Source organism: Streptomyces sp. NBC_00690, from assembly GCF_036226685.1.
Classification (GTDB): Bacteria; Actinomycetota; Actinomycetes; order Streptomycetales; family Streptomycetaceae; genus Streptomyces.
In genome coordinates this window covers 8,783,991-8,833,314 of the sequence record NZ_CP109009.1, presented here as the reverse complement: position 1 = coordinate 8,833,314, position 49,324 = coordinate 8,783,991, and the positions used below count along the sequence as shown (strand labels likewise).

At 66.8% G+C, this 49,324-nt stretch carries 43 protein-coding genes and 3 pseudogenes; 21 read left to right on the top strand and 25 right to left on the bottom strand.

Translation table 11 applies throughout. The annotated features are described in order from the left end of the window. Positions 1 to 412: 412 nt before the first annotated feature. Together OID54_RS37560 and OID54_RS37555 are read right to left on the bottom strand one after the other, a co-directional pair. Positions 413 to 589 carry a hypothetical protein gene (locus OID54_RS37560; protein WP_329027181.1) on the bottom strand — a complete coding sequence of 59 codons (177 nt, stop codon included), beginning with the start codon at positions 587 to 589 and terminating at the stop codon, positions 413 to 415. A gap of 4 nt (positions 590 to 593) precedes the next feature. Beyond that, a complete protein-coding gene (locus OID54_RS37555) occupies positions 594 to 1,526 on the bottom strand; it encodes an AAA family ATPase (RefSeq protein ID WP_329027179.1) in 933 nt (310 codons plus the stop codon). A gap of 770 nt (positions 1,527 to 2,296) precedes the next feature. Between OID54_RS37555 and OID54_RS37550 the strand changes: the two genes are divergently transcribed. Continuing rightward, positions 2,297 to 2,971, top strand: a complete 675-nt coding sequence (locus OID54_RS37550; protein WP_329027175.1) for a Type 1 glutamine amidotransferase-like domain-containing protein — start codon at positions 2,297 to 2,299, stop codon at positions 2,969 to 2,971. A 301-nt stretch (positions 2,972 to 3,272) separates the two neighbouring features. Here the strand turns inward: OID54_RS37550 and OID54_RS37545 are convergent, their stop codons facing one another. Further along, positions 3,273 to 3,431 carry a hypothetical protein gene (locus OID54_RS37545; protein ID WP_329027173.1) on the bottom strand — a complete coding sequence of 53 codons (159 nt, stop codon included), beginning with the start codon at positions 3,429 to 3,431 and terminating at the stop codon, positions 3,273 to 3,275. A 279-nt stretch (positions 3,432 to 3,710) separates the two neighbouring features. On the opposite strand from OID54_RS37545, the gene OID54_RS37540 reads away from it, so the two are divergent. Beyond that, the gene (locus tag OID54_RS37540; RefSeq protein WP_329027171.1) at positions 3,711 to 6,443 is read left to right on the top strand and encodes a tetratricopeptide repeat protein; all 2,733 of its coding nucleotides are present in this window, start codon (positions 3,711 to 3,713) and stop codon (positions 6,441 to 6,443) included. Positions 6,444 to 6,989: 546 nt separating this feature from the next. Here OID54_RS37540 and OID54_RS37535 read toward each other — a convergent pair. Next, positions 6,990 to 7,370, bottom strand: coding sequence for a hypothetical protein (locus tag OID54_RS37535; protein ID WP_329027170.1), 381 nt, complete (start codon positions 7,368 to 7,370; stop codon positions 6,990 to 6,992). A 92-nt stretch (positions 7,371 to 7,462) separates the two neighbouring features. Between OID54_RS37535 and OID54_RS37530 the strand changes: the two genes are divergently transcribed. Further along, positions 7,463 to 8,280, top strand: a protein-coding gene (locus tag OID54_RS37530; RefSeq protein WP_329027168.1) for an IS5 family transposase whose coding sequence is annotated in 2 segments (ribosomal slippage) — positions 7,463 to 7,805 and positions 7,805 to 8,280 — 819 coding nt in all. Because the reading frame shifts where the segments join, the coding sequence is not laid out codon by codon here. A 276-nt stretch (positions 8,281 to 8,556) separates the two neighbouring features. Next, positions 8,557 to 8,757 (top strand): annotated as a pseudogene (locus tag OID54_RS37525) (hypothetical protein); the annotation flags it as partial. A gap of 193 nt (positions 8,758 to 8,950) precedes the next feature. Here OID54_RS37525 and OID54_RS37520 read toward each other — a convergent pair. From OID54_RS37520 to OID54_RS37500, 5 genes are all read right to left on the bottom strand, one after another. Then, a complete protein-coding gene (locus tag OID54_RS37520) occupies positions 8,951 to 10,102 on the bottom strand; it encodes a hypothetical protein (RefSeq protein WP_329027166.1) in 1,152 nt (383 codons plus the stop codon). A gap of 75 nt (positions 10,103 to 10,177) precedes the next feature. Continuing rightward, entirely contained in the window at positions 10,178 to 10,405 is a 228-nt protein-coding gene (locus OID54_RS37515; RefSeq protein WP_329027164.1) for a hypothetical protein, read from the bottom strand. A 1,012-nt stretch (positions 10,406 to 11,417) separates the two neighbouring features. Further along, positions 11,418 to 12,212 carry a DUF5707 domain-containing protein gene (locus tag OID54_RS37510; RefSeq protein ID WP_329027162.1) on the bottom strand — a complete coding sequence of 265 codons (795 nt, stop codon included), beginning with the start codon at positions 12,210 to 12,212 and terminating at the stop codon, positions 11,418 to 11,420. 316 nt (positions 12,213 to 12,528) lie between these two features. Continuing rightward, positions 12,529 to 13,251 (bottom strand): hypothetical protein, encoded by a 723-nt coding sequence (locus OID54_RS37505; RefSeq protein WP_329027160.1) that lies wholly within the window; start codon positions 13,249 to 13,251, stop codon positions 12,529 to 12,531. A gap of 632 nt (positions 13,252 to 13,883) precedes the next feature. After that, positions 13,884 to 14,387, bottom strand: a complete 504-nt coding sequence (locus OID54_RS37500; RefSeq protein ID WP_329027158.1) for a hypothetical protein — start codon at positions 14,385 to 14,387, stop codon at positions 13,884 to 13,886. A gap of 325 nt (positions 14,388 to 14,712) precedes the next feature. Here OID54_RS37500 and OID54_RS37495 point away from each other — a divergent pair, with 325 nt between their 5' ends. Further along, complete coding sequence (locus OID54_RS37495) at positions 14,713 to 15,180, top strand: hypothetical protein (RefSeq protein ID WP_329027157.1); 468 nt, start codon at positions 14,713 to 14,715, stop codon at positions 15,178 to 15,180. Between the two features lie 1,298 nt (positions 15,181 to 16,478). After that, positions 16,479 to 16,928: a hypothetical protein gene (locus OID54_RS37490; protein WP_329027155.1), complete on the top strand. Its 450-nt coding sequence runs from the start codon at positions 16,479 to 16,481 to the stop codon at positions 16,926 to 16,928. Between the two features lie 450 nt (positions 16,929 to 17,378). On the opposite strand, the gene OID54_RS37485 is transcribed toward OID54_RS37490, so the two are convergent. The 4 genes from OID54_RS37485 to OID54_RS37470 all read right to left on the bottom strand — a co-directional run bounded on the left by OID54_RS37485 (position 17,379) and on the right by OID54_RS37470 (position 25,778). Further along, positions 17,379 to 19,646: a DEAD/DEAH box helicase gene (locus OID54_RS37485; RefSeq protein ID WP_329027154.1), complete on the bottom strand. Its 2,268-nt coding sequence runs from the start codon at positions 19,644 to 19,646 to the stop codon at positions 17,379 to 17,381. A gap of 45 nt (positions 19,647 to 19,691) precedes the next feature. Next, positions 19,692 to 20,312, bottom strand: a complete 621-nt coding sequence (gene tpg, locus OID54_RS37480; RefSeq protein WP_329027152.1) for a telomere-protecting terminal protein Tpg — start codon at positions 20,310 to 20,312, stop codon at positions 19,692 to 19,694. Further along, positions 20,312 to 23,575, bottom strand: a complete 3,264-nt coding sequence (locus tag OID54_RS37475; protein ID WP_329027149.1) for a DnaB-like helicase C-terminal domain-containing protein — start codon at positions 23,573 to 23,575, stop codon at positions 20,312 to 20,314. Before OID54_RS37475 ends, tpg begins: the two co-directional genes overlap by 1 nt. Positions 23,576 to 24,803: 1,228 nt before the next feature. Next, positions 24,804 to 25,778 (bottom strand): hypothetical protein, encoded by a 975-nt coding sequence (locus tag OID54_RS37470; RefSeq protein ID WP_329027146.1) that lies wholly within the window; start codon positions 25,776 to 25,778, stop codon positions 24,804 to 24,806. Positions 25,779 to 25,995: 217 nt separating this feature from the next. Here OID54_RS37470 and OID54_RS37465 point away from each other — a divergent pair, with 217 nt between their 5' ends. Continuing rightward, complete coding sequence (locus tag OID54_RS37465; protein ID WP_329027144.1) at positions 25,996 to 26,493, top strand: hypothetical protein; 498 nt, start codon at positions 25,996 to 25,998, stop codon at positions 26,491 to 26,493. A gap of 95 nt (positions 26,494 to 26,588) precedes the next feature. Here OID54_RS37465 and OID54_RS39335 read toward each other — a convergent pair whose 3' ends face one another. Beyond that, on the bottom strand, positions 26,589 to 26,900 hold the full coding sequence (locus tag OID54_RS39335; RefSeq protein WP_443055743.1) for a transposase: 312 nt from the start codon (positions 26,898 to 26,900) through the stop codon (positions 26,589 to 26,591). Positions 26,901 to 27,203: 303 nt separating this feature from the next. On the opposite strand from OID54_RS39335, the gene OID54_RS37460 reads away from it, so the two are divergent. The 6 genes from OID54_RS37460 (at position 27,204) to OID54_RS37435 (ending at position 32,958) form a co-directional block, all read left to right on the top strand. Next, entirely contained in the window at positions 27,204 to 27,659 is a 456-nt protein-coding gene (locus tag OID54_RS37460; RefSeq protein ID WP_329027143.1) for an SUKH-4 family immunity protein, read from the top strand. Between the two features lie 398 nt (positions 27,660 to 28,057). Further along, positions 28,058 to 28,549 carry a Pycsar system effector family protein gene (locus OID54_RS37455; protein ID WP_329027140.1) on the top strand — a complete coding sequence of 164 codons (492 nt, stop codon included), beginning with the start codon at positions 28,058 to 28,060 and terminating at the stop codon, positions 28,547 to 28,549. A gap of 39 nt (positions 28,550 to 28,588) precedes the next feature. Further along, the gene (locus OID54_RS37450) at positions 28,589 to 29,248 is read left to right on the top strand and encodes a Crp/Fnr family transcriptional regulator (protein ID WP_329027138.1); all 660 of its coding nucleotides are present in this window, start codon (positions 28,589 to 28,591) and stop codon (positions 29,246 to 29,248) included. 172 nt (positions 29,249 to 29,420) lie between these two features. Continuing rightward, the gene (locus OID54_RS37445; RefSeq protein ID WP_329027136.1) at positions 29,421 to 30,182 is read left to right on the top strand and encodes a hypothetical protein; all 762 of its coding nucleotides are present in this window, start codon (positions 29,421 to 29,423) and stop codon (positions 30,180 to 30,182) included. Then, positions 30,179 to 32,203, top strand: coding sequence for a hypothetical protein (locus tag OID54_RS37440; RefSeq protein ID WP_329027135.1), 2,025 nt, complete (start codon positions 30,179 to 30,181; stop codon positions 32,201 to 32,203). The genes OID54_RS37445 and OID54_RS37440 overlap by 4 nt, the downstream gene beginning before the upstream one ends. Next, entirely contained in the window at positions 32,200 to 32,958 is a 759-nt protein-coding gene (locus OID54_RS37435) for a hypothetical protein (protein WP_329027133.1), read from the top strand. Before OID54_RS37440 ends, OID54_RS37435 begins: the two co-directional genes overlap by 4 nt. 563 nt (positions 32,959 to 33,521) lie before the next feature. On the opposite strand, the gene OID54_RS37430 is transcribed toward OID54_RS37435, so the two are convergent. From OID54_RS37430 to OID54_RS37405, 6 genes are all read right to left on the bottom strand, one after another. Continuing rightward, positions 33,522 to 34,376 (bottom strand): hypothetical protein, encoded by an 855-nt coding sequence (locus OID54_RS37430; RefSeq protein WP_329027130.1) that lies wholly within the window; start codon positions 34,374 to 34,376, stop codon positions 33,522 to 33,524. Next, complete coding sequence (locus tag OID54_RS37425) at positions 34,363 to 34,719, bottom strand: hypothetical protein (RefSeq protein WP_329027128.1); 357 nt, start codon at positions 34,717 to 34,719, stop codon at positions 34,363 to 34,365. The genes OID54_RS37430 and OID54_RS37425 overlap by 14 nt, the downstream gene beginning before the upstream one ends. A gap of 69 nt (positions 34,720 to 34,788) precedes the next feature. Next, positions 34,789 to 35,802, bottom strand: coding sequence for an NAD(P)H-dependent glycerol-3-phosphate dehydrogenase (locus tag OID54_RS37420; RefSeq protein ID WP_329027126.1), 1,014 nt, complete (start codon positions 35,800 to 35,802; stop codon positions 34,789 to 34,791). Beyond that, entirely contained in the window at positions 35,799 to 36,689 is an 891-nt protein-coding gene (locus OID54_RS37415; protein WP_329027123.1) for an SAM-dependent methyltransferase, read from the bottom strand. Before OID54_RS37415 ends, OID54_RS37420 begins: the two co-directional genes overlap by 4 nt. Then, positions 36,686 to 37,828, bottom strand: coding sequence for a YcaO-like family protein (locus OID54_RS37410; protein ID WP_329027121.1), 1,143 nt, complete (start codon positions 37,826 to 37,828; stop codon positions 36,686 to 36,688). The genes OID54_RS37415 and OID54_RS37410 overlap by 4 nt, the downstream gene beginning before the upstream one ends. Continuing rightward, positions 37,821 to 39,080 carry a TfuA-like protein gene (locus tag OID54_RS37405; RefSeq protein ID WP_329027118.1) on the bottom strand — a complete coding sequence of 420 codons (1,260 nt, stop codon included), beginning with the start codon at positions 39,078 to 39,080 and terminating at the stop codon, positions 37,821 to 37,823. Before OID54_RS37405 ends, OID54_RS37410 begins: the two co-directional genes overlap by 8 nt. Positions 39,081 to 39,580: 500 nt before the next feature. Between OID54_RS37405 and OID54_RS37400 the strand changes: the two genes are divergently transcribed. Then, positions 39,581 to 40,630 carry an AAA family ATPase gene (locus tag OID54_RS37400; protein WP_329027117.1) on the top strand — a complete coding sequence of 350 codons (1,050 nt, stop codon included), beginning with the start codon at positions 39,581 to 39,583 and terminating at the stop codon, positions 40,628 to 40,630. Continuing rightward, positions 40,630 to 41,181 (top strand): guanylate kinase, encoded by a 552-nt coding sequence (locus OID54_RS37395; RefSeq protein WP_329027115.1) that lies wholly within the window; start codon positions 40,630 to 40,632, stop codon positions 41,179 to 41,181. Before OID54_RS37400 ends, OID54_RS37395 begins: the two co-directional genes overlap by 1 nt. Here OID54_RS37395 and OID54_RS37390 read toward each other — a convergent pair. After that, complete coding sequence (locus OID54_RS37390; protein WP_443055827.1) at positions 41,165 to 42,133, bottom strand: DUF1932 domain-containing protein; 969 nt, start codon at positions 42,131 to 42,133, stop codon at positions 41,165 to 41,167. The two genes, OID54_RS37395 and OID54_RS37390, sit on opposite strands and share 17 nt — an antisense overlap. A gap of 465 nt (positions 42,134 to 42,598) precedes the next feature. Continuing rightward, positions 42,599 to 43,003, bottom strand: a complete 405-nt coding sequence (locus OID54_RS37385; RefSeq protein ID WP_329027112.1) for a hypothetical protein — start codon at positions 43,001 to 43,003, stop codon at positions 42,599 to 42,601. Between the two features lie 48 nt (positions 43,004 to 43,051). Here OID54_RS37385 and OID54_RS37380 point away from each other — a divergent pair, with 48 nt between their 5' ends. The 6 genes and pseudogenes from OID54_RS37380 (at position 43,052) to OID54_RS37355 (ending at position 46,715) form a co-directional block, all read left to right on the top strand. Continuing rightward, a complete protein-coding gene (locus OID54_RS37380) occupies positions 43,052 to 43,597 on the top strand; it encodes an SUKH-4 family immunity protein (RefSeq protein WP_329027110.1) in 546 nt (181 codons plus the stop codon). 129 nt (positions 43,598 to 43,726) lie between these two features. Next, the gene (locus OID54_RS37375; RefSeq protein ID WP_329028021.1) at positions 43,727 to 44,317 is read left to right on the top strand and encodes a hypothetical protein; all 591 of its coding nucleotides are present in this window, start codon (positions 43,727 to 43,729) and stop codon (positions 44,315 to 44,317) included. 41 nt (positions 44,318 to 44,358) lie between these two features. Further along, a pseudogene (locus OID54_RS37370) lies at positions 44,359 to 44,765 on the top strand (helix-turn-helix domain-containing protein); the annotation flags it as partial. Between the two features lie 102 nt (positions 44,766 to 44,867). Further along, positions 44,868 to 45,221: a hypothetical protein gene (locus OID54_RS37365; RefSeq protein ID WP_329027109.1), complete on the top strand. Its 354-nt coding sequence runs from the start codon at positions 44,868 to 44,870 to the stop codon at positions 45,219 to 45,221. Between the two features lie 50 nt (positions 45,222 to 45,271). Continuing rightward, positions 45,272 to 45,818 (top strand): annotated as a pseudogene (locus OID54_RS37360) (IS5/IS1182 family transposase); the annotation flags it as partial. 97 nt (positions 45,819 to 45,915) lie between these two features. Beyond that, positions 45,916 to 46,715, top strand: a protein-coding gene (locus OID54_RS37355) for an IS5 family transposase (protein ID WP_443055826.1) whose coding sequence is annotated in 2 segments (ribosomal slippage) — positions 45,916 to 46,264 and positions 46,264 to 46,715 — 801 coding nt in all. Because the reading frame shifts where the segments join, the coding sequence is not laid out codon by codon here. Between the two features lie 752 nt (positions 46,716 to 47,467). On the opposite strand, the gene OID54_RS37345 is transcribed toward OID54_RS37355, so the two are convergent. The 3 genes from OID54_RS37345 to OID54_RS37335 all read right to left on the bottom strand — a co-directional run bounded on the left by OID54_RS37345 (position 47,468) and on the right by OID54_RS37335 (position 48,852). Next, complete coding sequence (locus OID54_RS37345) at positions 47,468 to 47,857, bottom strand: hypothetical protein (RefSeq protein ID WP_329027107.1); 390 nt, start codon at positions 47,855 to 47,857, stop codon at positions 47,468 to 47,470. Positions 47,858 to 48,039: 182 nt separating this feature from the next. Then, on the bottom strand, positions 48,040 to 48,339 hold the full coding sequence (locus OID54_RS37340) for a hypothetical protein (protein WP_329027104.1): 300 nt from the start codon (positions 48,337 to 48,339) through the stop codon (positions 48,040 to 48,042). 309 nt (positions 48,340 to 48,648) lie between these two features. Continuing rightward, the gene (locus tag OID54_RS37335; RefSeq protein ID WP_329027102.1) at positions 48,649 to 48,852 is read right to left on the bottom strand and encodes a cold-shock protein; all 204 of its coding nucleotides are present in this window, start codon (positions 48,850 to 48,852) and stop codon (positions 48,649 to 48,651) included. Positions 48,853 to 49,324 lie beyond the last annotated feature (472 nt).

The window sequence follows — 49,324 nt, the reverse complement described above, 5'->3', positions numbered from 1 at the left end:
GTGACTACGGGCTGCGCCCTTCGCTGAAGCGGCCGCAAAGCGGCCGTGGTTGGGTCTGCGACCCAACACACTACAGGGCGGGTCTGCGACCCGTGTCCTGCGCTGCGCTTCGGACTGAGCACTCTGCTGCGCGGCGTGCTCTGGTATGGGGTTTCTCTGGATTGAGAGGCTTTCAGTTTGTCTTGTGTTGCGGTTACTTCGGGCAGCGAGGAGGGGCGGGGGTTCTGTTGGTTTGGTCATGGGTCGGATCATTGTGGTGAGGGTGCGTCAGATCTTGGAGGTGTCGTTTTGGTTGAACTTCTGAGATCGACGGGTACCCCTTTGGGGGTTCAGCGGGAGGAGTGCTCGCCAGCCTTCTGCCCGCCGGCAGGAGGTGCGGTTCGGCTGTTGGGCTTTCGGCCGATCTCCTGTGCTACTTGTTGGACCACTTGCTCACTCCTCCCCAATGGGTCGGCCTGCCCGGCGCCCAGCTCGTCTTGAGCACGATCGGAGTGAGCCAGACCCCACGGTCTGCCAGTTCCCGTTGGAAGACTCGGAGAACGAGGCGTTCCTCGGTCTGGCCCTCGACGAGGATGTGGATCTGTCGCATTCGGTCAGTCTTGCTGCTCCGGCTCGGGGGCGGGGCGACCACCTAGAAGGTTTTTCAGCCACAGGTCGCCGAGTGAGTATGCCTCCAGCCACGCCGTCAGAGTCTCGGGGTCCGGCCGACGCAACTGCGTTGAACCGTCGACGCGTTCGGCGACGACGAGCTCATTGACGTCGAACTGGTCGAGCAGGGTGACGGACTGGGTGGCCGCGAGGACCTGGCTGCGGGCGGTGGCCGAGCGCAGCATGTCCGCGAGGATAGTGATTGCGAACGGGTGGAGCCCCAGTTCGGGCTCGTCGAGGACCAGGAGCGCCGGAGGGTCTGGCTGGAGCAGGAGCGTGGTCAGGCAGATGAAGCGCAGGGCGCCGTCGGATAGGGCGCCGGCTGGGAAGACGGTGTCGGAGTCCGTTTGTTTCCACCGCAGGCGCACCCGTTCTTGGGTGTCTTCGGACAGGACGAAGTCGCGGAAGAACGGTGCGACGGACCGGACTGTGCGCACGATCTTCTGGTAGACGGCTGGATGGTCCTCCCGCAAGCGGAGAAGGAAGGCGGCCAGGTTCCGGGCGTCGGGGTGCAGGGTTTCCGAATCGGAGGTGTAGCCGGCTTGTTTCACTGGTGCGTTGGGGGTCGTGTCATGGAAGTGGTAGACCCGGCAGCCCCGCAGGATTCTCAGTGTGTGCCCGGCGACGCCGCTTCCTCCCCGTGGTCCTTCAGCGGCTATTTGAGGGAGCAGCGACTCGCGGTGTCCGCGGCCGAGGGATTCGCTCCACGGCTTGGTGAAGCGCGAGGTGTCGTGAAACTCTACCGTCTCGTTTTTGAAGAACAGTTGTCCGTGGGCGGCGGGTACCAGGATGGCCTCGTAGGCGTTGTCATGGGGGTCTGCGGTTGCTTCCAGTCGCAGGCGGATCCGCGCGGTTCCCTTGACCCCGTCGTGGATCATGCCTTCTGGTCCGCCGCGCAGGCCGACCTCCATCTCGCCACCCGGGTGCGTACCGTCGACCCACGACGTGCAGCCGACACGGCGGAGGACATGTCGGCACCTGCACCCACCGCCCATATTCCGGGGAGCACCCAGTGATGCTGGGCGTTCAGATGGGCTCGGTCTGTCGAAAGAACGGGTCAATGCAGGTGCTGGCTTCCAGCCCTGCCACCTCGCCCTCGGCCATGCAGCCGCCTACATGGTCAACGAGGAAGTCTCCAGCACGGCCTCCCGTTTGAAATACCGCACCCCAGGTCAGCGACCTGATTAGGTCAAGGGCAATCGTGTAGTGGCAGGTCACACGAGGGGTGAATTCCAGTCGATACAACTACCACATCCCAGGTCAGAGTTCTGATGATGTTGCAACTTGACAGGTAAGCGACGCCTGGCTGGACCACATCGACCCGCGCTGGACCACCACTTGCCGGCCTTCGGTGCTGGTCTCTGTACCGCAGCTGACGGCGCCGAGTCCTTGGAGGCGGGTGACAATCGGGCCCGGGGATGTCTCGTGCTCGACCCGGTGGCTCAAGGCGAGGGCCAGGATCTGGCGATTCTGCTCGGCTGGGGCTTCGGCCCGGCCTGCTCGCCGGACCACCCAAAACGGCGCCAGAGGGACTACTTGCAGCCGTTGCCGCCACGGACGTGGACGAGGCGACAACGGCCAGCCGGTCCGCCCAGCAGCTGCCCCGTTCGGGCAGCTGCTGACGTGGTCATCGTCCTAGGGTGGCGTGATGAAGCTTCTCCTTACCGATTCCGGTGTCAGGAACTCCAGCATGCTGGCGGCTCTGGTCGATCTCCTGGGCAAACCGATTGCCGAGGCCAGCGCCCTCTGTATCCCTACCGCGGGATACGGGGGCCCCTACGGAGATCCGGGCGGGCCCTGGCGCTTCATCAGCGGGCGGTCCCCCAGCCCCATGACCGAGTTGGGGTGGAATTCGGTGGGCGTGCTGGAGCTGAGCGCACTTTCCAGCATCGACAAGGAACGCTGGGTCTCCTGGGTCCAAGAGGCAGACGCCCTGCTGGTGAACGGCGGCGACGCCCTGTACCTGTGCCACTGGATGCGGGAATCCGGACTGGCCGACCTCTTCCCGTCACTGCGCGACACGGTCTACGTCGGGCTCAGTGCCGGGAGCATGGTGCTCACTCCCCGCATCGGGGAGCACTTCGTCGGCTGGAAGCCGCACACCGGTGACGACAGCACGCTGGGAGTCGTCGATTTCTCCATCTTCCCGCACCTCGACAGCCCCGGCTGTCCCGACAACACCATGGCCGACGCGGAAAGGTGGGCCGCCGGAATGAACGGCCGGGCATACGCCATTGACGCTCAGACCGCCATCACGGTGACCGACGGCAGCGTCGAGGTCGTCTCCGAAGGGCACTGGAAGCTGTTCAACCCAGCAGCATGAACGTCGACGACTACCCCCTCTCCGAGCTCACTGCGCTGCGGCGGCCCGAACCGACCGCGAAGCACTCGACCGCGGAGACGCCGCCTCCCCCACTACCGCTTCGAACCCCTATGCGGGCACAGCTATGGCCACACGACGTTGAACCCCACAGCACCCCACCCACCAGGACCACCAAGATCGCTTTTGGTAAGGACCTGGTACTCAGCTGACACTCGAACAATCTCCAGGGCCTGAGTCACTCACCCGCGCTGGTGGGTGAGTCAGGCCCTTGCCCTGCCCCAGGCGGTGCCCTCAAGCGGGTTCACAACATATGCGGGGGTCCGGCCAGCGAGCGCCGCGCTGCGAGGAGTCGGCATAGTGAGCGCGTTGCATCGGGCACATTGTCGAAGCTGCCGTCGAGGTTGCCGATGCGGCAGAAGGAACCATCGGGGCGCACCACGTAGCGCCAGGTGAACGACATGCAAAAGCCCCCTATCGGGGTGGAACGGTGACGCGAATGAACACAATCTGCCCGCCGTCACGGCAGCGTCAAGAGGTCAGACGTGACCTCCTCTTCTATGGGCGGCCTTCCAGCTCTCGTGTTGGGTTCAATAGCCGGATGGCCTAGATGTCAGCAGAACTCCCCGGCGGGGGCCCCGGGCTGGTAGTCGTAGAGTCCAGCGATCAGTGAGGCTGTGCGCCCTTTGGGCCCGCAGGGTTGATACGTCCGGCACGGGGGTTTGGTATGGCAGGGAGAACAGTGTCGCGGCGGGAGATGATCCAGCGGCGGCGCAGTGGCAGGTTCATGGGTCGACGGCATGAGCTGGCGGTGTTCCGGGAGAACCTCTCTGAAGGAGCTGGGAGCGAGGGGTATCAGTTTCTCTTCCATGTGCGGGGTCTTGCCGGCGTGGGCAAGTCGACGCTGGTGCGGCGGTGGGAGGAGTTAGCGCGTGAGATGGGCGCGGTGACTGCGGTGGTGGGTGACGGGGTGCACAGTGTGCCGGAGGCTATGGAGGCCATCAGTACGCAGTTCGGGCAGCAGGGTTGTGTGCTGAAGGGGTTTGACAAGCACTTGGCCGTGTATCGGCAGAAGCAACATGAAGTTGATGCCGCTTCGGTTCTCCAGGAGATTGCGGCGGCGCAGGGGTCGGAGTCTGGGGCCAGCAGCGGCGAGGGCGCGGAGGTCATTCCGGCGTCGGGGTCGAGTCTGTTCATCGCGCAGTCCAGCCTGGTGGGTCTGGGGTTGGTGCCGGGGGTGGGGGCTCTAGCAAGTGCGGTCAACCCGCAGTTGGTGGCGGCGGGGATGGATCGAGCGCGGGCCGTTCTCAGTGCTCGGCTGCGCAGCGCTGATGATGTGCGGCTGGTCCTCTCGCCGGTAGAGGTGTTGAGTCCGGTTCTTCTTGAGGATCTCGGAGCGGTTGTGGGGCGTCGTCCGTGGGTGGTGCTGTTCTTCGACACATACGAACGGACGGCTCCTCTTCTGGATCGTTGGCTGCGGGATGTGATGGTCAGTGAGGTGTACGGGGAGGTGCCGGTGAACGTGGTGACCGTGATTGCCGGTCAGGGACGGCTGGATCCGGTCTGCTGGGGTGATCACCTGGATCTGGTTTGTGAGGTGCCGCTGGATGTGTTCACCGATGACGAGGCCCGTGCTCTGCTCGCCGCGCGGGGGGTGATCGATGAGGAGGTGACTGAGGTCATCCTGCGTGCTTCGGGACGGCTGCCGGTACTTCTGGATGCCTTGGCACTGGGTCGTCCGCAGGCGTTGGAGGAGGTCGGTGATCCCGCCGATACTGTGGTCAGTCGGTTCCTCAAGTGGGAGAACGACCCTCAGCGGCGGGCGGCGATCCTTGCCTGCGCTCTGCCTCTGCAGCTGAATGCGGACATCTACCAGGCGGCCATGCCTGCGTCCGAGCCGGGAGACGAGGGCTACGGGTGGCTGCGCCGTTTGCCGTTCGTCACTGAGGAAGCCGGCGCGTGCAGGTACCACGATGTTATTCGCTCGCAGGTGCTGCGGCTCCAGCGCACCCATTCCCCGGCCCAGTGGGCCGATCGGCATGCCAGGTTGTCGGAGGCCTTCCGTCAGTGGCGGACCGCTCAGGAGCAAGGCCTTGAGCCACGCAATTTTTGGGACGACCGTGCTTGGCGGGAACACCTATTGAACGAGACGTACCACCAGTTGTGCGCCCGCCCCCGGCACGCGCTGGCGGAAGCTCTCGAGCAGACCGTTCATGCTTGCGACCACGGTCCGGAGGTCTGCAGACGCTGGGCACGCATGCTCATCCAGGCCGGCGACGACAGCGAATCCAGCACTCTTGCCGACATCGGGCGGCGGCTTCACGACGCTGTCGGCACCAGCAACGACAGCGCGGACAGCGTCGCCGTCTTGCTGTCCCTCCCCGAGCTCAGAACTACTGGGCGGGCGCTGGCCCACGCGGTGCGCGCCAGCGACCACCACAACCATGGCCGCCACAGCAGCGCCCTTGGCGACTACACGGCCGCACTGCGCATCAACCCGGCCCTCGCCCGTGCCTATGCAGGTCGCGCCCTGACGTATGGGGTCCTGGGTCGTTACGGCGAGGCACTGGTGGACTTCGACCGCGGCATCGAGATGGACCCGCAGGACACCTGGGCCATCAACGAACGCGGCCTCACCTACCACCTCATGGGCCGATACGACGAAGCACTCACCGACTACAACCACGTCCTCGAACTCCACCCACAGGACACTGCCGCCATCAAGCGTCGGGGAGCTCTTCACCGGCTGGCGGGCAGATATGAGGATGCTCTCCTGGATCTCAACCGTGCTATCTCGCTTGAGCCGGACGAGGGCTGGATGCTCTCAACCCGCGGACAGGTCCATTGCCTGATGGGTCGTTACGGCGAGGCACTGGTGGACTTCGACCGCGGCATCGAGATGGACCCGCAGGACACCTGGGCCATCAACGAACGCGGCCTCACCTACCACCTCATGGGCCGATACGACGAAGCACTCACCGACTACAACCACGTCCTCGAACTCCACCCACAGAATGGTTGGGCTGCCGTCTACCGCAGCGAGACCCACCGCCACATGGGCCGATACGACGAAGCACTGGCCGATCTTAGCCGTGCCATTGAGCTCGGCATGGACGAGGGCTGGTGCCGGTACCAGTACGCGATTGCGTTGCGTTGTTCTGGGGCCGGCGGAGCCGCTGAACATCTAGCCAGTGCGGTAGCGGTCTATCTCGCCACGATCGAAGGCAGTAGCAACAACGAGGAAACCCTCTCAGCACAGGGAAATCTGGTGGTAGTGCTATGTGCGGTACCTGATTGGGGCCGGGCGTACGAGATGACGGTCCAATTCCTCGCGGCAGGTCCATCTGCGTTTCGGGTCCAGGAGCTCGTGGACGACCTGAACGATCTACAACGAGCGCTGCCCGTCGAGGCGGAAAAACTTGAGCCGATCCTGCGCCAATGCCAGGATGCGTTAGCCGCTGAGACCAGTGCCTAACTGGTTGCCACCTTGAAGAGATTGCTCAATACACAGCTCTCCGTTCCGCCACACCGGCAGAGCCCTGGTACTCGAGGTGACCCCGGGCTCAGAATCAGGATGGGGTTCGGCTTCGGGGCCGGGATGCCACGGGAGCAGGGTTCCAAACGGTGCGCGCACCAGCGGAGTGAGTGGTCGGGGAGCCGTGCCTAGGGTCGCCGTAGGCGAGAATCCAACTGGTGAGCAACACACGGAACTGGTGGAACTATCTGCCCGGCTCGATGCCGCCTTGGCCGCGAGGACGTCGACTCCGGCGGCCAGCACGAACTCGAAACGGCCAGGGGCAGGGGCAGGGGCGGGGGCGGGGCGCTGAGCGCCGCTGAACTGTGTCGGGATTTCCCGACACTTGACCGGCTTATGTCGCCCCAGGGGCGACATAAGCCGGTCAAGTGTCAAGCTGAGGCGACATAAGCCGGTTCGAATGTCGGGCTAAGGCGACCTAAGACGGTGTCTCACGTGGCGATCTTGCTCGCCGCAGGGCCATAGGTGCTCAGGGGGACAGCCCTGTCAGGCTGGCCAGCTGAGTCGGCCGTCCACGATGGCCGGGAGAGACGTGGGCATCTCGTCGGTGATCCAGGCAAACTCCAGGGCTGCGAGCGTGGCTCCCTGGTCCGTCCATACGAGGATCGTGCCGACGTAGGCGCCGGACGGGTCATGGACGTGCGCGTCTACGGGTACGAGCTCTGTCGGCAGTGCTGCATGCTGGCAAGTTTCTCGGACCTGCAGGTCGACGCTCACCGAGTCGGGCCCCCAGACAGCGGTCACCTCGGTGCGGTCCAGTTGACTCCGCAGTTGCGACGCGCCGACGAACTCCGCCGACAGGACGTGTTGAAGCACTGCGCGCTCACCGGCGTTCAACGGGCGCGGGTCGACGGAAGGAGGAGCCATGCACCCATTCTGAGGCGGCAAGGGCAACCAGCCCAACGTTTACACCGACCGTCGCCGGGGGCCGCCGCCCGGCAGCGGCATCATGATCGTTCATGGGTGGGGATCTGTCGCAGCGGCTCGTGCCGGATGATCTATGGGCCATGGTCGAGCCGGTACTGCCGTCCTTCCGCTCGCGCCCGCAAGGCGGTGGCACCGCGTCGATCGACCAGCGTGCCGTGTTCACGGCCGTCGTGTACGTGCTGACCAGCGGGTGCGCGTGGCGGTATCTGCCACCGTCATTCGGAGTGTCGCCGGCGACGGCTCACCGGAGGTTCTCCGTCTGGACCGCATCCGGAGTGTGGCGTCGCCTGCACCGGGTGGTTCTGGACGACATCGGAGCCCGTGGCGGGCTCGACTGGAGCTCTGTGATCGTCGACGCTGCCTCGGTGCGCGCGAAAAGGGGGGTCCGCAGACGGAGCCGAATCCGGTTGACCGAGGCAAATCGGGCAGCAAACTGCACGTTCTGACCGATGCGCAGGGGCTGCCTGTGGTCGTCGGGGTGTCTGCCGCAAACGTCAACGATGTCCAAGCGCTTCGCCCGCTCATCCTCGGGATCCCGGCTGTCCGCTCACGTCGCGGCCCCCGTCGGCGACGCCCCGACAAGGTCCGGGCCGGCAAGGCGTACCACTCGGCAGGCAACCTGGCGTGGCTACGCGAGCGCAACATCGTTCCACGGATCGCCCGGCCGGGTGTGGAGTCTTCAGAACGCCTCGGAAGGCACCGGTGGAAGATCGAGAGGTCGATCTCATGGCTCTTCGGATACCGCCGCCTGACCGTCCGCTATGAACGCAAGGGCGGTCACTTCCTAGCCTTCCTCGGCCTCGCCGCAGCCATGACCTGCTACAACAAGCTCTCCAAGATCACCACGTGAGACACGGTCTAAGGGAGTGGGAGCCCACGGCTTGCGGCTGTCTGTCGACTTCTTCGCTTCGAGTGCTTCGGCCAGACCCTGTCCAGCCAGAGCCCCACGGCTTGGGTGGTATCGGGGGAATGGCGCGTGCAGGGGCATGGACTGGTGGCTGGAAACGGGCGTTAGACGGCTGGTGAACCCACACTCGGGAGGGCCGTTGAACAACTTCCAGGTCAAACGCTCTTCTGACATTCCGTCCTGCTCTCGCTGCGGAGGAGACCTCATCGTGAGCGCACCGAACTATGGTCCGATCCCGTCGAGGTCGAGGCGCTGAAGATTCGACTCGACGATCTGCACCAGGCGAAGATCCGACTCGCTGATGAGGTGCTCGTAGTCGGCGACTACATCGGAGACAGCACCCGAGCCGAAATCGCCTACGCCCCGTCGCTGGGCAAGCCCGTGCGGTTCACGCACCCCGAAGTCAACCCTGACGCCTGACCGCCCGCTGCCACTCGACAACCAGCGGCCGGCAGCCCGCCACCCGAGTCTCGCGGTGGCTTCGGCCGCCGCCCACACCCACACCCTCCGCAGGCACCCCTTGCAATTGATCAATCTAGGAGTCGGCATGACGGGGCCACGCTTCCTGACCGACAATTGTCCCCGCGCCCGATGGCGCGGGGACAGACCAAGCTCAGGTGGCCCATGTGAACCGGAGCGCTGGGTTTGTGCTCTGTCGCCAGCTGCCCGCGCCCTGGGGAACTGGCTTACGGACTGCCTGTGCGGTGTGCTGGGACGGTGTACTGGGTGCTAGCGGAGGCATCCGGAGCCCGGAGGGGCCGTGGACACCGAGTTCGCCGTTGTTCGCCCGGCGCAGCAGCTCGCCCCCGTTCTTCAGTGCCATGGTGACCCGGGTGCACAGGCGGGGGTGGAACGGCATGGCGAGTGGGACGAGGGCGGTGATGGCGGCCGGATGGGGAATCGAGCTGTTGTGCAGCTCGCGCACGACCTGGTTGAAGGCGTAGCCGAGTTTGTTCGGTAGTTGGGTGTCGGAGCGTTGTAGGGAGGACAGCAGCAGCGCCAGCATGTCCTCGTAGGCGGTGTGCAGGGCGCTGATGTTGTCGTGGGAGATGTTGTTGAGGGCGGATAGGCCGCGGCCGCGCTCCAGGCGTTCGAGGATGTCCTTGAGCATTTTCATGTTGATGTCGCCGGCGTATCGCAGGGGTTGCTGCACGCGGGCCAGCAGCTTGCCGCCCTCCACGGCTTCCCGCGCGGAGAAGCGGCCCAGGAGGTGGAACCATGCCTCCTGGCTGCGCAGGGAGTGGACGCCGCAGCCGATGAGGATTTGGTAGAGGATCTTGGCTCGCAGTGGGCGCGTGCCGCGTAGGACGGCCCTGTAGGTGACGTGGGAGTAGCCGGGGGCCTGTTGGGCGAGGGTGCGGTGGCTGAGACCGTTGAAGTTGAGCAGCGTCGTGAGGAGTTCGCGCAGTTCGCTTTCGTGGGTGACCTGCGGCGGGGTGAGGTCGGCGGTGCGCTCCCATCGGTGCAGTGCCTCGCGGCACAGATCGGCGGGGGGTGTGGCGGTTGCCAGGCGGAGGCTTTCCCAGCGCGCGCTCCAGTCCTCGGGGTTGCCGCCGCAGGCCAGGACGTAGCCGTTGACGGTGGTCCAGGTGGGCAGTTTCTTGCCCGCGTGGGCGTTTGACAGTGTCGCGGTGGATATCCCGCTCTGCTGGGCCATCGTCGCCAGCTGTGGGTCGCCGGCCTTCTTGCGCAGCGTTTGGAGGTCGCGGGCGAAGGTGATCAGCGGGTCGTCGCTGGGGGGTAAGGGGTTCATGGGGCGGGCCACGGTGTCCATCTCCTTCCCGAGCCCGGAAGCAGGGCCGGGCCCGTCGGTGGGACGGGCCCGGCCGGGGGGGGCGGGTCAGAGCAGCCGCTGGCGGAGTTCGGTGGCCATCAAACCGGCGACGCCCAGGATGGCCAGGGCCTCCTCCAGCTTCATTCCCCGGGCGAGCAGGACGACCAGTGCGCCCAGGAGGATGACGAGCAAGAGTAAAGAGGCCAGCGGCGAGGACTGCGTGGTGCTCGCAGGGGTGTGCGCGCACGGCCCGTTCTGCTCAGCAGGAACGGGCTCAGGAAGCAGGAAAGACAAGGAAGTTGACTCCCAACAGGAGGCGGGTGGTCGGTTCGTGGTCCGGAACGTTGGTGCTCAAGTGCCTTGCAGGGCACAGGGCTTCGCGCTCGTGGTTGCAGCCACATGCGTCGGCGAAGCCCACATTACCCAGGCATACGCGTGAAGATGCCGATCCAGTTCCCATTGGAGGCAAAGCATAAATAAAGCACTACCCTGTTATTTAACGTCCGGAATAGAATTGTTCAATGGATGATTCGCCGCCGGATCTAATATCTCGCGAATCTGGCACGTATTCGCAGGTCACATCGGATTATCCGGGCCGCGAGAAAATATTTGCCTACATCTCTTGGCCGGGACTCGTTGTCCCCCCATGCTTGAACTCGTTCCCACGTTCGCGTGGATGCACGAGTCCGCGGACGCGTGCGCACGCGTACAAGAGAGGCGCAGGTCCAACGGTCCGGACACGCACCGCAGAACAATAGGAGGCCCCGTTGCAGCGGCCCTCCGCAAGGTGGCAACGGCCGATAGGTCAGCCACTGGGCTTCCTTCCACCCGACGATGACGACACTCGCGGGGCCGAAGGGCGTAGGGCAAGGGTGTGGGGCTCGGCGGATTTCGCCGGCCCCACACCCCTGCCGTACCTACGCGTCCCGCCCAGCGAGGGCGCAGTCTCCGGCGAAACGTCCTGGCTTTTCCCCTCTCCCGGGCCCGGAGCAGAAGGTGGGGGTGCCCCTATGACGCTCTTCAAGGTGGCGGGCTAGCTTGCCGGTGCTGTCGGTTAGGTGGAGGGGATGTGTAAGGGCGTCGCGGACCGGATCATCGCGGCTGGGCTGGACGGCGAGGGCGGCAGGCCGCTCGCGGGCTTGCTGTGTGAGTAGGCCGCTCAATTCGCGGACGCCGCGTTGAGCATGGACTCGCTCCAATGGCAGCAGAACTTCCTGCCCTGACCGGCGCTGGTCCTGACATGTATGCCTAGTTCATGGGTCTTCGGCCCAGGCCATTTCGCTCAGCGGGTCGGGTCTTCGTGGGGCTATTTCACGTCGATGTAGTCCGCCGTGGAGAAGACTGCGGGGGTCGTGGACGTGCCTGCGAAGGAGTAGCGGAAGGAGCCGTCCGCGGTGGCTTTCGTCGTGGTCTTCAGGTTGCCCTTGCTGTCCGTCGTGACGGTCTTGAGGGTCGTGTAGGTGGAGGTGCCCTTCTTCTTGAACTGGAGCGTGACCGGCTGCTTGGTATAGCCCCCGTACGTGTAGGTCTCCCAGTTGGCGCGGGTCAGGGCGCCGGTCACGGTGATCGTCTTGTTCTTGTGTACCGGTTCGGGTGAGGCGTTGGCCGTGAGCTTGGAGTTGCGTAGGACTCTTGCCTTCGTGGCGGAGTCCTTGCTGATGTAGTCGCCGTCGTTGGCCAGGGCATAGGCGCTCACGGTCCAGGTTCCGGCCGTGGTGTTGTCCTGGGGTTCGATGCGCGGGTTCATGGTGAAGGTGTAGGTGCAGGTGGTCGTGGTGCGGCTCTGGTTCACGCACTTGCCCCTGATGTCGTCGGGGAGCACGAGACCGTAGGGGTCGCCGCTCGGCTTGTGGATGGGGCCGTGCCACATGATGGGGTAGGTTCTTCCGACCTCGATGCCGGAGTCGTCCGTGGCGGTCACCGCGATGGTGAACGTCTTCACATCCGTGGTCCCCAGGACGATGTCCTTCCCTCCGTTGACGACCACCTTCGTGATCTTGATGTTGCCCGAGACCTCATCCGCCTGGGCGGCGCCCGGAAGTACGAACGCGGACAGGACGAGTGCCCCGGCGAGGGCTGCCACGGTGGTCTGGTGATGCATGAAGGGTTCTCCCACAGTCCAGCGCCTCAGGAACATCCCCAGGCGGAGCGACCAAAGCCCACCCGGTACACGGATGGCATGTAAACGACCATCGGGCCACAGGAATGGTTGCGCTCCCCACCCGACCCACTGACTCCAGGATGAGCACGGCGCTCGTTGAGACGCACTCCGGCCGCATCGCGCGGGGCTTCAGCCTCGAAGTTGAACCCCTCGAACACCAACGGGCGCGCGGTGACTTCGCCGGGCGCCGGTCAGTCGGCGAAGTGGCGCTCGCCGTGGTGGAAGTCTTTAACCCGGGGCCGTACGCCACTGGATGTCAGTCGTCGTTCTCATCCGGATCGTCTTCGGAGATCGGGTAAAGCGGCACTCCGACCGCTATGCGCGCCTGCTTGAAGCTCTCGTCCGTCGGGCCCTTCAAGGGGTAAACGTTGCGTACTAGCGGCGTCGGCCAGTCAACTTTGCGCAGCGACTTGAGGTCGGTCATACCGGCCGTGGCTGCCCAGCTCCTGAGTCCGCGTAGCGCGGCGTCCGCCTTGGCTGCGGTCATGTTCGCCGCGTACACCAGCCATCCGTGAGCGCCAAGCTGTTTCCCGACGGCGCACTCGGGGCTTCCTTTGGATCGGCCAAGGGGCTTATCAGTCCCAGCAGCGAGGACGGGGATGCCGTCCATTCGGGCGAGGTACAACACTACCCGGGTGGTGTCCGCCTGAGCTTGAACCTCGCGGGCCGCAGTAACCACCCGGTCCCACAGGTCAGCCTCCGGTACCTCGTCAAGGTTCACGGTCTCGCTCTGACCTCCTTGTGGCATGCGGGCTGCCGGCATGTGCGCATCCATCCCGTCAGCTTTGAGTCGCCGCAAGACGGACCGTTCGACCTGCCGTGCGGCCTCTCGGGAGGGGAGCAGCATGGCGCGGTACAAGTTCCACTCTTCTCGCTGGTGTTGAGCGATTCGTGTGGAGTTCAGGGCGGCGATTCCCACCTTTCCGACCTGAGTGGCGCTGTGCCTGAGGACGTAGACGTGGGTCGGTGTCGCGGTCATGCGTCGGTCTCCTTCCGGTTCGACGCGCGCGGTTCGGCGAGGTCGATATGCATGGGCGCGCAGCGGCTCGGTGTACTTGTGGTTGTTGCCCGGGGTCTTCTGCGCGGAGCGGGCGCGTGGGTCGGCGCGGGACTGTTTGCGTGGCATGGTTGTTGCCGCTCTCCGGGCAGCCCGCGCCTGCCCGCAGTGGTGCGGGTGGGTGTCGCGGGCCTGGGTGGGGACCCTTGGCCGTCTGAGCTGCTGCGGCGCGGGCGGGGATGCGGCATTGGCGGTCGGCGGTGCGCGTCCTGCAGGTTGGCATCGTAGCGGAGGGCGTGTGTCTTGCGGTGGCGGTCTGAGCGCGCATCGTGCCCTGGGTTTGTTCTCGTCATGCGGGCGTAACGCGGGTCGGCGACTCGTGTGCGGGCGCGCGTCTCTCGGTGGCCCGTTGGTGACGTCGTCGCTGGTGTGCGTTTCGGGGGGCGGGAGAGACCTGCTCTGCTGAGTGGTGGGGTGATGTGGCCTTTGCCAGCCTCGCGGCGTGGCTCGCCGAGGATGCCGACCGTTCGGTTGGGTCGGTGTCGGCATCCTCGGCGAGCCACGCCGTCGGGTTGTGGGCGGTGCTTCGTCGCCGTTCGTTCGAGTCGGTGGTGTCAGTGGGGCGGGGTGTCGTGGTGGTGGTCGGTGACGATGTGGAGGCGGGTGATGGCGGTCGGGCGTGCGGAGGGCGGGATGGGGTGGGGGGGTGGGTCGGTTCGGTGGACGCGGAGGGCCTGTTGGCCCGGGCGCCAGCCCTGGCGGTCCACCACGTTGACCGCGTAGCCGAGGTGGGTGAGGGTGTCGGCGACTGCCATGAGGCGTTCGGTGCGGTGTGCTGCTGCTCCGGGTGGGTCGCTCTGTCCTAGGCGCCACCGGTAGGCCGTATCGGGGTGGTGGACGACCTCAACAGTCCAGAGCACGCCGGGTGGCCACTGGTCCGCGGGGAGGGCTTCCACGGTGCAGAACTCGCCCTGCCATCCGGTCGGCCCGGATCGGGAGGGTGGCGTCAGGCCAGCATCCGCCAAATGCCGGGCGATCTCGGCCGCACCTGCGTAATAGCCGACAGCCTCCGGGGCGGAGGGGCGGTCGGTTTCGCCGGCGGGATCGTGCGTGGCCATGCCTCATCCTGCTCTGCCACACCGCCCCAGCGCAGCGATTTCCCTGCGGGTGGCCAAGATCCACCCGCATACCCTCCTCGGGTGATGTGGGGGACGGCGCCAAGACATCGTCGAAACAGGGTGGGAAGTCGTGCAGGCACGCCTCCCACTCCGGGTTGGCGAGCGTCATAGTCTCTTGAGGCCTCCTCGTCGGTTCGGAGGGCGGGGATACTGCTGCCTGCCATGTCTTGGACCAGGGTGCCGCACGGCAACTCGGGCCGTTCTGCGGGCTACATGTGCACGGATCGCCGGGCCGGACGGCGGAGCGGCCCTGAGGGTCGCGGTGATGCTCGCCCTGCCGACTGCTATGGAGTCGAACGTGGTCGGCTGTGGGGAGGTCCTCGTCGAGGACACGGCGGCATGGGCCGTTCTTCTCGGCGCAGGCGGGGGTACGCAGCTCGTACTCGACGAGGTCCAGGCCCGTCCTGTTCGGCTCGTGGGAGACCACCGCCGGCGTCCTACTTCGCTGCCTCGGCGGCCCGTCGGCCATGCATTGGGCGGCACCGCCCACCACAGAACTGCGCCTGACTTGCGAACAACTCGCGCCGAGCGGCGTCTTGCCCCCCTGAACTCGTTCATCGACCTGAAGCCCTTCGGCCCCACCGACAGTGACGCCCGGTCGGAGATGGCCGTCACGATCACCGCCGTACCCGTGATGGAACGCAAGGCGCGCAAGGGCCTGACACGGCGAGCCCTGGTCCACATGGCCCGGCACTTCGGATACACCGACGCCGAGGCGGGTGTGCTGTGGTGACACACGAGCAGGGCCGGACTCCCTGCGGCCCAGGTCCGGCATCCGCCCGGGCGAACCGTCTCGGCGTGCCTACGCGGCAGGCGTTTCAGAATGAAGGACGACTCGGGTGCGGGTTGGCAGTCGGTAGTCGAGGCGAGGCCATCTGCACACTGCGTTCGTGGGGGAAGTGGCCCTGGCAGCCGCCCCCGCCCCTACGGTTGCTCTTTATGCCCTCTGAGGACCGGCCCGGGACAGTTCGGGACCTGATGGACGTCGAGCGTCCGGCTGGCACGCATCTCTCGCAGTCGAGCAGACCTGGCGGGGAGCAGTGCTCTTGATGCGGCTGTCAGCGCCCCGATCCCCTACGCCCGGGCGCGCTTCCCCACCTCTGCGACACGGCGAGGCCGGCCAGACCCCCATGACCGGGCTGGCTTTGGTCGGTGGCCTACGCCTGCGCGCACCGTCCGAGTTCGACTGGGCCGTGCGGGTGAAGTACTGGCGATATCACCTGTCTCAACCAAGGCGCTGCTCAGCGCTGCTCGATAATGGGCTCGGCCCGAGGCGGGCCACGTTCTGAACGCCGCCCGATCCGGCGTCTTTGGAGCGCAAGGAGCGTGGGACTGCACCGGCCTGCACCACCGAGTTCGTACGACAGCCCGTCAGTGTGCATGGCGTGCCGGAATCGGGCAGGGCGCGCTGGAAAGGCACTGTCGTGAGCCATCGCTCTTCGTGGGAGCCCCGCAAGCTCCGCTACTGGGCCGAATGCGGGGGGGCACACCCGTCGCCCCGGCCTTCGGGGCAGTCATCCAGCAGCGTGGGCGTCACCAGCGCAGATGCTGTTGGAGAGCTACGTGCTGGAGCAGCTCGGCCGGTCCCCGGACTTGTGTGCGCATCCGTTTGGGATCGCGTCGGTGACCAGTTCCGCCATGTCTGTCACCTTGCATCTCGACGCTTACCTCGGCCGGGAACGGTATTCCTTTCCTGAGTACTGTCTGAGTCGTCTGCTGCCCACGGCCCCCGCACCGCGCACGCAAGATGAACCGGCCGGTATTCCAGGACTGCGGGTGAGCGGTGTTGTTGCCCGCGGTCGGCAACTACGGCTGCACATGGTGAATGATCTCGGACGAACGGCGGCTCTTGTCCTGGCCCTTCCCAGCAAGCAGGCAGAGAGCTGGGAGGTGGTTCTGCGACGACATGCGCGCTGGTGTGTGGGCCATGGTGTGCGACCGCTATGGACGGGCCAGCGGCTTGATCCCGTAGAGGCCGCGTACATCGACGCCTGCCCCGGTCTGCAGTGTGCGCGATCCAGACGGGCGGAAGTGGGAAACGCCTTGCTACGGCGGATCGCTCTCTTCCACACGGTCGGTGCCTTCTACCGTGTCCAGTGTTGGGACGAGGGCGAGGGATGGAAGATCGACGCCCACTCCGCGCGCCCTCACGCTCTCGGGCACGACCGGCTCCTGGAGCGGCTGTGCCACCTGCGGTGGGGGCTGCCGGTACAGGTGTCTGACCGGTTCTGCTTCTGCGGTGAACCGGACACCCCCGGCCAGTGGGGGCACACGTGCTCCTTCTACTTCGGCAGCCGCGACACCCGTCGAAACGATCCCTTGTATCTGCGGATCCATACGGATCGGGGCCGATGCGACCACGAAGAGCGGATCGGGGCCCTGCGCGAGGTCGGGGCACCAGAAAGCTGGATCGCTCGGGCCTTCCCTCAAGGCATTCTCCAGCCTGACGCTGAACGCGGCGATGCTGACCAACTTCTCTGACGACGCCGCAATTTCGGGAACCGTCGCCGCTCGCGGGCGATGTACCGAGTTCTGCAAGCGGGTTCCTGGCCCGGCTGCCTGCGACGCACGCGACCACCACGCCGTCGTCTGCGCGGCGGCCGCGGCCGGGGAGCCATCCTCCCGGGATCTTCTCTCACAGCGACCATCTCCAGACCCAGCCGGCCCTCGCCGCGGCCTACTTCGGGCCCCCCGGCAAGGACTGGCGGTCCACCCTCCGCACCAAGGACCAGGTGAGATGCGCCGCTACCTGCCCCACGACGCCCCGGCGACGCGGTGCGCTCCGTCGAACTGTTCGGCGTGGCCGTCTCTCGTCATCCCGATGCGCTGCACCGGACATGTCTGCTTCCGGCGGAAGGAGTTTCGGTTGCCGGGCGAAGGCGGTGCGCGGGTTCCGCCCTGGACAGTGCTCGTCGAGAAATGCCGGACTGACTATCCGGTCAGGACGGTCTCGTCGTCGGTGAGGCCGATCTCTCTCAGGAGTTGTTCCTGGTCGATGGTGAGATGGTCGCCGGGGTTGCGGAGCCAGGTGCGGTAGGCGCGGCCGTCGCCGGGCTGGGTGAGGCTTTGGCCGTGGTGGTGGCGGTGGGCGGCGGTCTGGTAGTTGCTCTGCCAGCGGAAGTCCCAGGCGGGGTACCAGTGGGGGTCGATGCGGTTGAGTTCTGTGCGCAGGCGGGTGTCGATGGTGTGGTTTTTGGCGCTGGCGCGGTAGTTGCGTAGGCGTTCGCCGACTTTGGTGCCGTCGGGGGCGGTGTAGGAGACGGGGACGGCGAGTCCTCCGGTGTCGCGGGCGCAGTCTTCGGCGTAGGTGATGAAGGTGTCGCGGCTGGCTTCGGCGGGGTTCCAGAGCATGCCGTGGGCGTCAAGGAAGGCGGTTTGCCAGGGGGCGAGTTCGCCTTTGCGGTGGGCTGTGCGTTGGTATTCGAGCCAGGTGTGGAGGTCGGTGCGGTGGGGGTCGGTGTGCAGGGTGGCGGCTTGGGTGCGGGTGATGGCGAGGTGGCCGTGTTCGTCCCAGTAGGCGGTGACCTGGCGCATCATGTCGGCCCATTCGTTGGACGTGTTGTGGGGTTTGAAGGTGCGCAGGGTCATGACGTGGTGGATCTCGCGGGGGGTCAGGGCGATCCCGTCGGTGCCGACGATTTCGGGGAAGCCGCTGCTGGGGCCGAAGGGGGGTGTGGTGCGGTCTTCGGGGGTGAGGTGGACGGTGGGCTCCGCGCTCTGGGGTGTGTTCTGGCCTGTGCCGTCGGCAGGGGTGGTTGCGGGGGTTTGGGCGGTGGCGGCGGGGAGTTCGGTGGTGGGGATGCGGTCGGCGATGCGCAGGTCGTGGGAGCTCAGGGCGATCAGCATGTCGTAGAGGGGTTGGAAGGAGTCGGCGTGGAGGAGGTCTTTGGGTTCTTCGCCGGGGGCTAGGTAGACGGGGATGAGGATGGTGGCCGTCTCCGAGCCGTCGGGGTGCGGTCGCAGGGCGCGGCCGAGTGCTTGGACGACGTCGGTGACGCTGGCTTTGGGGGCGGCGAAGCACAGGGCGTCCACGCTGGGTACGTCGTAGCCTTCGGCCAGGAGGCGGGAGTTGGCCAGGATGTTGAGGTGCGCGGGGGCGGGTTCGGTGCGGAAGGTGGCCAGTTTGTCGAAGCGGTCGGGGTCTTGTCCGTAGACCGCGTGGGCCCACAGGCTCTCGGGGCGCAGTGGGACGGGGCCGTGTGCGGTTTCGGTGGTCTCGCCGTCCAGGGCGTTCGCTGTTTGGGTGAGGGTGGTGGTGAAGGCGCGGGCGTCGGCGATCGCTTTGTGGAAGGTGATCATTTTGCGGACGTGGTGGGTGGCGCAGGTTTTGAGGACGGCGGTGGCCAGGCTGGTGAGGGCGACGGTGTCGGTGGCGCGGGCGGTGCGGGTGCGGCGCAGTCGGGGTTGGAGGTCGGGGTGGTCGACGGCGACGAGGACGATGCGGTAGTCGCGGGCGAGTTTTTGGGAGATGGCGGTGGAGAGTTGCATGTCGAAGACGCGGGGGCCGTAGAGGTCGGGATCGTCCATGCTGGCGACGAGGTAGAGGCCGTTCTCGCGGGGGGTGAGGGTTTCGGCGTAGGTGGGGTCGGCGGACCAGATGCGGGGGGTGGCGGTGCAGTAGAAGCGGCGGGCGGCGGGGATCTCGTCGTCGTTGTGGACGATGGACCAGGCTTTGTCGAGGCTGCCGGAGGTGCGGTGGGCTTCGTCGCAGATGATCAGGTCCCAGGGTGGGATGGCTCCGTTGCGGTGGGCGGTGATGAGGGTGCCGTGGAAGTTGCCGCTGTCGACGAGGTGGGCGTAGGTGGCGAAGACGGTGTAGTGGGTAAGTCCGGTGAGCATGTCGGTGAGTTCGTCGGGGTTGCCGGCGCGGGGTACGCCGAGGGAGGTGAGGTCGTCGAGGGGGGCGCAGACGGCGATGAGGGCGCCCGCGTGGGCGCTGTCGGTCTGGAAGACGCGGATGGTTTGCAGGAGCAGGTCGAGGGTGGGGAAGAGGATCAGGCGCCGGTCGGCGTGGCCGGAGGCGGCGAGTTCCTCGCACAGGCGGGCGCAGATCAGTGTTTTGCCGGTGCCGCAGGGAGCGACGATGTGGCAGCGGGAGTCTTCCTCGCGCAGGGTGTGCGCCGCGGCCTGGACCGCGGTCTTCTGATGCTTTTTCAGCCTCTTGCGCTCCGCCGGGGGCGGCTGGTGAGGGATGAACATACGCGGAGGTCCTCCAGGGCCTCGGGGGCGGGCGCGGCCCGGGGGTCAGTGTTCGAAGTCGATGTAGGCGAGGTGGGACATCTCGGCTACCATGCCGGGGTCGAAGCGGAAGTACGCCTCGCAGACGCCCTGGCTGACGATGTCGAGGGCGCGGGCGCCGTCACTGGCGTGCCAGGCGGCCACCAGGGCGCGGCTCGTCTCGCGGGTGAGGTCCTCGTTGAGCCAGCGCTCGCGGGGGTCGTCGCTGGAGCCGACCCCGGTTGAGGAGAAGCCGAAGGTGCCGCGGACGTTGGCCCGCAGGCCGCGCGCGCACATCGCCGCGTCGATCTGGGCCCGGCTGATCCGCGGCCGGGGCCGGTACAGGGACCGTACGGCGGTCTCGAGACGCGCGGCGAAGGCGGCCGGTGGATGTTTACGCAGGCCCTTGAGGTAGCGGCGAACGGTCTCGGGGTGCACCCCGAGGAGGTCGGCGACGGCGCGGGTGCTGCCGGTGCGGCGGTGGAGGTAGGTAACCTGTGCGTGGGGGGTGCGCAGCCGGGTGGGGAGGCTGCGGCGGGCGGTGGCGATGATGCCTGCCCGGACCTGGTCGGCGGTCTTTGCCAGGGCCGTGAAAAGCCGGTGTTCGGCCGCGCGCTGGCGGTCGGGGCTCATGAACTGCAGGGCCATCACTCGTCCCCGTCCTTGTCGAGGTGCTTGATCTTGCCGGCGGGGTTGACGCCTTGGTCGGCCCAGTGCTGGTACCAGTCCATGGTGTGGGCCGGTTCGGGTTTGACGTGGCCGGGGTTGGGGCCGAGGGTGAAGCCGCCTTTGTGCCCGGTGAGTCCGAGGACGTCGTCGGTGGCCGAGGCGTAGGTGACGGAGTCCGTGCGGATGGCCAGCGGCACCGCGCCGGTGGCCTCCATCGTGGCGGCGATCTTGCGGTGGAGATTGACCCGGGAGCGGGCGATGACCGCGGCCCGGATGTCCGGCCGCCACTCCGGGCGCTTGAGCGCGGGCCACGGGGCGTGGGAGTCGCGGGAACGTGCCCCGGTGCGGTGGTCGCGCTCGCGGAGCTTGCCGATACCGCTCTTGAACGTGTCCTTGACCGCTTTCAGCACCCTCAGGTCGGTGGCGTGCCGGTCGCGGAACTCGTCGTCCTGAAGGCGGGCCATGGCGGCCAGGAACCGCTCCGCGTAGAGGGCCGGGTCTTCGTCCTTGTGCTTCGGTGTCACGTCCATGCGGGCGTAGGTGGCAAGGAGCGCGTCACGCAGCTGCTCGTACCAGGGGGTGAGGTAGAGGCCGTTGCCGAACGGCGGGGCGGGCGGGTACTTGCTGACGCCGTTGTCGTCCGGGGCGACGAGCGTCGGGGGGTGCGGTTCGATGCCGAGAGCCGCAGCTTGCTGGGCTGAGGGACGCACCTGCGCCTCCATCAGGCCGGGTTCGAAGCCGAGTTCGGTGGCGTAGGCGATGGTGCGGGTCTCGTACCAGGCGGGGCCGGTGGGGGTGGTGCCGTCCGGGGTGAAGGGGCTGGGCATGCCTTTGGGCGTCTCGACGTGGGAAAGGTCGGCGAGCCAGCTGCCGGGCAGGTCCTTGTCGAAGGGCGTCTGCGGCAGGTGGTAGGGCGCGCACAGGCCGACCCGGAGCCTGTTGGCGGCCGCGCCGAAGGCTGCGGAGACGTCGACCGTCACCACGTACGGGAACCGTCTCTCGGCCTGGGTGGGCTTGCGCCACCAGTTCAGGGCTTCCTCGTTGAGGACCTGCGCCGGGTCGCGGTCGTCGCGGCCCTTGGCGAGCGGGTGCCCGGGGGGCACCTCGCACGGAGCCGGGTCCACCGCGGCGTGCAGGGCGCCCTTCACCCACGCCGGACGCACATCTGGCTTCTGCCCGGCCTTGGCATAGTTCCAGGGCCGCGTCCGGGGCCTCGTCTGCTTCATCAGCTCATGCGAGGTGGCTCCGGTCGAGCTGGCCGGAGTGATCGCCGTCCGGCTGTAGGCGTCGAGGAACGCGACGACGTCGCCCGCGGGGAGGGGGAAGGTACCGGTGTCATCGTCGAAGGGCAGCGGCCAGCCGTCCTTGCTCAGCGCGCCCCAGGACAGGATCGCGAACTGCACCGAGCGGCGCTCTCCCTGATCGGTCATCGGCTGGTAGACACGCGGCCAGGTGCTGAACCACGGGTCCTCGCCCCGCCTGGTGACCTTCCATCCCGCCGCGTCGATCTGAGCCAGGAGCGGGTGGTCGGCGGGCAGCGCGCGGGTGCCGGGGTCGGGGAAGGGAGGCAGTCCAAGTTGTTCTGCGGCCCTGGGCATCAGCACGATCAGCGGGTCACGGTCGAAACTGTGCGGCCGGGCCCGGGGGGTGCCGAAAGGCCGGGCCAGCGCCCACTCGGCGACTTCCAGCACCGTGGTGGCCTTGCATGCCTGGGAACGGCCGCCCGCGAGGTAGGCGAAGCCCTCACCGTCGAGGACGGCGAAGGGGCCGTAGTCGAAGCGGCGCTTACGGGAGGGCCTCTCGGCGGATTCCGGCTGTTCGTCCTCCGACACGCCCTCCGAGTTGACGGGCACAACGAGGGTGGCTGCCGACAAGGCCGCAGCGGTGGAAGCGGCGGGGGCAGCCGGAGGGCCGCCTGTCCCCTTCGGCCAGGCGCCTGGGCGGCGCTGTGCGTCCGGGGCAGGCATGGACAGAGGAGGGGCCTCGGGGAGCGCGGCCTCCTGCCGGGCAGGCGTCTTCGGCATCGCTGCCGGGGGCGCGGTGGCGGTTGGGCGCGGTACCCCGTCCCTGGGCTGCTCGCACTCGGCGGCCAGCGCCTGCCGAGAGGCGGGTAGCTGCGCGACCGGAGCGGCGGTTCCGGCGGGTCTGTGGGCGATTCCCTCAGCGGCAGGGGCCTCGATGAAACGGGCGCAGGCCAAGTCGGTGCCGAGGCGTACGGGTGCGAGGGCGCCGAAGTCACGCTCCCACAGCGCCACTTCGGCCCGGGAGCCCTCGCGGGTGAGGGTGAGCGCGATGTCAGCGTGCAGGGAGGCGAGGACCTGAGGGTCGTCGCTGTCCACGACCGTCAGGACCGGCACGCGCAGTCGGTGCGCGAGGGCGGACAGTATCCGCGCGGCGGCAGGCAGCCCAGCGCCCGACAGCGCAACGCCCTCGCGCTCGGCGTACTGGAGCCGGTCGACCACCACCAGCGCCAGCTCACCGATGCGGGAGGCACTGTCCGCGATGATGTCTGCGCTCAGCTCCGCGTCGTCGATGTAGAGCGGGGCATACAGCCTGGATGCGTAGGCGTCGGCCGCCTGCTGCTGCGCGGCGGGCAGCGCCCGGGCCCGCAGGGACTGGTAGTTGAGCGCGAGGTGACCCGCGACCATACGGTCGGCCACCACATCCCGGCGCAGCCCGGAGGCCGCATACAGCACCGGCCGGTCGTAGTCGAGGGCTGTGGTGCGGGCGGCAGCAGCGGCCAGCAGGCTTCCCCCGGCTCCGGGGGCGGCGGCCAACACGACGTGGCGTCCGGCGGTCAGCCCCCGCACCGCGGTGTCCAGGGACGGCAATCCGAACATCACGTCCCCGCCCGGCTCGGGGGCCAAACGCAGGACCTCGCCGATCGGCACCGCCCGAGCGGCCGGATCCTGCGGAGCAAGCCGTTGTGCGGGCTCGGCCACCAGGAGCGCGACAGGCCCGGTGCCCTTGCGCTCCAGCACACACGGAGCGCCGCCGGCCGCCTCCTTCACCAAGGCTCCGAGCTTGGGCCGGGCAGCGGTCAAGGACACCCGCCGCAGCCGGGCCACCGCGTCAGCGTCCAGCTGGGACAACGGCGCCAGCAGCGCCCTGTACCCCTCCCGCTCCAAGTGCAGCAGCGTCGAGTGCCCTTCCTCGGCCATCCTCACCAGCCGCGTGAACAACTTGCGGGCCCTGTCCACCCCCAACGGCGAACCCGACTCCGGCCTCACAGTGTCAGACATCCCACTCCCTCACCCTTCATGATGTAACGCAACCCTACCGCACATGTTGAATGCTGCTACTGAACCTAGGAGCAAGTCCCTTGAAATAGAGGGTTTATACCTTCGTGGAAGATGTAACGTTGAGAGTTACCGTAAGCGTCAACTCCTCTTCCTTCAGCCCGTGAGACGGCGAGTCGGCGGGCGGGCTCGGCGTGGACGGGCTCCCTGCGCGCTGTGCGAGCATTGGGCGCCCAGCAACTCGGTGTATTCGTGTTGTTGCCCGTGGCCTTCTGCGCGGAGCCGAAGACCTCCCTCGTGAGCCCCGAGAAAGCCCGTGACGTGCTGGCGAGGCGGGGCTGGTCGCCGCACTGGGCGGAGGCCCGCCGACAGGCCGCGGGCGAGATCGTCGGCGACGCTGAGCAGGCCCGGGTGCCAACGCCCCCGATTCTCAGTCCCGCTCGCCGGGCCTCGCGGGCGAAGTCACCAATCGGCCACGCGCTGGCGGAACTCGCATCGGACGTACTCAACGCTGGCAGGATGGGCCGGGACGGGGCGCACCGATCCCCCGTCCCGGGGGGACAAAGGGCATGTTGAGAGCTGGAACGACCTGCGCCGACGCAATCAATTTCCTGGATATCGATCTCGTGGCCGGGAGCCTCAACGACGTCTCTATCCGGATCCCTCACATGATGAAAACGGGCGCGGAAGCCGAGGCCGAGATGCGGGCCGTGCGCAAGCGGGGACGTACCGCAGCAGTCCGCATCGAAGGAATCCTCCGCATCCTCCCCGGGCCCGGCGGAACGTCAGGCAGAGAACGGCTCGTGATCGAAGAAGACAAGCAGGGCCGCCAGAACCGCGTGGACGCGGTGGACCGCAAGATGGCCGCACGTCTGCTGCCCGATGCCGCTGTGCGGGCGCTGGGCCGCTGGCGGAAGGCGAACGCGTCGACTTACGCGGACGGGACGCCCAGCGCGCACACAGTCCGCTACACGCCCGGCCGGTGGGCGCAGATCACTCCGTGGCCGCCCATGCTGGCGCCCACCTCCGCAGGCGGTGACGCGGCAGTCAGCCGGGCCGAGGTGGCCGCGGTACTGGATGTACCGATTGCCGGTCGAACTCCGGTGTCCAACGCTGGCCTCACCCTCGGTCTCACCAAGGATGGATACTCGAACCGCTACGCGGGGCGAATCACGGCTCAACCAAGCACCGCGCCCGGTCAAGCCGGCGGGCGCGGTGGGACAGGGCGGTCTCACATCGCGCGGTACCGAGCCTCGTGCCGGGCTAGGATCCGCTCGATCCGGTCCTCAATCCGGGCATGCAGGTCAGGGTGCTCCTTCCCGTAGGAACGGAACATTCCGGAGGAGAACCGGAGCTCAATGAGGGCTGTCCGCCCCGCGTCAGCAAATCGCATCATGTGCGCGGGAAGCGGCCCCCCGCTCGCGCCAAGGTCAGGAGCGACAGGCAGCCCGAACACCGGGTCCATCAGCGCTGCGACGAGCTGGTCCCGGTACTGGGGTGTCCCAGGGCGGAAATCGATCTCCATGCACCATCGGACGGGATCAGTGCCCAAGCCTTGCCATCCCGAGACCGCGTAGATGGGAGCGGCGTTGCGAAGGACGGCGATGCGGCGCAGGAACGCGCTCGCGCACCATGCCCCGTCGTAGAAACCCTTGCTCCATTGGTCGGTGTTCCATTGGGCGTCGTAGGCGGTTTCCTCAGCGGCCCAGGCCTCTGTCTCCCTCCAGAGCTGGCGCCAGCCGGGAACGGATTGGGCGGCCCGGTCCTTCGCGATCCGACGCCAGGCACTTCGGGGCATCCCTGTCAACCACAGCGACGTCCGCCGACCGGCGAGGTGGAGTTCGAGGCCGCGCTCAGTGATCTGGCGGATGCGCAGCCCCGGCATACCAGCGACCTCGGCGGTGTCCACCTCGTAGTCCGGCAGGAGCGCAATCAGCAGGGTCTTGCCGCGACTCTCGACCTCGACCTCAACTTCCAGGCTGGTCGGGCGGGGACGGACGCTGCGGATCCCGAACGGGAACTCGGTGAACCTGTTGTGGGATGTGAGAATGGTGCCGAATACGTCGGCCTCGAATTTCTGCTGCTCAAAGGTGGAGGCCGGTGGAATAGGCGGCTGCCCCAACCTGAGCCCGGAGTAGGCGAGCTGGTGGTTCTCGCCAGTGAAGCAACGGCGGCGGTCGGCTGTTCGGCTTGCTCGATTTCGCATGGGAGATCCTTGCTCCCGTACCTGCGGCCCGCGGCACGGCGCGTAGATGCCGTTCCCGTACAGAAATCCAAGCAGAGTGCTCGCGGAGCAAAGCCGTGCTCTTTCGGTCCTGCGTCGAGCGTCTCATGGGCCGCGACACTCTGAGGATCCACGGCCCTCCTGAGCCGAGAACATTCACGATACCGGAACATGCCGACCAAGCCCGCATAGCAGCGGCATGGGCCACGTACTTGCCCTGCCGCAGCCGGCGCAATTGCCCCAACCGGCCCTGGGTGGATACAGCTACATGGAGGAAGTGGAGGAGTTCCTAGCCACTTGCGCATGGCGGCTCGTGGCGGAGACCCGCCGCTCAAAGCAGTTGCTCGACGATGAGTTGCTTTTGCATTTCCGCTGGACGGACACGTCACTGCTCGGCGCGCTTGAGGTGTCGCAGGACCTAGCCGACGACCTCGACCTGGCCTGCCGGGAAGCTCTGGCACTGTCCACGGCGGTGGCTGCCGTGGAAGAAGCAAGCACCGACTTCCGGGGAGCCGACCTTCAGTCGGTCGACTTGGACGGAGTCGACCTTGAGGGCATTCGGTGGGACACAGCCACCAACTGGCCTGCGGAGTGGAAGGAACGTATCTGGAGGGCATCACTGGCCGTCGACACAGGACACGGGGAACTGATCGTCGGCGCAGAACCCCGCGACAGCACGGTTCCGGTGGACATCTGAGCAGACGCCGCTGGCGACTGGCCGAGGCACGGCTGGTGTAGCCCAGAACCCGGGGCGGGCACAGAGAGTGCAGCGAGCGGCCCTCGTGCGACCGGTCACGTCGAGAGGCGCCGAGGGTTGCACACCGGTGTATCCCTGCTGCGGCGTTCAACATCACGGTGTCGGCCTGGGCGAGCAGGGCGGTGAACACACGCGCCCAGGGTGCCGTCGGCGGCCCACTTCCGCAGCCGGTTGTGGGCACCCTTCCACGAGCCAAAGTGCTCGGGCAGGTCCATCCGCGGGTTCCCGGTGCGGAACTTGAAGGCGATCGCGTCGATCACCTGCCGGTGATCACTCCAACGGCCACCCTGCTTCGGAGGCCGGTCCGGCAGTATCGGCTCGATCCTCGCCCACTGGGCGTCAGCCACCGACACACATCAACCAACGACCAGATGACCTGAAGGCTACTGCTCAACTGTCTTGGCGCTGCTGACGCTCTCGAAGTCGTCGCACACGCCTGGCGTGCTGCCCAGCCTGCGACCTCTGTGCACGATCAATCGAAAGCACCTGGGGGTCCGTCGCGCGCTCGTACAGCTCAACCTCGAAAGGGTCCGCGTCCGCCTCGACGAGCCGGGCCAGGGCGTCCCGATCCTGATCAGCTGTCGGACGGGCTCGGACCTCGACCCTCCATGCCTGGCCACTCGCCTCGGCTTCGTCCATCTCGCCAATATATGCGCGGGCAGCAACGTGCGAAGTCCGCCTGGACCAAGATCCCAAAGAAGCTCCCTTGCCCCGGTCACCGCTCGCCGGGGCAAGGGGGCGGCGCCATCACCATCGGAAGCCGCTTCGACCTGCACGGACTGCAGTGCCCCCCGGAAAGCCGGACATGGTGGAGCCTGGGCTACCTGTTCACCTCACTCCTCGCACTCGACCCCGCGACAGGGAAGGTCTACGCCTTCCCCGAAGGATCCCTTGGCTACATCGAGCTGCACCGGGACATCGAATCCCTCGCCTTCGCCCTCATCGAGCTACGCAAAGTCGAGATCGACCACGACAACGACGCCGACCCTGAAGACCTGGCAACCCGATTCCGCGAGACCGTCGAAGCCTTCGACCCCACCCCGTTCACCGACGAAGACTCCCAATGGAACCTCTCACTCGAAGAACTCGAACAAGGCATCTGGTAACACAACAGGACCTTCAACCCCCGCCCAAAATTCCGCGAAGGAACGAGTCCGGGGACTGCGGCGGTATCGGGTGTGGGGAATGCCGACAATGACCGGGAGCCAGATCACGGTGACTGCTGAAAGCTTCTAGCGATCAATCCGTTCTTGCTGACGCAGACCATCACTAAAGGTTGCACTGGATGGCATGAAATAACCGCACTCCCGGCTTGGGAATCTGCCCAAACTCCTGTTGGCGATCTCGGGGATCCATCGGCTGACAGCATTGTGATCCGCCGAACATGGCTGGTGCCTACTGATGGGCACCCTCGCCGGGAGCATGCCCCCACCGTGGACACATGTCGCAACGGTTCTGCGTTGGTGGGAGGAATTCCTTGTCCGAAGCGGGCGAAGAGTCACGAGTGGTCGCGTACAACCTGGCGGAGAGGAAGCTCGGCACTAGGGGTGCGGAGATGTTTATGGAGGTGCAGCGGGCCGATGGGAAGGCGGCGGCTCTGTGCGCGGTCGCCGGAGGCCTACTGGCTGTCGCGGGTGCCGGCATGTCGGGGCTGGCTGCCAATTCAGGCCTGCTCATGGCCGTCTTGGCGTGTTCTTGTGTTCTTCTCGGTTCGGCGTTAGTGGCCGCGTTGCTCGCTATCCGCCCAGTGCTTCCTAGTGGCCGTGCTCTGACGGGGTTGGAGAGGGTTAGTGCTGGGTCGGCTGCCGAGGAGATCGTGGCGGCATTTCACGCCATGAGTTGTCGGGATCATCTACAGCTGGAAGCAGACCGCTTGTCGCTGCTGGCTGGTCTCGCTGCGAGGAAGTTCTGGGCGATCAAGGTGTCTGTTGATCTGATCGTGGCGGCAATCCTAGTGGCCGGAATCGGGCTGTTGATCACCTATGTCACTGCTTGAGAGCATTCTCCGTGACGGGTACCGCACGTCAGGGGGATCATGTATCAGCCACATGCAAGCGTGATCGGTGACCGGTTGTGGGCAAAGCTGCGTGCGCTGGCACCTGAGCGCCTACGACCAGCCCGAAGCATGCTCCTGCGCCAGGGAGACCCGGGAACACAGGTGATCCTGTTGGCTTCCGGGTCGACGCTCGTCACCCTGGTCGGAGCGCACGGGCAAAGGACCCTGCTGGCCGTGCGTGGTGCCGGGGAGTTACTGGGTGAGCTGGCGGTTCTCGATGCGCAACCGCGCACGGCTTCGGTCATAGCGGCCGAGCCGTGCCGTGTTCATATCATCCCGGCATCCGACTTTCTCACCTTCGTGGAGAAGCACGGGCTCCTGGCTCCACTGCTGCGACATGCCATTGCCCGTGTCCGTGAGGCAGAGGCAGTCAGGCTTGAGTTTGCGACAGCTCCTGTACCCGTGCGGCTGTCAGGTGCACTGGCTCGGCTGGCTCGTTCTTCCTCTGCCACTGGCTCCGAGCATGTGGTGAGGCTGACGCAGGAAGAACTGTCCCAGCTCATCGGCGCGTCCCGCAACGCCGTGGGCTCTGCCATCAAGCCGTGGCGGGAGCAGGGTTGGCTCGACACCGAGGCCGGTGGCGGACTCCTCATCCGCGACATGGCTTCCATCCAGGAACACGCCGATCGGCAGAGGTGACGGAGGACACCGTGGTGGTGCCCAATGGAGGGCATCACCACACTGACGGCTACGCCAGCATCAGCGACGCAGGCCAACTCCTGTTTTTCGAAAGTCTGGTGACTCCTTGAAGACCGCTGATGCGTCCGCAGAGTTCGATGTACCGCCAGAGCACTCTCTCCTGGTCATCGACATGAAGAACTACAGCCAACTCCCCGAAGCGAAAATGGCAGTCGTGCGCTCGGATCTCGATGACGTCTTGGCCACCGTGTTCATCGAGAGCGACCTGCCCGACCCGCGCTCGCTCGGCAACGCGTACAAGGACACTGGCGATGGCGCCATCATTGTGCTGCCCGCCCGGCAGGTGGCACGGCTCGTCGACCCGCTGCTCGGACATCTGAACGACGCTCTTGGTCGGTACCACAGGATGCGGCTGGCCAGCGCCCCAGCGATCCGGCTGCGGGCCAGCGTTCACGTTGGCCCGCTCACGCCCGACGACCACCGCGGTGACGCGATCAACGAGGCCTGCCGACTGGTGGACAGTCAGGAAGCACGCCAGGCGTTGGCGGCAGCCATCGCCAACAGCTCCTTCCTTGCCGCTGTCATCTCTGAGGCGGCGTTTCGTCGAACAGTCAGCGCCGGCCGCACACCATCCCTGGACAAGCGCCACTTCCTTAAAGCCACGGCACGCGTCCTCAGCAAAGGAGGTTTCGAACAACCCTGCAGGATCTTCGTACCCCACGTGACACCTGCCGAGATCAGTCTCCACCTCACCGGCAGGAAGGAGGAGGCGTCCCCGTCGCAGCAGACCTTCGACGCCCAGCCGAGTGAGAACGGGCCTACCGCTGCCCTCAAGCCTCAGAGCGTGGTGAAGCAGAAGGCCAAGGCGAAGGGCCGTGCGCGGGTGGTGCAGGTAGGAGGCAATCAGATCACCAACAAAGGAGAGCGGTCATGAGTGCACAAAAAGGCATCGAGACCGGGACGGTGCAGCGAGCCAAGGCCTCTGGGCATGCGCACGTGACGCAGGTAGCCGGAGACTACGAGGAGCACCACCACCAGTACGTGCGCGGTTGGGACTACCTGGGCAGTACCCGAGTGGACAGTCACGAGTTGGATCGCCTGAAACACACCTTCGTCGACGCACCAGGTGCCAGCGGGCAGGGCCAGGTGGCTGAAGCGGTGCGTTTGCTCCGCCGCCCGGACAGGCGGTGCAATGTGTTGACCCTGGTCGGCGACGCGGGCTCGGGCCGGCGCACCGCGGCGCTGCGGGTGCTTCGTGAAGTGGGTGTGGCCAAGGAGCGGATCCGCTGGCTGATGCTGGACTGGGACCGTCCGCGCATTGATCAGATCCCCCACACCAAGGGACATGGCTTCGTACTGGATCTGACGGGCTACCGGTCGCTTGCCGAGGACTTCTACACAGGGCTGGCTGACTACCAGAGGGAAGCGGCAGCCGCTGAAGCTGTACTGATCATCCTTGCCGTCCCAGAAACGTGGGCTCCAGGGCCCTTGTCCACGGTGCCCAGCGTGCGCCTGTCCCGTCCAGCGGCCAAGGATGTCGCCGAGGCCCATCTACGGCATCTGGCGCCCGAACGACTTGATTGGCTAGTGAAGGCTCCGCTCGGCAACCTGCTCACGGAATCGGCGCATCCCTCCGACGCCGCTCGCTTGGCGACGCTTGTCACCGAGGCGCAAGGAGACGCCCCAGAATCGATCGAGGAGGAATTCACGGAGTGGAAGGCGCACTTGCGGGACTGGTTCGAGCGGCATTGCGGCCCTGAGGACCTGCGTGAGCGTGCCCTGTTGATTGCTACGGCTCTGCTGGAAGGCGTGCCCGCCGACATCGTCATGAGGGCGGCCGACCAACTCTTTGTGAAGGTCAAAGGGGTCCTACCGCCAGGCGGTGCACTTGCCGGCCAAGACCTGGACGGGCGGCTCAATGCGATTGGCGCCTGCCAGGTCGGCGAGGGCATCTCACTGGACGCCAAGCGTCACGGGCTGGCCGAAGCCGTTTTGAAGCATGTCTGGCAGCAGCGGCCACCACTGCGGCAGGCGCTCCTGGAGTGGGCTTCGGACATCAGCGCTCCACAAGGAGTTGCCGTGCAGCATCTCCAGCGCATCGCGGGATCCCTGGCACGGATGTCCCTGCTCCCAGGAGGCACAACCGTGCAGTCCGTAGCGAGCGGGTGGATTGAAACGGGACGGACCGCCCATCGACGACTCGCCGTCGAAATCCTGGAGGCCATGGCCCTTCATCCCGTCACCGGCGTCGGAGTGCGCAAGCAACTGTACGACTGGGCGCATCAGAAGAACACCAGCGAAGCGCTGGCCACAGCGGTAGCCGAGATCTGCTCCGGCAGGCTGGGCGAGACCTATCCGCGTGTGGCCATGACACGGCTACGCCTGCTGGCCACGAGGCCCGACGGAAGAGGCCGCGAAGCGGCCGCCGACGCAGTACGCATCCTGGCAGGCGCCGCTGAGAAACGGGTCCTCGTCCTGTCCGAGATCGTCGCCTGGTCCGAGTCGCCGGACGGAATCATGCGCCAGGCAGGAGCGGGTACGTTCCTGGCGCTGACCGACATCACCAGCGACCAACTCTTCCCACTACCTGCCTCCGAGGAAACCTCTGGCACCTCGACCAATACACCGGCCGAGCATCTGTTCACCCGAGGGTGGCGCGCCGCACTGCTGGAGCCCGCCACAGCCGACGCGGCCCACGACCGTCTGTCGGCTTGGCTGGACTCCCCCAAGCTCTCTGACGACCAAGTCCTCCCCTTGGCAGCGGCAGTGCTCCGAGGACGCTTGGGCCGGCCGCGGGCCGCGGAGTTGCTGGTGGGCTCCTCAGCCAGCACCGGACTAGGCCAGGACCGGCGCCGGGCGCTGCTCGACCAACTGCTCTCCGAGCAAGCAACCCCCGCAACGGGGCTCGAACAACACATCGAACTCGTTACCCAAGATGCCTCCTCGGCGTCGTGAGCATCCCCTTTTGGCCCCGCCGAACCCTCAAGTCAACCTCGCCCGACACCGACTCGACCCATCCGGTCATCGTGAAGGACGAGCGGATACCCAGCCAGGTCTCCAGTGTGTTCTTCACTGTGGGGATCAACGGAGCGTGGCGTCCGACGGACGGCGAAGCATCCGACCACCATCAACTCGCGACACAGGCACGCCACCACCTCCGCCAACGCGTCGGCCGCGTCCTAGTCCGACACTCCGTTCTCCACCTCGCTGCGGCCCAAGACGCGGCCAACACCGCTCTGATGCCATGGCAAAGCCCGGACACCGGGCCTGAGCTGACCGGGTCGGTACAGCTCACCGCCTCGCCCCAGGACCGTGACCTGGCGGAGAAGCACCTGCGCCAACGGCGCACCGCCGATCTTGAGCACGAGAACGAACTCAACCGTCTGGCTCACCTGCAGCACGTGCTCGCCGATCCCGACCTGCGTCGGGTGTGGTGGATTGCCCAGTACCCGGACCGGTTCAGCGAACTGGATCAACTGGCCCAAGCCCTGGAGGGCTTGGCAAGCCCGTACGAGCCCGAAGAGGACGGTGTCCGCAGCGACATCAGGCGCTTCACCGAGCAGCTCGTCACCGTCCTCCACACACCCGAACAGCTGCACGTCTTCCTCAAAGCCCTCACCCAGGCATTGCGCACACTCGGCCACCACGACCTGCAAACATCCGCTACCCGATGGCAGACCCAAGAAGAACCGGGGAGCACACCGCCATGAACCTATGCACCACCAGATGGCTGCTGGCTCCACTACGACAGTGGCGCACGCGTCGCCTTATGGCTCAACACGGGTCAACGCTGCCATACGACACGGCGTGGGCACTGATTACCCTGGTCAGTGCTCCGGACGAAGCTGATCTGGTCCGTGCCTGGGCCAACGAGAGCTTCCACGATACGCCGGGGGTGCACTACGACCAGCCGGGGGTGCACTACGACCAATGGCACCAGTTGAGCGAGGCAGAGCAGATACGCCGCCGCCGGTGGCTACACCGACATGGACACTCCCCCATCCGAATCCTGCACTTGGGCTTGGACGGCGATCTCATCAAGAGCGCCGGGATCCACGTCCTCGATTGGGCTGCCCCACCCCCACTTCCTTAACCCGCACACAGAAAACCCTTGGGCAGGGCGTCTGTTGCGAGTCAGCAGGTGACAACGAGCGTCATAGAGGCGGGGCACCGTTCAGACCGTCAGAGCAACCGGCCGCCAGCCCAGCAACGGGACAGACCGTCCAGAGTGAGCGAAACCCACCGCGCAGCGCCTTCATCGACTGGCAGTCAGTCAGGCCGCGAAGGCGAAGTAGGTGCCGAGGGTGAGGCCGGAGAAGGTGATGAGCTGGCGGGGCTTGAGGCAGGTGAAGGCTGCGTGCATACCTATGCCAGCGATGACGGCGTACGGCATCGTCTGTGGGATGAGCAGTGCGGGTGGCAGCGCGATCTCTGCTGCGATGACGGTGGCGGCGACTACGCGCCAGATCTGGATGTCCCGGTGCGTGAGGTTGCCCCCGTGGCGGCGAATTGGGCTGGGGAGGGCGTATTGGCGCCGGTAAGGGAGCTGGTTTCTGATCTGGGTGTAGACGTGGACCCACTGAGCGAGGTAGAGGCCGCTGCGGAACTGCGGAGAGCGGAACTTCTGCCAGGCGCTGTTCCAGTAGATGTCGGTGGTGACGAGGACGAGGAGGCACTGGGCCCAGGTGTTCGCGGTGCTATGGCCTTGTTCGATGTGGAGGCCGTGGCCCAGATCCCCGGCGAGCAGGAGGCAGGTGCCGGTCAGCAGGGTGTAGCGGACGGCGTTGGGGCTCTTGAGGTAGAGGAGTTCCATGGCGGCACCGGCCAGGGTGAGCAGGAGGGCCGGCCTGGGTGCGGGACCGACGGTCAGGGCGAGGGCGGCGGCTGTGCGGATGATCAGTGCGGGTCTGTAGCAGGTGGTCAACAGTCGGGCCCTGGCTGGTCCGAGGCGTTGTTCTGCCAGGTGGGTGCTGAGTGAGTCGGGGGTGAATCGGTTCCAGCCTCCCTGGCCGAAGGCGAGGGCGAAGCGCAGGGTGCATACGGTGCCGAAGACAATGCGGAACCACTGGAGGCGTGCGGGGTCGGTGGGGTGTTGGAAGCCTGAGGCGAGGGCGTCAAAGAACCACACGGTTGTGCCTCACTTCCATGGGCTGGTCTCCGTGGGCGGACAGGACGCGGCCGTGTCCGTCGATGCGGCTGTAGTGGCCGCTGGAGGTGAGGTGGGCGATGATCACCTGGAGTTGGGGAGGGCCGAGGATGAAGCTGCCTGGGGAGAGGTAGTGGTAGGCGTTGACAGGCTCGGTGCGCCCGTCCTTGGTGGTGCCGGTGAGAGTGACGATGGTGAAGGTGGCCCGGCAGAACATTTTCCAGCGCAGCCAGCGGCCGGGCAGGCGGGTGAAGCCGGTGATCATCCAGGTGGTCAGGGCGAGGGTGGCGGCGATCTGGACAGCGGACAGCACGGATGGGTGCATGGCAAGGAGCCTCCGGATGTGGAGGGTGAAGGTGCTGGGGGGCTGGCCCCGTGGTGGGGCGCCCGGGGGTCAGTGCTCGGGCTTGGGAGGCCGCTGCATCAGCGCGGCCCCGGCCTCATCGAGGGTGACCTTCTCGTGGAGCAGGGCGGAGATCACTTCTGTGATCGGCATCTCGACGTTGTGGGCATGGGCCAGGGCGAGGATCGCGTCCGCGGACTTGACGCCCTCGGTGGTCTGCCGGGTAGCGGCTGTCGCTTCCTCAACGCTCAGGCCCTGGCCGAGATGGGTACCGAAGGTGCGGTTGCGAGAGAGCGGCGAGGTGCAGGTGGCCACCAGGTCACCCAGGCCGGCAAGGCCGGAGAGGGTGGCCGGGTGAGCGCCCATGGCCACGGCCAGCCGGGTGGTCTCCGCCAGTCCCCGGGTGATGAGCATGGCCGCGGCGTTGTCCCCCATGCCCATGCCCGAGGCGATACCGACCGCCAGCGCGATGACGTTCTTCACCGCGCCGCCCAGTTCGCAGCCGATGACGTCGCTGCTGGTGTAGGGCCGGAAGTACGGGGTGTGGCAGGCCTGCTGAATGCGTCGGGCAGTGTGCTCGTCGGGGCAGGCGACGGTGGCGGCCGCGGGTAGGCCGTTCATGATCTCGCGCGCCAGGTTCGGCCCCGACAGCACCGCGACCCGGTCCGCGCGCACGCCGGTGACCTCGGTGATGACCTGGCTCGCCCGCTCCCCGCTACCCAGCTCGATGCCCTTCATCAGCGACACGATCACCGTGCCGGGCGCGATGTGCGGTGCCCATACAGCGAGGCTGGCCCGGAGGGACTGCGCAGGGATGGAGAGCACCAGGAAGTCCGCGCCGTGCAGCGCGGCGGCCGGTTCGGTCGTGGCCGTCAGGGAGGCGGGTAGGTCGATGTCGGGGAAGTAGCCGGGGTTGCGGTGGCGGGTGTTGATCGCGTCCGCGATCTCGCTACGGCGGGCGTGCACGACGACATCGGTGCCGGCATCGGCCATGACCTTGGCGACGGCAGTGCCCCAGGACCCGGCCGAGAATACTGCCGCTCGGCCAAAACGGTGCTGGCTCACTGCGGGGTCCTCTCCCTGGGCTCGTGCCCGCTCCCAGAGCGTCGAGCGGGCCCGGACATCGTATCGGCCGCGCAGTCCCTGCTCCGAACATCTTCGGAGCGCAGCAGGGTCAGCAGGACCGCTCGGCGGCCCGGCAGCGTGGGCAGTGTGTGGTGCGCTTCGTGGAGCATGTTCCGCGCCGGTGTTTCTCCCAGTTCATGGCGTAGTTCGTCGGCGTGGGCGATCCACAGGCGGTAGAGCCGGTCCCACATCGCGGGCTCGTGGGGGCGCTCGTCCACGTGCTCCACGGTGAGGCCTACGGTGCGGGCTTGTTTCTCCCAGGCGGTGGCTGTGTTCTGCCGTGAGGCCCGGGTGAGGACCAGGCGGCCGCCCGGGGCCAGGATGCGGGCGAGTTCGCGCAGCGCGGCTTGGCGGTCGGTGGCGCGGCCGAGGGCGTCCACGCACACGATGCCCTGGGCGAGGGAGTCGGGCAGGCCGGTGTCTTCCAGGTCGGCGGTCCGGAATGCGGCCCGGTCGGCGGGCAGGCCGAATCGGGGGCGCCGGGCGGTGGCTTGGGCGATGGCCGCTGGGGACAGGTCGAAGCCTTCGAGGCGCAGGTTCAGGGCTCGGGCGAGCCAGAGGCCGATGCCTCCGGTCCCGCAGCCCGCGTCGACGAGGAGCTGGCCCGGGCGCATCCTCAGGCGGGCGGTCATGAGTCCGAGCAGGGGTATGTCGCAGGAGCTGGAGGCGGCGATCTCGGTCGGGTAGTCCTCACCTAGAGCTTGGGCGTAGAGGCGGGAGACGAGGTCGCTGTGGGCGCGGGCGGTGTGGAAGGCGTCGTAGGAGGCTGAGCGCTGTCCGGTATGTATGGGGTGTATGCCGGGGGTCGTCGGGGTGGTGGGGTTCATCGGGGCATCGACCTTCTGGTCCGGGAGCGGGTGCCGGGGCAGATGGCCTGCACGGCCTGGACCGGTGCGGCTGGGTCGGACAAGTGCAGGGCCAGTGGCTCGTGCCCGGTGACACGGGCGAGGCGCCGGGCCACGTCGATGGTCTGTTCGGCGAAACTGCCACCGGCCGTCGTGGAAGTGTCCGCAGGCTCTGGCCACGGTGCGAGCCTGGTGTTTGTGGGCGGGTGAATGGGTGGGGTGTCAATGTGGGCCCGGTCGCTGGGGAGGTCGTCCCGGGTGCCGGCGATGGCGGTCAGCCGAGACTGTGCGGCCTCGGTCAAGGCACGGGTCAGTGCGATCTCCGGGGTGGTGTGGCAGCCGCCGCCGGCGAAGACAGCCGGATAGTCCTCCGACCACAGGTAGGCCACGCACACCGGGAGTTCGTAGGGGCCGTCCACCAGGGCGATCTCCAGTGCCATGCCCGCGGCCGTGATCCGGTCGATCACCTGTCGGCCGTGGGGGTCTTGGACCGTTGCGGGCTCGATGAGGGTGCGGTGCCGGCCGCCGGATTGCCCGTCCCGGAACAGGACGTCTCGCTCCACTACTTCCAGCAGTGCGTGGAGCAGTGCCTCATCCCGGCTGTTGCCGCATGCCAGTCCGGTGCTGGTGGCGCGCAGCAGGTCCGGGCTCCATGGTGGTCGCTGTGCCCGGCGGCGTACCAGGTCGACGGGCAGGAGGGTGTCCTTGTGGCTGATCAGGCCGGTGGCGGGTGTCCAATCCCACTGCATGCGGGTGACGGTGGGCCCGGGGTGCGGTGCGGTCAGTGGGAGTGCGGTGACGGGGCAGTCGGGGGCGACCTCGGCGGCCGGTCCGCGGGCGGTGATGGGCAGCGGCTGCTCGGCGTGCCAGAGTTCGATCGCTTCCATGACGGCCGACAGTTTGGCCAGGAGGTGGGTGGCTCCCTTGCCCTGGGTTGTGCTCAGGGTCAGTGAGTCGGGCCGGATCGCTGTCCAGACGGGTAGTCCGATGCAGTCGAGGCCGGTGAGGTCGGCAAGGCGGGTGATGCCGTAGTGGGGCAGGTGGCTGGCAATGGTCTCCCAGGTCGACTCGGGGGCGCGGGAGCGGACTGTGCCAGGCAGTTTGACCGGTTCGTCAGTCATGGGCCGTCTCCGTCAGCTTGGTGGCCTGGTTCATCTCGTCCAGCAGTCCGGGCACGAGTCGTTTGGCTTTCTCGACGGCGCGGGCGGCGCAGTCCAGTCCTCGTGCGGAGGCTTCTGTATCGAGTTGGAGGGCGGGGCAGTGCCACATGCGTTGCAGGAGGCTGCGGGTGAGGTCGTCGCGTACTGCTGCGATCTGGAATCCGGGTCGGCTGTGGCGGGCGTAGGCGAGGGTTCGTGCGTAGTGGGCGACGGCTTGGCGGTCTTGTTCGCTCTCGCCTGCCAGGAGCAGGGCGAGGGTGGTTTGGTCTCGCAGGTCTACCGGAGGGCGGAAGACACGGTGGGCCGGCAGGCCGTCGGTGACCTGGGCCAGGCGCACCCTCAGCGGTAGGCCTGGCGCGCCGTCGGGGGGTTGGAGGGAGCGGTGTTCGAGGTAGGCCGTCCAGCGTGTGGGGAACGCCGGGTCGAAGACCTGCTGGTAGATCAGGCGATCCTCGGTGGGCAGGTCCAGTCCGCACACGCGGTCGTGGGCGAAGGTGTTGGACCATCGTCTGTAGTAGGCCGTGTCCCATACGGGTGGCCGGTGGGGGGTCTGGTCGGTCGGTGTTGCGCTGTTGTTGAGGGCGGTGCGTACCGCGGTGAGGGCGTCGGCTCGTTTGAGGTCGCCGAAGTGCGGGTCTGTTCGGCGCTGGTCGGTCAGCCACTGGGCGAACTGCGTCTCGTTTCGGCGGCGGCAGACGGCGCGTATGGCGGCTGTGGTGCGCTGCGGGTAGTAGACCGCGTGGAGTTCGGTGAGAAGTCCCGTGGCCCGTTCGCCGTCGACGATGCCGGCGGTACGGGCCAGTTGGAGGGTGTGTCGGAGGTTGACGACCGGCCAGGTCAGCGACTCCTCTTCGCCGTCGGGGGCCTGTCCGACCGCTACTTCGTCGTCGCCGTGGATCTCTCCCCGGGCGTAGGAGGTGTAGATGCTGCCGATGCCGAGCATCCCGAACGGTGCGAGTTCGGCTGCTCTCAATGCGCCGATGCTTGCCGCTCCGATCATGTGGACGCCGCGGGCGATCGCGGCGAGGATCTCTTTGTGCCGCAGGGCTGGGGTCTGGTGATAGAGCCCGTCGATGATCAGCACGGTGTCGCCGGGGCGGATCGCGGTGTCGAACAGGTCTCCGTGCCGCGCGGGTGGGCGGATCCGGATGTCTGGTGTGGCGAGCTGAGGTTCGGATGCGGGCAGTGTCGGCCCGGTGAAGACGTGGATCACTGCGCTCTCCAGGAGGCCAGCGTCAGGGGCGCCCCTCCCCGAAGTGGGTAGGTGCGGGCAGGGGCGCCGGGTTCAGGACGTGGGGAAGGTCTACTCCTCGTCTTCGACGTCGACGGCGATCACCACAGGCCTGGTGATGTCCGCCGCTTCGTGCGCCGGTATCGGCGAGTTGGCGGCGGCGATGGCGGACTTGGACTGCTCCATGAGTCTTCTCCTTGAGTGGTGCGGGTTCGATGGGTGCGGGTGATGGGCGCCGTCCTTGAGGCGCAGGGAGGCCGTGTGAGGTTCTCCCTTTCTCGTACGGCGCCGTTGAGGCACCCGGGCCGAAGCCTTGCGCGGGGGTCCGGGACCGGGTGGCTTGCTGTGTTGGACCATCACACCGTCCGGGCAGTCAGCCCGGTATCACGTTCTGTTAGCCGGTCGGTTCGCCGTTCGATCGCGTGCCTTTTCAACATCCGCTTTCACACGCGTTCATGAAGGGCAGACTTAGGCTCCGGATCATGACGAGGGTGGGACGGGCGGTAGGAGACGTGGTGAAGGTCCGCGCGGGCTGGCGGCCGGAGAGGCTGCGGGAACAGAGGGAGGCCCACGGGCTGACCCTGGAGGGTGCTGGCGAGCGGCTGCGTGACGTAGCGAGGGCAGCGGGGGTGGCCGTTCCCGCGGCAAACTTTCAGACTCTGTGGCAGCACGAGCAGGGTGAGGTCTATCCGGGTCCGCATTACCGGCGTGCGTACTGCCTGCTCTACCGGGCCACCGAGCCCGAACTCGGCTTCCGCCACGGCCTTCCGGGGGAGAAGACGCGGATACAGTTCACGCCGTCCGATGCTGGGGCAGATGGGCTGCACAACGGAGCGCATGTCCTTGCTGTCGAGCGTGCGTTGCTGCAGATCAGGCCGGGCACCGAGGACACTGACAGCAAGATGCTCCATCAGCGCATCCTGGATGCCTGGAAGAGGCGGCATACGGGCGGGGACCCGAACCGCCCCACTCTGGTCCTGGTCGGCGGCTACGCCGGCAGCGGCAAGTCCGAGTTCGCGCGGTTCCTGTCCCAGCTCACCGGCTGGCCGGTCTTCGACAAGGACCCGCTCACACGGCCCTTGGTGGAGCGACTCCTCATCACCCTCGGCAGCGACCCGAACGACCGCCACACCAGGTTGTACCGGGAGCAGGTACGGCCTCTTGAGTACCAGTGCCTGCTTGAGGCGGCTTACGCGAACGTGGACTGCACGATCAGCACGGTGGTCACCGCGCCGTTCGTCGCCGAGCTCACGGACGAGCGCTGGTTGCAACGGCTGGTCAACCGGTGTGAGGCCCGAGGGGTTTCGGTCTCTCCCATCTGGATCCATTGCGACGTCGAGACGATGCACGAGTACGTCAGTTTCCGCTCCGCCGCCCGCGACTCGTGGAAGCTCCAGCACTGGGAGGACTACGTGGCCACCATCGACCCCGACCTGCGGCCGGTCGTGCCCCACCTGGTCGTCGACAACCGCCTCGGTGCCGCGATATCGCTGACCGATCAGGTCCGCCAAGTCTTTGGGACGGTGTTCTGATGGAGCGGGGAATCCTCCTCTACGGGCCGCCCGCGTCGGGCAAAGACACCATCACCTCGGCCCTCGCCGACCTGGACCGGCGATACGTCCCCTTCACCCGGCTGAAGGTCGGCACCGGCCGCACCCACGGATACCGGATGGCATCACGGGAGCACCTGCGGCAACTGGAGGAGCGCGACGAAGTCGTCTACCGCAATGACCGGTACGGCAACACCTACGTCGTGGACCGGCCGGGCCTATGGGAGGTCACCTCCGGGGGGCGGGTGCCGGTGGTCCATCTCGGTCAGATCGCCGGGGTGCGTGCGGTGGCCGACGGCTTCGCGGCCCGGTGGTGGCGCGTGCTGTTGTGGTGCCCGCGTGCCATCACCGAGCAGCGCTCCATCGGGCGGGGTGATGGGGATACGGCTGCGCGGCTCGCAGCATGGGACGCGACGGAGCGCGATGTCGCGGACAACCCGGGCATCAGGTGGGATCTTGTGGTGCACACCGATGGTGTGCCCGCTCGGGATGCCGCCGAGCGGATACACGCCCTGGTCACCGCGGCGAGATGACTGTTCCGGCACTTCGGTGCCGGAGCTGGTCAAGCGCCTCCTCGATACTCAGGTCCGCGTCGCGGGCGTCCTCCCAGTGTGCGAGGACGGCAGCCGTGGCATGCAGCAGGTCGTCCGGCAGGCCGGCCGCGTGGACCAGCGTTGCCGCCTCCCGCATCTCCGGAGCCCAGCGCCAGGCACGTGAAGCGGTCTTGGGGATGTAGCCCGGTTCGGTGAGATAGCTGTCCGTGCGCAGCCCAGCGATGTCGAGAAGCTCGTCGGCGACGCCGTTGGCTTCGGCCGCTCCGTAGGCGATGGCCGCGAGAACGCGGGACGCTTTCTGGTAGCTGGTGTAGGTAAGTTTGAGAGCGGATGCCTTACCGATCTCCTCGCCCAGTGGACGGACGGTTACGTCCGTGTCGGCGAAGATCCGTTTCACACAGTCGACGGCGTCGGATGGGCCGGACGTATAGAGGCGCGGCTGCTTGCCTCCGACCGGTGGTGAGCCGACCACGGCGGCGTCGACCACGACTGTTCCCGGTAGGGCCTGCGCGATGCGCCGGACGCGCTGGGGAGCAATAGCGTTCGCCTCGACGTAGACCTTGCCCTCCGGGCCGTGGCCGGCCACCTCGAAGGCGATGTCCTCGGCGGCTGCCGGCGGGCAGAGGGAGATCACCACATCGCAGCGCGTGACGAGTTCCGCCATACCGTCGGCCGCCGTCAGCCCGGCCTGCCGCGCACGGCGGACGGTGGCCGAACTGCGGCCGGCAGGATTCCACAGCACCCGCGCGCCCGCGCGACGCAGTTGGGCAGCCACCGCGGCTCCCATGCTTCCGGGGTGCAGGATCCCCACCGTCGTCTGGGACACCGGCTTCATAGGGGGCTCCTCCTCGGTCCGAGCGAGTACAGCAGATCGATGGCGGTGCGGGCGTCGGGAACCTGATGGTCCGGCTCCGGCAGCTCTCGCGGCCACACGGCACCGCGATCGATCGACCGCAGCAGCGATGTCCGTACAGTACTGATCCCACAAGGCAGCAGTCGGCTCGGTCAGTTGGAACCGCTCCCGGATCGCCTCGAAGTCACCAGGGGCAGCACGTTCGACCAGCAGATCCGTAAGCCATGCTTCTTCCTCCTGGCCGAGGCTGTATCGGCTTCGGAAGGACGCCGCCCAGCGGGCCAGTGCGAGCTGCCGATCCACCAAAGTGTTGTCCACATCGAAGAGCACCACAGGCTGCACACAGCGATCCTACGCCCGGGACACAACAGCCTTAGATCAGCGGTACTCACGCAGTCAGCTTCTGCTTTCGTTCGGTTGACAGCGTGCAGCGCTGGAACGTGGGTCAGCGTCTCGCGTGGGCGTCATGTCCACGACCTTCCAGGTCGCGCCGCCTTGCAGGAAGCGCGACCTCGGTGGTTGGGACAGATGCCCTTCTTGTTGCTATGTGCTGGGCTGGGTGGGGTCGGTGTTTGAGGTGGGTGGGAGCCGTAGGACTGGTCCCGTTCGAGGCTTCTTGGGGCCGTAGCGTCGGGGGTTGCGGATGGGAAGGCCGGACTGGGTGAACCCGGCCTTCGGATTGGGTGGCCGGGGGCCCTTCTCCCCGCGGGGAGCGAAGAGGTCGATGGTGCGGATCTGCAGGCTGTGATGAAGGTAGGCGAGGTCGGAGGCAGTCATGGGGAATCCCTCGGTGAGAGCGGCCAGCATCTCGTAGGCCGCAGGAAGGTCTGCCTGAGAGGCGTGACTGATCTGGATACGGGTGGAAGCGAGCCGCGAGGACGGCGCGTATCGAACCGGTTGATGCCCCAGCACGTACCGGGAGTTCCACGTGAGACTGTCCGTCTTCACGATCCGGTCCCAGACACACGAATCAATAGCAAACGAGGCAGCTGCACAGTGAACTTCACCATCACCCCAGAAAAGACGATCCAGGCATACGGCGTCACTTACTTCCCCCGCAACGATGTCACCGGATTCGACGCGCGCACAGCCAACTTCCTGAGCACCGTCGGACTGCCCACCTCGGACGTCTTCACCTCCCGCATGGACGTCACCGACCCCTACGGCCCCGACACCGGCGCCATCACCATCGGAAGCCGCTTCGACCTGCACGGACTGCAGTGCCCCCCGGAAAGCCGGACATGGTGGAGCCTGGGCTACCTGTTCACCTCACTCCTCGCACTCGACCCCGCGACAGGGAAGGTCTACGCCTTCCCCGAAGGATCCCTTGGCTACATCGAGCTGCACCGGGACATCGAATCCCTCGCCTTCGCCCTCATCGAGCTACGCAAAGTCGAGATCGACCACGACAACGACGCCGACCCTGAAGACCTGGCAACCCGATTCCGCGAGACCGTCGAAGCCTTCGACCCCACCCCGTTCACCGACGAAGACTCCCAATGGAACCTCTCACTCGAAGAACTCGAACAAGGCATCTGGTAACACAACAGGACCTTCAACCCTATCCGTCGTCTGCGAAGTACGGAATCGGCCGGTGCCGGATCGAACCGTGTCAGTGGCTGGTGACAGGATCGAGGGGTGCTGGGCAAGGGATACGACGTCGGCCCGTTGGTGCCGGGCGAGTCACTGGTGGTCCAACCGGGTTTCTGGTCGAACTACCTTTTGGCGATGTGCAGCGACGGATGGTGTGCCGAGCGCCCGGTGCCGGAGTGGTTCGGCGACGACGGCGCCGATGTCGACGCGCTGTCCGAAGTTCTCTTCGATCCTGAACGCTGGCCAGTGTTCAGGGTGCCGGCACAAGACGGCCCCGGAGTCGTGGTGGTCTACCGCAACCTGGATGGCGACCACGGCACCGACTATCTCCTCACCGATCCAGGAAGGAGCAGTGTCGAGCAGATCGCCAGCTGGGATGGAGATTTCTCGGGCACCGGGCTGACATGGCGCGAACTGATCCGGATCGCCGACAGTCCCGCCTGTGCGGCCGAAGGCGTCCAGGACACGGCGGCTCGCTTTCTGCTGCTCCTTCCTCTCCTCACCGACCCGGACGTGCCGGAGACAGCATCGGCAAGGCTCATCGCCGCCCTGGCCGCAATCGGCGCGCCGCCAGGCACTATCTCCATCACGGCGGAGCATCTGCTGGCACACCTCACGAGGAGATCCCGACACGACCCCACGTGGGCGTCTCCGCTGAGCGGCGGCTGAGAGACGGACCGGCTGCTGGTCAGCGATGTAGTGATCTCGGTATGGCTGCTGTGACTTCGGCGTTGGGACCTTCCTGGATAGCCCTCCGGCTTGAGCCCTCGCGGCTTGGGGAGGCTGGTGACGGTTCTGCGACGCCAGGGCGCGGACATGGTCCGCGAAGGTCGGCCGTAGAGCCTTCCGCTGGAGGACCGGCCCTGCTGGTCGCGGCGTATAGGCGAACGAACCTCACGATGCGCCAGCTCGTGCGCAGATCGGAGTGTCCAAGTCGGTGGCGGACCGGATCATCGACCACCTCGGGCCGATGCTCGCCCTTCACCCACGGGAGTGGTTCGCGAAGGACGCCGTGCTCATCGACGCCGGCGCCCTGGCCCCTACCCGCGACCGCACCTTCGCGGAGCGGTCGAAGAACCACCGGTACTCCACCGACCACCAGGTCGTCATTGACGCGGCGCCCAGCCTGCGGAAATCGCGTAGCTACTGAGTTCGGGTGCCGGTATCGTCCGGTCTCTCGATCCGCCGTACCAGCGCCCTACGTTCAGAGAGCGATCCCATGGCCAGCCAGCAGGCAACGACGACTCTATGGCGCCCCACCGGCCCCAAAGAGCTGGATCTGGTTCGGGAGCTGAACTGGCGTGCGTGGCCGCCCCGACTGCCCGAGCAGCCGATCTTCTATCCAGTCCTGAACGAGGACTACGCGATCAGGATCACCCGGGACTGGAACGTGAAGTACGACGGCGCAGGCTTCGTCACTCGTTTTGAGGCCGAGTCGGAGTTCCTGAGCCGGTATCCCATCCAGCAGGCCGGCGGGCAGACGATCCTCGAGCTCTGGGTTCCAGCCGAGGAGCTGGACGACTTCAACGCCCACATCGTTGGCGAGATCCAGGTGGTCCACGAGTTCCGCTGAGGCGGAGAGGGACGCTGGGGCAGCAGCCGGGCGGGGGCGATGATCCCGACGTGGCGGGTGTGATCACGGCGTCGGAGTCGTCCTGATAGCCCCGTTCACCAGGCTGAGCCCGCGTGCTGGTGATCATGCTGCGTTGCGACGGTGCGGACGCGGCCCTCAAGGGGCGACCGTGGGGCCTGTTCCTGGAGGGCTGGACGCTGCTGGTCGCGGCGTACTGGCGCTGGCGTGACGATGCGCCAGCTCGCGCCGCTGTTCGAGGCGGCGACATCCCCGGCGGACCGTGTGATCGGGTCTCGGTCCCATGCCCGAGCTTCAGCCCCGCAAGGCGTTCGTCAGGGGCGCCGTGCTCGTCGACGCCCACACCTGGCGCGTCGTTACGGTAGGCCGACCGCTTCCGGGCAACCGCGAATGGCTGCAAAGCCTGGGAGGAGCCCGGGGCCAAGGCCGCCGTCGGCAACACGACGACGGCCACCGACCGCGGCTATCCCCGGGCACCGGCCTTGGGACGCCTCACCGCCGCCGCGCGAGGGCGCGGAACTGTCCGACTGGAAGCAACACAACAAGGTCTGTAAGCAGGTCCGGACATGCGTTGAGCACGCGTTCGCCCGCATGAATGCCTGGAATTTTCTCGCGACCGCCGCCTTAAGTCGTCATCTCATTTGGTGCGTTGGGTAGGCTGTCGGTCGTGGCGGGCATTGTTGAGCGGCTTGTGCCGGATGAGTTGTGGGTACTGTTCCAACGGGTGGTGCCGGAAGCGCCGTCGCGGCCTCAGGGTGGTGGTCGGCGCCGGCACGGTGACCGGGAAGTGCTCGCCGCGATCGTGTTCGTGGCCACGTCGGGCTGCACCTGGCAACAGTTGCCGACGGCGTCGTTCGGGCCGTCGGGGGCGACAGCTCACCGACGGTTCACCGAGTGGAGCAAGGCGCGGGTGTGGGCCAGGCTCCACCGCCTGGTCCTTGACGAGCTCGGCGCTCGCGGTGAACTGGACTGGTCCCGCTGTGCGATCGACTCGGTAAACATGCGGGCCCTGAAAAGGGGGACCTGACGGGTCCGAATCCTGTTGACCGGGGCAAGTTCGGGTCGAAGATTCACTTAATCACGGAGCGGACCGGTCTGCCCCTTTCTGTCGGAATCTCGGGGGCGAACCTGCACGACAGCCAGGCTCTTGAGCCCCTCGTCCGCGGGATTCCGCCCATCCGGTCGCGCCGCGGCCGCCGACGGCGTAGGCCCGGCAAGCTCCACGCGGACAAGGGCTACGACTATGCCCACCTGCGGAGATGGTCACGCGGACGTGGTATCAAGCACCGCATAGCCCGCAGGGGCATCGAGTCCTCGCAGCGACTGGGCCGCCACCACTGGACCATCGAACGCACCATGGCCTGGCTCGCCGGCTGCCGCCGCCTCCACCGCCGCTACGAACGCAAAGCCGACCACTTCCTCGCCTTCACCAGCATCGCCTGCACCCTCATCTGCTACCGCAGACTCACCAAATGAGATGTCTTCTAAGACGTGCCACCACACCCACGAGAAACCCAAGATCAATCCCACACAACTACCGGACCACAGACCAAGCCCCCGAACAACCAAACCGAACACGCCGGCAGACCACGCCCATCACGCCCGAACGCAGCCCCTTCAGCCATCCTGAGTCCCACCCCAAAGACGGGACACCAGACCAAAACAGTCCAACTCCCTGAACATCACTGACCCGTCACATCAGGGCAGGACCGGCTGACCGCGCTCGGCATCGAGGCTGCCAAGGCCCCTTCTACCGCCCCGGCGACGGCGACGGGCAGCGCGGCGGAAGGGGGGCGGGGAAAGCTCAGCAGTCGTTCCAACGGGGCCTGGCGGCCCTCACGCAATGGGTAGAACGCGAAGGACCGGACCGACCCGTACCAAGGGGGCACAGCGAGCACACCACGGTCGACCGCGAGCCGGAGCCGGTGACCGTCAAACTCTCTGGAGGGGGTGGGGTAGTCGAAGCCTCACCAGGTCCGGAAAGGGGCCCTCAGTGAATCGGCATGGTCGGCTCCCCTTGACCGTATGCCCTGAGGCAACTGAAGGCCGACCGCTACCCGGCTGGTCCACCGACGCCGGCCGCACCGAGGACATCGGGTGGTGCCAAGCCCGCACCACGCTGCTCGAGGCCGTCGCACGCCACCACCACGCTCACCTGCACGCCGCCATCGTCGAGCTCGGCGGGTAGCTGGAGCTCCCAGCTACCCGTAACCCAGAAGGCTGCGCGGTCAGCGCCGGCCGCCGCCGATGCGGCGGTCGTCGGCCAGTGCGGTAAGCGGGCCGAACTCGCGGGCAAGCTGGCTCCACGTCAGAACCTCGCCACAGCGGGCCAGGAACTCCTTCGGGTTGAACTCGGGCATGGTCCAGGTGCCAGTGCCCCGGTCCCGCAGCCACAGGTCCCCGTCACCGTCGACCACAGTCGGCGGGACCGGTACGGGCTCGGCCTGATCGGTGGGATCCCAGGTGACCCGGCCCGGGTGGGAAACGCGGCGCAGCTCGGTGGTGGCCAGCCGCGCGGCCAAGTCACGGGTGGACTCTTCGGCGTCCTTGACCGACGCGAGTCGGAATGCGTCGTCAAGTATGGGCAGGGCTGGATTCTTGCTGCGCTTTGAACTCATACGCTGACTACCTTCGGTAGGGGGCGTCACATCCGTTATGGCACCCCGTAGAGGAACACGGTATCCGAGGCGGGAGCCGGGGCCGGCTACGAGCACTGTCCAGGTGGAGGCGCTGCCACACCGGGCAGTGGGACTAGGTGGTGAGCGGTTCCTGAACGTGGCGCAACCCGTGGTGGTAGCGCTCAGATACGACGGTCCGGGTCAGAGAAGATGAGGCCGCCGGGGGCGAGCGGACGTCGGGCCGGGGCGGGTGCGGGCTCGGGCTCGCCGGGCGGCTGGCGGAAGTCGGCACCCTGCTCGACCGGCATCAGCCGGGGCCCACCCGCCTGGGCGGGTACGGGAGCGCCGGAAGCGGGCTCGGAGAAGGCGGGCAGCGAGAGCGGTCGCCGGCCGTGGCCGCCCGGCCGGCCTGAGCCGGAAGCGGGGCCGCCGGTACGGCTGCGGGTGCGGGAGGAGCGGTCGTCTATACGTGTGGGGTTCATTCAGAACCTTCCTTGATACGGCACGTACCAAGGAATTCCCGCAGCGGAAAAGCAGCACGGGGGAATCACGAGAACGGGCCGGATGGAATGCGAAAGTGGATCCTGGCATGTAATGAATCCGGTGCAGACGCAAGAAAGGAAACAGGTGACGTCACGCGGGACGTGAAATTCAGGACGCTGACGGGCGCGACTGTGAAGAGGTGCACCGGGAAAAGGGGCGGTGGTTCTCCCGGAGGGGACCTGTGCGGGACATGCCCGTAGCTGGGGCCCGCACCCCGAGGGATACGGGCCCCAGCTACGAAGTGCGTGTCAGGAGGGAACGATATTCTCGGCCGTCGGGCCCTTCTGGCCGGGTGCGATGTCGAAGGTGACCTTCTGGCCTTCGAGCAACTCGCGGAAGCCCTGGGCGGCTATGTTCGAGAAGTGGGCGAACACGTCAGCGCCGCCATCGTCCTGCTCGATGAAGCCGAATCCCTTGGCCGCGTTGAACCACTTCACAGTGCCAGACGCCATGTCATATCTCCTTTGGGGCAGTACACCGGCGCCCGCAATGCACGGGTACCGGGTCGCCGCGATGATGCCCCGCCCGGAAATTAACCGGAAATACAGAAAACGCTTCCAGCGGCTGAAAAATACCGACGAAGGCGCTTGAAGTTTTGGGAACCACAACTGCAACTGAGACCGACAGTAGCATGCGGTAGGGGCCTGTGTATGTTAAATAATTCCACTCTATTTGTTGCGGTAAAAAACACTCCCCGCATGGCGTGATAAACCCTCACCCCGCGGTCATAGATATTAGTCCGCCCGTCGCACAGCATTTCAAGAACAGTGATCGCAGTTCACCGCTCACAGGACACCGCTACCCCCGTGGCACCGTCCCTACCCGACGCCGCCGCATCAGCCCGTATCCCGGTCCCGACATAGGTCAGGGCCGGGCAGCTGGTGCTGCGCGGCCCTGATCACGTGCGCCCCAGATCCCGCCACC

Coding starts and splice junctions, on each gene's coding strand:
- OID54_RS37470 (WP_329027146.1), bottom strand. CDS start 25,778: ATGCGAAATCGAGCAAGCCGAACAGCCGACCGCCGCCGTTGCTTCACT.
- OID54_RS37440 (WP_329027135.1), top strand. CDS start 30,179: ATGAGTGCACAAAAAGGCATCGAGACCGGGACGGTGCAGCGAGCCAAG.
- OID54_RS37560 (WP_329027181.1), bottom strand. CDS start 589: ATGCGACAGATCCACATCCTCGTCGAGGGCCAGACCGAGGAACGCCTC.
- OID54_RS37335 (WP_329027102.1), bottom strand. CDS start 48,852: ATGGCGTCTGGCACTGTGAAGTGGTTCAACGCGGCCAAGGGATTCGGC.
- OID54_RS37345 (WP_329027107.1), bottom strand. CDS start 47,857: ATGAGTTCAAAGCGCAGCAAGAATCCAGCCCTGCCCATACTTGACGAC.
- OID54_RS37340 (WP_329027104.1), bottom strand. CDS start 48,339: ATGAACCCCACACGTATAGACGACCGCTCCTCCCGCACCCGCAGCCGT.
- OID54_RS37465 (WP_329027144.1), top strand. CDS start 25,996: ATGGGCCACGTACTTGCCCTGCCGCAGCCGGCGCAATTGCCCCAACCG.
- OID54_RS37510 (WP_329027162.1), bottom strand. CDS start 12,212: ATGCATCACCAGACCACCGTGGCAGCCCTCGCCGGGGCACTCGTCCTG.
- OID54_RS37505 (WP_329027160.1), bottom strand. CDS start 13,251: ATGACCGCGACACCGACCCACGTCTACGTCCTCAGGCACAGCGCCACT.
- OID54_RS37395 (WP_329027115.1), top strand. CDS start 40,630: ATGGAGCGGGGAATCCTCCTCTACGGGCCGCCCGCGTCGGGCAAAGAC.
- OID54_RS37400 (WP_329027117.1), top strand. CDS start 39,581: ATGACGAGGGTGGGACGGGCGGTAGGAGACGTGGTGAAGGTCCGCGCG.
- OID54_RS37550 (WP_329027175.1), top strand. CDS start 2,297: ATGAAGCTTCTCCTTACCGATTCCGGTGTCAGGAACTCCAGCATGCTG.
- OID54_RS37445 (WP_329027136.1), top strand. CDS start 29,421: ATGAAGAACTACAGCCAACTCCCCGAAGCGAAAATGGCAGTCGTGCGC.
- OID54_RS37555 (WP_329027179.1), bottom strand. CDS start 1,526: ATGATCCACGACGGGGTCAAGGGAACCGCGCGGATCCGCCTGCGACTG.
- OID54_RS37425 (WP_329027128.1), bottom strand. CDS start 34,719: ATGCACCCATCCGTGCTGTCCGCTGTCCAGATCGCCGCCACCCTCGCC.
- OID54_RS37495 (WP_329027157.1), top strand. CDS start 14,713: ATGCTCGCCCTGCCGACTGCTATGGAGTCGAACGTGGTCGGCTGTGGG.
- OID54_RS37410 (WP_329027121.1), bottom strand. CDS start 37,828: ATGACTGACGAACCGGTCAAACTGCCTGGCACAGTCCGCTCCCGCGCC.
- OID54_RS37450 (WP_329027138.1), top strand. CDS start 28,589: ATGTATCAGCCACATGCAAGCGTGATCGGTGACCGGTTGTGGGCAAAG.
- OID54_RS37545 (WP_329027173.1), bottom strand. CDS start 3,431: ATGTCGTTCACCTGGCGCTACGTGGTGCGCCCCGATGGTTCCTTCTGC.
- tpg (WP_329027152.1), bottom strand. CDS start 20,312: ATGGCCCTGCAGTTCATGAGCCCCGACCGCCAGCGCGCGGCCGAACAC.
- OID54_RS37485 (WP_329027154.1), bottom strand. CDS start 19,646: ATGTTCATCCCTCACCAGCCGCCCCCGGCGGAGCGCAAGAGGCTGAAA.
- OID54_RS37415 (WP_329027123.1), bottom strand. CDS start 36,689: ATGAACCCCACCACCCCGACGACCCCCGGCATACACCCCATACATACC.
- OID54_RS37535 (WP_329027170.1), bottom strand. CDS start 7,370: ATGGCTCCTCCTTCCGTCGACCCGCGCCCGTTGAACGCCGGTGAGCGC.
- OID54_RS37460 (WP_329027143.1), top strand. CDS start 27,204: ATGCGCGGGCAGCAACGTGCGAAGTCCGCCTGGACCAAGATCCCAAAG.
- OID54_RS37365 (WP_329027109.1), top strand. CDS start 44,868: ATGGCCAGCCAGCAGGCAACGACGACTCTATGGCGCCCCACCGGCCCC.
- OID54_RS37475 (WP_329027149.1), bottom strand. CDS start 23,575: ATGTCTGACACTGTGAGGCCGGAGTCGGGTTCGCCGTTGGGGGTGGAC.
- OID54_RS37500 (WP_329027158.1), bottom strand. CDS start 14,387: ATGGCCACGCACGATCCCGCCGGCGAAACCGACCGCCCCTCCGCCCCG.